At 63.0% G+C, this 50,809-nt stretch carries 48 protein-coding genes; 25 read left to right on the forward strand and 23 right to left on the reverse strand.

Features of this window, described 5'->3' with window-relative positions:
• From GCN75_RS24525 to GCN75_RS24560, 8 genes are all read left to right on the forward strand, one after another.
• Positions 1–478, forward strand: a 478-nt coding sequence (locus GCN75_RS24525) for a ubiquitin family protein (protein WP_152284720.1), incomplete at its 5' end; no start/stop codon positions are given.
• On the forward strand, positions 475–1,047 hold the full coding sequence (locus tag GCN75_RS24530; protein WP_152284721.1) for a hypothetical protein: 573 nt from the start codon (positions 475–477) through the stop codon (positions 1,045–1,047). The genes GCN75_RS24525 and GCN75_RS24530, both read left to right, overlap by 4 nt.
• Positions 1,044–1,565 (forward strand): hypothetical protein, encoded by a 522-nt coding sequence (locus tag GCN75_RS24535; RefSeq protein ID WP_152284722.1) that lies wholly within the window; start codon positions 1,044–1,046, stop codon positions 1,563–1,565. Before GCN75_RS24530 ends, GCN75_RS24535 begins: the two co-directional genes overlap by 4 nt.
• Positions 1,565–3,595 (forward strand): secretin N-terminal domain-containing protein, encoded by a 2,031-nt coding sequence (locus GCN75_RS24540; protein WP_152284754.1) that lies wholly within the window; start codon positions 1,565–1,567, stop codon positions 3,593–3,595. The genes GCN75_RS24535 and GCN75_RS24540 overlap by 1 nt, the downstream gene beginning before the upstream one ends.
• A complete protein-coding gene (locus tag GCN75_RS24545; protein ID WP_152284723.1) occupies positions 3,592–4,083 on the forward strand; it encodes a type II secretion system protein in 492 nt (163 codons plus the stop codon). Before GCN75_RS24540 ends, GCN75_RS24545 begins: the two co-directional genes overlap by 4 nt.
• Positions 4,084–4,086: 3 nt before the next feature.
• Positions 4,087–4,479: a type II secretion system protein gene (locus GCN75_RS24550; RefSeq protein ID WP_152284724.1), complete on the forward strand. Its 393-nt coding sequence runs from the start codon at positions 4,087–4,089 to the stop codon at positions 4,477–4,479.
• 5 nt (positions 4,480–4,484) lie between these two features.
• Positions 4,485–5,117, forward strand: coding sequence for a type II secretion system protein (locus GCN75_RS24555; protein WP_152284725.1), 633 nt, complete (start codon positions 4,485–4,487; stop codon positions 5,115–5,117).
• Between the two features lie 223 nt (positions 5,118–5,340).
• Positions 5,341–5,835 (forward strand): FxDxF family PEP-CTERM protein, encoded by a 495-nt coding sequence (locus GCN75_RS24560; protein WP_152258773.1) that lies wholly within the window; start codon positions 5,341–5,343, stop codon positions 5,833–5,835.
• 153 nt (positions 5,836–5,988) lie between these two features.
• On the opposite strand, the gene murJ is transcribed toward GCN75_RS24560, so the two are convergent.
• Positions 5,989–7,536 (reverse strand): murein biosynthesis integral membrane protein MurJ, encoded by a 1,548-nt coding sequence (murJ, locus tag GCN75_RS24565; protein ID WP_152284726.1) that lies wholly within the window; start codon positions 7,534–7,536, stop codon positions 5,989–5,991.
• 308 nt (positions 7,537–7,844) lie between these two features.
• On the opposite strand from murJ, the gene rpsT reads away from it, so the two are divergent.
• Positions 7,845–8,111: a 30S ribosomal protein S20 gene (gene rpsT, locus GCN75_RS24570; RefSeq protein ID WP_038495058.1), complete on the forward strand. Its 267-nt coding sequence runs from the start codon at positions 7,845–7,847 to the stop codon at positions 8,109–8,111.
• A gap of 174 nt (positions 8,112–8,285) precedes the next feature.
• Here rpsT and GCN75_RS24575 read toward each other — a convergent pair whose 3' ends face one another.
• The 3 genes from GCN75_RS24575 to GCN75_RS24585 all read right to left on the reverse strand — a co-directional run bounded on the left by GCN75_RS24575 (position 8,286) and on the right by GCN75_RS24585 (position 9,892).
• Complete coding sequence (locus tag GCN75_RS24575) at positions 8,286–8,738, reverse strand: DUF192 domain-containing protein (RefSeq protein ID WP_152284727.1); 453 nt, start codon at positions 8,736–8,738, stop codon at positions 8,286–8,288.
• A gap of 152 nt (positions 8,739–8,890) precedes the next feature.
• The gene (locus tag GCN75_RS24580) at positions 8,891–9,217 is read right to left on the reverse strand and encodes a hypothetical protein (RefSeq protein WP_226941554.1); all 327 of its coding nucleotides are present in this window, start codon (positions 9,215–9,217) and stop codon (positions 8,891–8,893) included.
• A gap of 111 nt (positions 9,218–9,328) precedes the next feature.
• Complete coding sequence (locus tag GCN75_RS24585; protein WP_152284728.1) at positions 9,329–9,892, reverse strand: pseudouridine synthase; 564 nt, start codon at positions 9,890–9,892, stop codon at positions 9,329–9,331.
• Positions 9,893–10,202: 310 nt separating this feature from the next.
• Here GCN75_RS24585 and icd point away from each other — a divergent pair, with 310 nt between their 5' ends.
• Entirely contained in the window at positions 10,203–11,456 is a 1,254-nt protein-coding gene (gene icd / locus GCN75_RS24590; protein WP_152284729.1) for an NADP-dependent isocitrate dehydrogenase, read from the forward strand.
• A 92-nt stretch (positions 11,457–11,548) separates the two neighbouring features.
• Here the strand turns inward: icd and cspE are convergent, their stop codons facing one another.
• Positions 11,549–11,752, reverse strand: coding sequence for a transcription antiterminator/RNA stability regulator CspE (gene cspE, locus GCN75_RS24595; RefSeq protein ID WP_010395943.1), 204 nt, complete (start codon positions 11,750–11,752; stop codon positions 11,549–11,551).
• Positions 11,753–12,073: 321 nt separating this feature from the next.
• On the opposite strand from cspE, the gene clpS reads away from it, so the two are divergent.
• The 3 genes from clpS to GCN75_RS24610 all read left to right on the forward strand — a co-directional run bounded on the left by clpS (position 12,074) and on the right by GCN75_RS24610 (position 18,260).
• Complete coding sequence (clpS, locus tag GCN75_RS24600) at positions 12,074–12,376, forward strand: ATP-dependent Clp protease adapter ClpS (protein WP_034751577.1); 303 nt, start codon at positions 12,074–12,076, stop codon at positions 12,374–12,376.
• Complete coding sequence (gene clpA / locus GCN75_RS24605; protein ID WP_152284730.1) at positions 12,373–14,673, forward strand: ATP-dependent Clp protease ATP-binding subunit ClpA; 2,301 nt, start codon at positions 12,373–12,375, stop codon at positions 14,671–14,673. Before clpS ends, clpA begins: the two co-directional genes overlap by 4 nt.
• Before the next feature lie 215 nt (positions 14,674–14,888).
• Positions 14,889–18,260, forward strand: a complete 3,372-nt coding sequence (locus GCN75_RS24610) for a S41 family peptidase (protein ID WP_152284731.1) — start codon at positions 14,889–14,891, stop codon at positions 18,258–18,260.
• A gap of 5 nt (positions 18,261–18,265) precedes the next feature.
• Here the strand turns inward: GCN75_RS24610 and GCN75_RS24615 are convergent, their stop codons facing one another.
• From GCN75_RS24615 to prpR, 5 genes are all read right to left on the reverse strand, one after another.
• Complete coding sequence (locus tag GCN75_RS24615) at positions 18,266–18,985, reverse strand: LytR/AlgR family response regulator transcription factor (RefSeq protein ID WP_193317644.1); 720 nt, start codon at positions 18,983–18,985, stop codon at positions 18,266–18,268.
• Positions 18,982–20,037, reverse strand: a complete 1,056-nt coding sequence (locus tag GCN75_RS24620) for a sensor histidine kinase (protein ID WP_152284732.1) — start codon at positions 20,035–20,037, stop codon at positions 18,982–18,984. The genes GCN75_RS24615 and GCN75_RS24620 overlap by 4 nt, the downstream gene beginning before the upstream one ends.
• Positions 20,038–20,040: 3 nt before the next feature.
• Positions 20,041–20,913, reverse strand: a complete 873-nt coding sequence (locus GCN75_RS24625) for an alpha/beta fold hydrolase (RefSeq protein ID WP_152284733.1) — start codon at positions 20,911–20,913, stop codon at positions 20,041–20,043.
• A 90-nt stretch (positions 20,914–21,003) separates the two neighbouring features.
• Positions 21,004–21,930 carry a phytanoyl-CoA dioxygenase family protein gene (locus GCN75_RS24630; RefSeq protein ID WP_152284734.1) on the reverse strand — a complete coding sequence of 309 codons (927 nt, stop codon included), beginning with the start codon at positions 21,928–21,930 and terminating at the stop codon, positions 21,004–21,006.
• Between the two features lie 23 nt (positions 21,931–21,953).
• The gene (gene prpR / locus GCN75_RS24635; RefSeq protein ID WP_152284735.1) at positions 21,954–23,585 is read right to left on the reverse strand and encodes a propionate catabolism operon regulatory protein PrpR; all 1,632 of its coding nucleotides are present in this window, start codon (positions 23,583–23,585) and stop codon (positions 21,954–21,956) included.
• Positions 23,586–23,795: 210 nt separating this feature from the next.
• Between prpR and GCN75_RS24640 the strand changes: the two genes are divergently transcribed.
• A complete protein-coding gene (locus GCN75_RS24640; protein WP_152284736.1) occupies positions 23,796–27,452 on the forward strand; it encodes a sensor domain-containing protein in 3,657 nt (1,218 codons plus the stop codon).
• A 22-nt stretch (positions 27,453–27,474) separates the two neighbouring features.
• Here the strand turns inward: GCN75_RS24640 and xth are convergent, their stop codons facing one another.
• Positions 27,475–28,239, reverse strand: a complete 765-nt coding sequence (gene xth / locus GCN75_RS24645) for an exodeoxyribonuclease III (protein WP_152284737.1) — start codon at positions 28,237–28,239, stop codon at positions 27,475–27,477.
• Positions 28,240–28,793: 554 nt separating this feature from the next.
• Here xth and GCN75_RS24650 point away from each other — a divergent pair.
• The 4 genes from GCN75_RS24650 to GCN75_RS24665 are packed head-to-tail and all read left to right on the forward strand — an operon-like array spanning position 28,794 to position 30,419.
• Positions 28,794–29,180 (forward strand): hypothetical protein, encoded by a 387-nt coding sequence (locus tag GCN75_RS24650; RefSeq protein ID WP_226939173.1) that lies wholly within the window; start codon positions 28,794–28,796, stop codon positions 29,178–29,180.
• 10 nt (positions 29,181–29,190) lie between these two features.
• Positions 29,191–29,379, forward strand: coding sequence for a DUF1653 domain-containing protein (locus GCN75_RS24655; protein ID WP_034782199.1), 189 nt, complete (start codon positions 29,191–29,193; stop codon positions 29,377–29,379).
• A 33-nt stretch (positions 29,380–29,412) separates the two neighbouring features.
• Positions 29,413–29,883 carry a CreA family protein gene (locus GCN75_RS24660; protein WP_152284738.1) on the forward strand — a complete coding sequence of 157 codons (471 nt, stop codon included), beginning with the start codon at positions 29,413–29,415 and terminating at the stop codon, positions 29,881–29,883.
• An 11-nt stretch (positions 29,884–29,894) separates the two neighbouring features.
• Entirely contained in the window at positions 29,895–30,419 is a 525-nt protein-coding gene (locus GCN75_RS24665) for a hypothetical protein (RefSeq protein ID WP_193317645.1), read from the forward strand.
• A gap of 193 nt (positions 30,420–30,612) precedes the next feature.
• On the opposite strand, the gene GCN75_RS24670 is transcribed toward GCN75_RS24665, so the two are convergent.
• Entirely contained in the window at positions 30,613–32,106 is a 1,494-nt protein-coding gene (locus GCN75_RS24670; RefSeq protein WP_152284739.1) for a leucyl aminopeptidase, read from the reverse strand.
• Between the two features lie 67 nt (positions 32,107–32,173).
• On the opposite strand from GCN75_RS24670, the gene lptF reads away from it, so the two are divergent.
• The 4 genes from lptF to GCN75_RS24690 are packed head-to-tail and all read left to right on the forward strand — an operon-like array spanning position 32,174 to position 35,893.
• Complete coding sequence (gene lptF, locus GCN75_RS24675; protein WP_152284740.1) at positions 32,174–33,319, forward strand: LPS export ABC transporter permease LptF; 1,146 nt, start codon at positions 32,174–32,176, stop codon at positions 33,317–33,319.
• Positions 33,316–34,485, forward strand: a complete 1,170-nt coding sequence (gene lptG, locus GCN75_RS24680; RefSeq protein WP_152284741.1) for an LPS export ABC transporter permease LptG — start codon at positions 33,316–33,318, stop codon at positions 34,483–34,485. Before lptF ends, lptG begins: the two co-directional genes overlap by 4 nt.
• Positions 34,485–34,904: a sirohydrochlorin chelatase gene (locus GCN75_RS24685; RefSeq protein ID WP_152284742.1), complete on the forward strand. Its 420-nt coding sequence runs from the start codon at positions 34,485–34,487 to the stop codon at positions 34,902–34,904. Before lptG ends, GCN75_RS24685 begins: the two co-directional genes overlap by 1 nt.
• Positions 34,901–35,893 (forward strand): Stealth CR1 domain-containing protein, encoded by a 993-nt coding sequence (locus tag GCN75_RS24690; protein WP_152284743.1) that lies wholly within the window; start codon positions 34,901–34,903, stop codon positions 35,891–35,893. The genes GCN75_RS24685 and GCN75_RS24690 overlap by 4 nt, the downstream gene beginning before the upstream one ends.
• Before the next feature lie 6 nt (positions 35,894–35,899).
• On the opposite strand, the gene GCN75_RS24695 is transcribed toward GCN75_RS24690, so the two are convergent.
• From GCN75_RS24695 to GCN75_RS24730, 8 genes are all read right to left on the reverse strand, one after another.
• Positions 35,900–36,550 (reverse strand): hypothetical protein, encoded by a 651-nt coding sequence (locus tag GCN75_RS24695; RefSeq protein ID WP_152284744.1) that lies wholly within the window; start codon positions 36,548–36,550, stop codon positions 35,900–35,902.
• Between the two features lie 250 nt (positions 36,551–36,800).
• Positions 36,801–37,565 carry a uroporphyrinogen-III C-methyltransferase gene (gene cobA / locus GCN75_RS24700; protein ID WP_152284745.1) on the reverse strand — a complete coding sequence of 255 codons (765 nt, stop codon included), beginning with the start codon at positions 37,563–37,565 and terminating at the stop codon, positions 36,801–36,803.
• A gap of 28 nt (positions 37,566–37,593) precedes the next feature.
• Positions 37,594–38,910 carry a sulfate adenylyltransferase subunit 1 gene (locus GCN75_RS24705; RefSeq protein ID WP_152284746.1) on the reverse strand — a complete coding sequence of 439 codons (1,317 nt, stop codon included), beginning with the start codon at positions 38,908–38,910 and terminating at the stop codon, positions 37,594–37,596.
• Positions 38,910–39,821: a sulfate adenylyltransferase subunit CysD gene (cysD, locus tag GCN75_RS24710; RefSeq protein ID WP_034782216.1), complete on the reverse strand. Its 912-nt coding sequence runs from the start codon at positions 39,819–39,821 to the stop codon at positions 38,910–38,912. Before cysD ends, GCN75_RS24705 begins: the two co-directional genes overlap by 1 nt.
• A gap of 40 nt (positions 39,822–39,861) precedes the next feature.
• Positions 39,862–40,578, reverse strand: a complete 717-nt coding sequence (locus GCN75_RS24715; protein WP_152284747.1) for a phosphoadenylyl-sulfate reductase — start codon at positions 40,576–40,578, stop codon at positions 39,862–39,864.
• A gap of 9 nt (positions 40,579–40,587) precedes the next feature.
• Positions 40,588–41,148 (reverse strand): DUF934 domain-containing protein, encoded by a 561-nt coding sequence (locus GCN75_RS24720; RefSeq protein WP_152284748.1) that lies wholly within the window; start codon positions 41,146–41,148, stop codon positions 40,588–40,590.
• Positions 41,141–42,829 carry a nitrite/sulfite reductase gene (locus GCN75_RS24725; RefSeq protein ID WP_152284749.1) on the reverse strand — a complete coding sequence of 563 codons (1,689 nt, stop codon included), beginning with the start codon at positions 42,827–42,829 and terminating at the stop codon, positions 41,141–41,143. The genes GCN75_RS24720 and GCN75_RS24725 overlap by 8 nt, the downstream gene beginning before the upstream one ends.
• Positions 42,830–42,911: 82 nt before the next feature.
• The gene (locus tag GCN75_RS24730) at positions 42,912–43,685 is read right to left on the reverse strand and encodes a sulfite exporter TauE/SafE family protein (protein ID WP_152284750.1); all 774 of its coding nucleotides are present in this window, start codon (positions 43,683–43,685) and stop codon (positions 42,912–42,914) included.
• Between the two features lie 160 nt (positions 43,686–43,845).
• Here GCN75_RS24730 and GCN75_RS24735 point away from each other — a divergent pair, with 160 nt between their 5' ends.
• The 3 genes from GCN75_RS24735 to GCN75_RS24745 all read left to right on the forward strand — a co-directional run bounded on the left by GCN75_RS24735 (position 43,846) and on the right by GCN75_RS24745 (position 46,632).
• The gene (locus GCN75_RS24735; RefSeq protein ID WP_034751505.1) at positions 43,846–44,787 is read left to right on the forward strand and encodes a CysB family HTH-type transcriptional regulator; all 942 of its coding nucleotides are present in this window, start codon (positions 43,846–43,848) and stop codon (positions 44,785–44,787) included.
• A gap of 61 nt (positions 44,788–44,848) precedes the next feature.
• Complete coding sequence (locus GCN75_RS24740) at positions 44,849–45,499, forward strand: class I SAM-dependent methyltransferase (protein ID WP_099665030.1); 651 nt, start codon at positions 44,849–44,851, stop codon at positions 45,497–45,499.
• Between the two features lie 185 nt (positions 45,500–45,684).
• Entirely contained in the window at positions 45,685–46,632 is a 948-nt protein-coding gene (locus tag GCN75_RS24745) for a porin (RefSeq protein ID WP_152284751.1), read from the forward strand.
• 47 nt (positions 46,633–46,679) lie between these two features.
• On the opposite strand, the gene GCN75_RS24750 is transcribed toward GCN75_RS24745, so the two are convergent.
• From GCN75_RS24750 to GCN75_RS24760, 3 genes are all read right to left on the reverse strand, one after another.
• Positions 46,680–47,870, reverse strand: a complete 1,191-nt coding sequence (locus GCN75_RS24750; protein WP_152284752.1) for a PAS domain-containing sensor histidine kinase — start codon at positions 47,868–47,870, stop codon at positions 46,680–46,682.
• 173 nt (positions 47,871–48,043) lie between these two features.
• Entirely contained in the window at positions 48,044–48,802 is a 759-nt protein-coding gene (locus tag GCN75_RS24755) for a LytR/AlgR family response regulator transcription factor (protein WP_101480230.1), read from the reverse strand.
• Between the two features lie 76 nt (positions 48,803–48,878).
• On the reverse strand, positions 48,879–50,171 hold the full coding sequence (locus tag GCN75_RS24760; protein ID WP_152284753.1) for a sensor histidine kinase: 1,293 nt from the start codon (positions 50,169–50,171) through the stop codon (positions 48,879–48,881).
• Positions 50,172–50,809 lie beyond the last annotated feature (638 nt).

Consider the following 50,809-nt stretch of genomic DNA (forward strand, 5'->3'; position numbering starts at 1 on the left):
TTGGGGCGTGGGCGCGCTGGGCGTAATGCTGACCGTCACGGCCGCATGGAGCGGCAGCGCCGCATTGCAGCGCCAGCAGCTGCGCGAGGGGCAGCTGCAGCGCGCGCAGCAGCGCGTGCTGGCCGCCACGCAGGGGCCGGCGCCGGCACCGCAAACGCCTATCGCGCCGGCGCAGGCGGCGGCCGTGAATGCGGCCATCCTGCAATTGAACCTGCCGTGGCGCGATGTGCAGGATGCGCTGGCCAGTGCCACGCCGCCCGGCATCGCGCTGCTGGCGCTGGAGCCGGATGCGCGCAAGCGCGTGCTGAAGATCACGGCCGAGACGACGGGCAGCGACTCCATGGTGGCCTATATCGCGCAACTGAAGCAGCAGGAGCTGTTTGGCACCCGGGTGCAGCTGCTGCGCCATGAAATCAACGCGCTCGATCCGAACAAGCCCTTGCGCTTCCAGCTCGAAGCGCACTGGGGCGCGCCATGATGGCCACCGACCTCGCGCTGCTGCGCCTGCGCGCGCAACTGCTGCTGCGCCGCGTGGGCGCACCGGCCTGCCTGGCCGTGGCCCTGCTCGTGCTGGGCATGGCCGCCTGGGCGTGGGCCTGGCAGCAGCGCGCCGTGGCGGCGCGGCTGGAAGCGCGGCCCTTGCCGCAGCCGTCGGTGGCCGTCGCCATTGCGGTGCCTCCGGCGACGGCCAGCGAGAACCTGGCGCGCTTTTATGCCGCGCTGGGACAGCAGCGCCATGCGGAGCAGCAAGTCAAGCAGCTGTTCGACCTGGCCGCGAAAAACGGCTTGCTGCTGGCGCAGGGCGAATACAAGAGCGGCTACGACAAGGCCAGCAGGGTCGCCACGTACCAGGTGACGTTGCCGCTGAAGGGCAGCTACGCGGCCGTGTGGCAGTTCGCGCTGCAGGCGCTGCGCGCCGTTCCCTTCGCCTCGCTGGACGAATTGAGTTTTCGCCGCGAGCAGATCGCCGATACGGAGCTCGAAGCGCGCCTGCGCCTGACCTTTTACTTGACCGATGCGCCGGCCGATGCGGGAGGCGCGCCATGACGCCGCGCCACTATCTGATGCTGGCCGGCGTGCTGGGGGCGGGCGCCTTGCTGCTGTTCGGCGAGCGCCAGCCCGTGGCCGAAGTGGCCGAGGCGGTGGAGCGGGCCGTCGTGCCGGTGCGCCATGCGGCCGCCAGGCCGCAGGCCGCGCAGCCGGCCATCCTGGCCCTGCTGCCGCGCAGCGAAGTGGCGGGCGAGGATGGCGATACCTTTGGCGGCGCCGGCGGCGTGTTCCAGAGCCAGAACTGGACCCCGCCGCCGCCGAAGGTGGTGGCCGTTGCAGCGCCGCCGCCACCTGCGCCGATGGCGCCGCCGCTGCCCTTTGTCTACCTGGGCAAGGCGGCCGCCGACGGCGCCTGGGAAGTGTTTCTGTCGCGCGCCGACAAGACGTACATCGTGCGCGCCAATACCGTCATCGATGGCGCCTACAAGGTCGTGGCGATCGCGCCGCCCGTCATGACGCTCACTTATCTGCCGTTGAACCAGGTTCAGCAGCTCAACATTGGAGTACTCGAGTGATGTCCCGTTCCTTTTCATCTGCGCCGTTGCTGGCACTGCTGGTGCTGCTGGCCGGCTGCGCCGGGCAGCAAGCCTACCGCGACGGGCGCGAGCTGATCGCGCAAGACCAGGTGCCGGCCGGCCTGCAAAAATTGCAGGAAGCGCTGCAGCAGGACCCCGGCAACGCGCAATACCGCAGCGCGTACCTGCAGGCGCGCGAACGGGCCACCAGCAGCCGCTTGCAGCAGGCCGAGCGCCAGGCGCAGGCGGGGCAGGGCGAGCAGGCGCGCGCGGGCTTTCTGGGCGTGCTGGAAATCGATGCGCAGAACGAGCGGGCCGCCAGCGGCTTGCGCGCGCTCGAACGCGAGCAGCGCCAGGGCAAGCTGCTGGCCGAAGCGCAGAAGGATGCCGAGGCGAAGCGCTACGACCCGGCGCGCCAGCGCCTGAACGCCATCCTCACGGAGCAGCCGAATCACGCCGGCGCGCGCGCGCTGCTGCGCGACGTCGATGAAAAGACGGCGCCGCCCGTGGTCGAATCGGGCCTGGCCAGATCGTACAAGCAGCCGATCACGATCGAGTTCCGCGACGCGCCGTTAAAACAGGTGTTCGAGCTGATCGCGCGCCGTTCCGGCCTCAATTTCGTCTTCGACAAGGACGTCAAGGCCGATGCGAAAACCTCGATCTTCCTGAAGAACAGCACGGTGGAATCGGCCGTCTACTTCCTGCTGGTGACGAACCAGCTGGAACAGCAGGTGATGGATGCGAACACCATTCTGATCTATCCCAACGTGGCGGCAAAACTGAAGGAATACCAGGAAGTGCTGGTCAAGACCTTCTTCCTGGCGAACGCGGATGCCAAGCAGGTGGCCAACACGCTCAAGACCATCCTGAAGACGCGCGACGTGGTGGCCGATGAAAAGCTCAACCTCGTCATCGTGCGCGATACGCCCGAGGCGATCCGCCTGGCCGAGCGCCTGATCGCGCTGCAGGACGTGCCCGAGGCGGAGGTGGTGCTGGAGCTGGAAATCCTCGAAGTCAAGCGCAGCCGCCTGCTGGAGCTGGGCGTGGCCTGGCCGTCGAGCCTGACCCTGGCGCCACTGAGCCGGTCGGGCGGCCTGGGGCTGACGGTCAGCGACCTGAATAACCTGAACCAGCACAGCATCGGCGTGAGCGACCTGTCCGTGACGGCGAACGCCAAGAAGACGGACGGCGATGCGAACATCCTGGCCAACCCCCGCATACGCGTGCGCAACCGGGAAAAGGCGAAATTCGTCATCGGCGACAGGGTGCCCGTGATTACCACCACCATTTCGCCGGGCATGGGCGGCTTTGCCTCCGAATCCATCAGCTACCTGGACGTGGGCCTGACGGTGAACGCGGAACCGACCATCTATCTGAACAATGAAGTGGGCATCCGCATCTCGCTGGAAGTGAGCAACCTGGGCGCGGCCACCATCACCAAGAGCGGCTCGACCCTGTACCAGATCGGCACGCGCCAGGCCTCGACCATGCTGCAATTGAAGGATGGCGAAAACCAGGTGCTGGCTGGCCTGATCAACAATGAGGAGCGCAGCTCGGGCAACAAGGTGCCGGGCCTGGGCGAGATACCCTTGCTGGGACGCCTGTTCGGCAGCAGCAAGGACGACAGCCAGAAGACGGAAATCGTGCTGTCGATCACGCCGCACCTGGTGCGCACGGTGCAGCGTCCGGAAGCGAAGGAATCGGAATTTTCCGCCGGTACGGAAGGCAGCTTCCGCCGCCGTCCCGACATGGCGGCCAAGGCGCCCACGCAGATGCCGGGCACGGTGATCGTGCGTTCCGGCCCGTCGGCCGTCGGCATGCAGGCGGCGCCGCCGCAGCCGCTGATGGCGCCGGGCCAGGTGCCGTCAACCTTGCCGCAGAGCGTGCCGGCGCCGGAAGTGGCGCCGTCGCCCGAGCCGGCCCCGTCGTCCCTGCCCATATCGTCGGGCCAGCCCGTGCCGCTGCAGGCGTCGCCCTTGCCGCTGTCGTCCAGCCAGCCGGTGCCGGTGGCGCCGCAGCCCGCCAAATGAGGCTGGCGCCTGCGCAGGGCGATCAAGGTGGCTTCACCCTGATCGAGCTGCTGGTGACCTTGGCCATCCTGGGCGTGCTGGCCACCCTGGTCATCCCCGTCACGCAGGTGACGGTGCAGCGGCGCCAGGAGCAGGAGCTGCGGCGCGCGCTGCGCGAGATCCGCCAGGGGCTCGACGCCTACAAGCGGGCCGGCGACGAAGGCCGCATCCTGCGCGCGCCCGATGCCAGCGGCTATCCAAAAAACCTGGAACTGCTGGTCGAGGGCGTGCCGGACCAGCGCAATCCGAAGCGCAGCAAGCTGTTTTTCCTGCGCCGCGTACCGCGCGACCCGTTCAACGCGAACGCGGGCCTGAGCGATGCGCAAACGTGGGGCAAGCGCAGCTACGCCAGCGAAGCGGCCGAGCCGCGCGAAGGCGACGATGTCTACGATGTGTATTGCACGTCCGGCAAGACCGGCTTGAACGACGTGCCCTATCGTTTATGGTGAACCATGGCTGCTGAAAATGCCCCGGCCCGCGCGCGCGGCTTTACCCTGATCGAATTGCTGGTGGTGCTCGGCATCGTGGCGCTGCTGCTGACCCTGGCCGTGCCCCGTTACTTTCCCAGCCTCGACAAGGCGAAGGAAACCGTGCTGGCGGACAATTTGCGCAACCTGCGCGCCACCATCGACCAGTTCCATGGCGATACGGGCCGCTATCCGGATTCCCTGGAGCAGCTGGTGGAAAAGAAATACCTGCGCGCCATGCCCATCGACCCCATCACGGACAGCGACACCAGCTGGCTCATCGTGCCGCCACCGGACGACACGCCGGGCCAGGTGTATGACGTGAAAAGCGGCGCGCCCGGCAAGGACCGCAGCGGCACGCCGTTTGCCGACTGGTAGCGGCAATGCGCCGTTCCGCACGCCGCCAGCGCGGCTTTACTTACCTGGGCCTGATCATCCTGGTGGCCATCCTGGGTCTGGTGGGGGCGGCCGGCTTGAAGGTGGGTTCCTTGTTGCAGCGCCAGGCGGCCGAGCAGGAGCTGCTCGACATCGGCGCGCAGTTTGCCGATGCGCTGCAGAGCTACGCGGGCGCCACGCCGGCCGGCCAGCCGCAGCAACCGCCTACCCTGGCCGCCTTGCTGCGCGATCCCCGTTTTCCCCAGGTGCGCCGCCACCTGCGCAAGCTGTACGTCGACCCCATCACGGGGCGCGCCGAATGGGGCTTGCTGTACCAGCCCGACAGCCGGGGCATCATCGGCGTGCATAGCCTGTCGTCGTCCGCGCCCTTAAAGGTGGGCAATTTCGAGGCCCGCTTCACTGGCTTTGAAGGCAAGACGCATTTGTCCGAGTGGCAATTCGTCGTCGGCAGCCCCGTGCCGCCGGCGGGGCTGGCGCAGGTGCCGGCAGACGTACCCGCGCCGCCCGCCTTGTTTCCACCGCCTCGGCCAGCAGTGCCAACAGCCGAACCAGCGGCGCCCGAGGCGGCGGAACCGGAGGAAGAGGCCGGTGCGCAGCAAGAGGCGCGCGATCCGCCTTAACCATAAGTTAACAATGAACAAGGCAGGTAGAACTATTTTCACTTGGAAATACTCCATCGCCTGCAACCATTTCATAGAGGAAAGAATTGCAATAAATGAAATTTCGATAAAATATTTATAAGTAATTTAATGCCTTTATGCTACTATCGTGCTTGGTACTTTCGGTACTAAAACGGTGGCTGGCTCCATTGTGGCGGCCATAAATTACTTTTAAGGATAAGTTATGAAATTGAAATTTATCGCGGCAGGCATCCTGGCTGCAGCATCGTTCAGCGCGTCGGCGGCAACGTACGACCTGGGCATCCTGGACCCTAGCGGTTCCGATACGCTGTCGGCAATCACCACCAAATTCACGGCGGGGGCCCTGGTTGACGACTTCTGGACCTTTAAACTGGTAACGCCATCGTCGACGTCGTTTGGTGCCCTGCAAACGTTTTCCGTGGTGGAAGGCGCGATCCAGGATTTTTCGGCCACCTTGCTCGGGTACGGCAGTCTCACCAACAGCACTGCGGCCGGAGTGCAAAGCCTGAGCTGGACGGGTCCCCTGGCCGCTGGCGAGTACACCGTGCACGTCACTGGCCTGACGGGTCTGGCAAAGGCCCAGTATCTGGGTTCGGTATCGGCCTTGCCGGTACCTGAGCCGGAAACCTACGGCATGCTGCTGGGTGGCCTGGCGCTGGTCGGTTTCGCCGCCCGCCGCGCTCGCAAAGCCGTTTGATTGTTTCCCAGCCAGAATGACAAAACCCGCCGAGGCGGGTTTTTTTGTTTCTACACCCTGCGCAATGACGACAACCTGCGCAGGACTAGGCGCCAAGTCGAAGACAGTACGCCAGTACGGCAAGACGCCGGCAACAACGTCCTGCGCAGCTTGTCAGGCGCTGCGCTTGAAGTCGCGGAAACGGAAGCCAACAAGGAAGAGGGTGGCAAAGTAAGCCACGCCGCACAGGCTCACCACGAGGGCCAGCGCGCCGGCCCGCAGCAGCGGATGGGCTTGCATGGCGATCCAGTCGATGCGCATGGCGCCCAGATACGCTACGCCGCCCATCACGATGAGCGCGGGCAACAGGCGCAGGAAGAACTTGGCCCAGCCCGGTTTCGGCTGGTAGATGCCCCGCTTGCGCAAGCCCCAGTACAGGAAGCTGGCGTTCAGGCAGGCGCCCAGGCCGATGGACAGGGCCAGGCCGGCCACGGCGATGTAGGGCACGAACAGCAAATTCATCAGCTGCGTGGCGATCAGCACGCCGATGGCGATCTTGACGGGCGTACGGATGTCCTGGCGCGCATAGAAGGCGGGCGCCAGGGTTTTCACGAGGATGATGCCGATCAGGCCCAGGCTGTAGGCGACCAGCGGCTCCGTCGACATGGTCACGGATTCGGCCGTGAATTTGCCGTAATGGAAGAGGGTGGCGATCAGGGGCGTGGCCAGGGTCGCCATGCCGACGGCGGCGGGCAGGGCCAGCAGGAAAGTCAGGCGCAAGCCCCAGTCCAGCAGGGCCGAGTATTCCGTCTTGTCGCCATCCACGTTGGCCTTCGACAGGCTGGGCAGCAAGATGGTGCCCAGGGCCACGCCCAGCATGGCGGTGGGGAATTCCATGAGGCGGTCCGCATACGACAGCCAGGAAATGCTGCCTTCGGCCAGGCGCGAGGCGATGCTGGTGTTGATCATCAGGCTGATCTGGGCTGCGGACACGGCAAACACGGCCGGTCCCATCTTTTTCAGCACGCGGCGCACGCCGCCGTCGGACAGGCCGATGGCGGGATTGATCGACAGGCGCGGCAGCATGCCGATCTTGATCAGCGCGGGAATCTGGATGGCCACCTGCAGCACGCCGCCGGCAAACACGGCAATGGCCATGGCGTAGATCGGCTGTTTCAGGTGGGGCGCGAGGAAGAGCGAGGCAGCGATGAACGACAGGTTCAGCAGCACCGGCGTGAACGCGGGGATCTTGAATTCGCGCCAGGTGTTCAGAATGCCGCCGGCCAGGGCCACGAAGGACATGCAGCTAATATAAGGGAACATCAGCCGCGTCATCCACACGGCCGCGTCGAAGGCGCCCGGGTCCTTGGACAGGCCCGTGGCGATCGCATACACGAACCACGGCGCGCCCACGATGCCGACGGCGGACACGAGCAAGGTGGCCCAGACGAGGGTGGTGGCCACATGGTCGGCCAGCTGCTTGCTGGCTTCCTGGCCATGCTGGTTCTTGTATTCAGACAAGATCGGCACGAAGGCTTGCGAGAACGCCCCCTCGGCAAACAGGCGGCGCAACAGGTTGGGGATGCGGAAGGCAACAATGAAGGCGTCCGTGTAGGCGCCGGCGCCAAAGGCGCGCGCGAACAGGCTTTCGCGCAATAATCCGGTTACACGGGACAGCATGGTCATGCTGGAGATGGCGGCGAGGGTTTTAAGCAAGTTCATGGGGGCAGATTATAGCCGGGGGCGGTACCGTTAAACGCTTAAAATATGGTAACAATTGCTGCCGATTCGCTGCGGATATGCCCTTGCCGGCCCCATTTTCACGTGTTTTTGGCGTGATACACGGTTTTTTGATTTGCCCCCGCTTGAAAATATCGCTATAATCGAAGGCTGTACAGAATTCTGTTACGCAGACACTAATGTTTGACAGGCACTGGTTTGGCACACATGGTTCGGCAGACGCACAGAACGCACCGGTTGGCAAACACTAATGTTTGCAAACGCACTTTGACCCTGTTTTAGGAAATTCCATGGCAAATACCGCACAAGCGCGCAAACGCGCTCGTCAAGCAGTTAAGCAAAACGCACAAAATTCGTCCCAACGTTCGACCTTGCGCACGGCTATCAAAGCTGCTCGCAAAGCGATCCAGGGCGGCGACAAGGCAGCTGCTGCTGCAATCTTCCAAGCATCCGTGTCGACCATCGACCGTATCGCTGACAAGAAGATCATCCACAAAAACAAGGCAGCTCGCCATAAGAGCCGTCTGGCAGCTGCTTTGAAAGCACTGTCCGCTTAATATTCGCCAGCAGGCAAGCCGCCAAGGCGGCCTTGCCTGTGCCAGTACGCTGGCACTGGTTGAAAAGCAAAAACCCGCAGATTCATTCTGGCGGGTTTTTTCGCGTTCATGCGCGGTTTTTATCTTGTCTCCGGCAGCGCTTGCCGGCAGCCGCCGGCTGCCGGCCGCCACCGGCTAGCGCAGCGCGGGCAAGTTGCCGATGCTCATGCCTGGCTTGATGTTTTTCTGTTTGAACCAGCCCAGGTGCATTTCCAGTGCATAGCGCACGGGCACGGTCCTGGTGGAGCAATGGCTGTCGAGGGTATGCGGCTGCATGTCTTCGATGTTGACGATCTTGCCGCTGGCATCGATAAAGGCCACCGACAGGGGCAGCGGCGTGTTTTTCATCCACATGCATTGCGTGGATGGGTTGCCAAAGACAAACAGCATGCCCGCATTTGCCGGCATCTTTTCACGGTACATCAAGCCCAGTTCGCGCTGCTCTTCCGTGGCAGCCACTTCCGCCTGGATCAGGTGCATGCCGGCCGATAGTTGCAGGCTCTTGCCTTGCGGCGCTTGTGCTTGGGCAATGCCGGTGCACGCCATCATGGCGATGGACAGGCTGAGGCGGTGCAGGGAATTTTTCATGGGGCGGGACGGTGGCTGCGAAGCGGCGATTAAGCCATGCTGGCGGCTGTCCGGTCAAGCATGCTGCCTGGCCGCGCCGAAAGCGTGGGGTTACAGCAACATGACTGCCGCCGTAACCCCGGGAATTACCCTTGATTCCTACCTCTTGCGACTTACTTCACCGGCTTGCCTGCTTCGGCGGCCGGCTTGTTCGTTTTGCGCGCCTGGGGAACCAGGCGTTGCGGCGCATCGGTTGCGGCCGAGGCCTTGGTCGACGCGCCCGAACGTGCCGCATCCGTCGCGGCGGACGCATTGGTGGACGCCGATGCCGGCGGCACCGGCTTGGCGGCGTCGGTGGCGGCCGATGCATGGCTGGCGGCCGATGCGGGGGGCGGTTTGACGGCATCGGTGGCTGCGGAAGCATGCACCTGGGCGCCCGACTGGGCCAGTGCGGCGCCAGCAAGCAGGGAAGCGGCCAGGGTCAGTATTACTTTTGTCATCATCTTTCCTTTTCCGTCATGTTAAGGTGGGATGATTTTAATGCATTATCTAAAAATAAATAGTGCTTATTGGCAAAATTTCAGCAGCGAAGTCGCTATTTCTTGTCCTGCTCACGCTTTTCCAATGTTCTCGGTCGGCACTTCGCACCATTCGCCGGGCAGCAATGGGTGGCTGGCCAGCGAGAACGGGCCGATGGCGCTGCGTACCAGGCGCAGGGTGGGCAGGCCGACGGCCGCCGTCATGCGCCGCACTTGCCGGTTTTTTCCTTCCTTGAGCGTGATCGCCAGCCAGGACGTGGGCTTGTCGGCGCGCGCGCGGATGGGCGGATTGCGGGGCCACAGCCAGTCCGGCTCGGCGATGCGCACGGCCTTGCACGGCTTGGTGATGAAGTCGCCCAGGTCCAGCGGCGCCTGCAGGCGCGCCAGGCTGGCCGCATCGGGCACGCCATCGACCTGCACCAGGTAGGTTTTCGCTTCCTTGCGGTCCGGGTGGCTGATTTCGTGCTGCAGGCGGCCGTCGTCCGTCAGCAGCAGCAAGCCTTCGCTGTCGGCGTCGAGCCGGCCGGCCGGATAGATGCCGGGAATGGTCAAATGGTCGGCCAGGGTGGCGCGGCCGTCCTGCGGCGAAAACTGGCACAGGACCTGGAATGGTTTATTGAAGAGGATGAGTGGCATGCTGGTCGATTAATTGATGCAAACGATGGTGGCTGCTGATTGGTGCCGCAAAAGCGTGGCGCCTTGTAAGATACTGGTGCATAATGTGAAATGTTAGTCTTATGTCTTATAGAAGACTTGAGGCCCGCGTGCCTGTACGCTTCCCTGGCGCGGCGTGCTGCATGGCGATGCGGATGGCCCGGGGGTTCTTTCCCTGCTAAAGTGCGTTGTTGCCGCCATGTTCGGACTTGTTTTTGTAAACTCTGCAACCGCAGAGCGCGTCGCCGGCCTGTGTTGCCCGCCGGCGGCGTGTCCCACTTCGGAGATCACGATGTATCAACATATCACTGTACCTGCTGACGGCCAAAAAATCACCGTCAACGCCGATTTTTCGCTGAATGTACCAGATAATCCCATCGTTCCCTTCATTGAAGGCGATGGCACGGGCATCGATATCAGTCCCGTCATGATCAAGGTGATCGATGCTGCCGTGGCCAAGGCCTACGGCGGCGCGCGCAAGATCAGCTGGATGGAAATCTATGCGGGCGAAAAATCGACGAATGTGTACGGTCCCGATGTGTGGCTGCCGGAAGAAACCCTGGCCGTGCTGAAAGACTACGTGGTCTCCATCAAGGGCCCGCTGACGACGCCCGTCGGCGGCGGCATCCGCTCGCTGAACGTGGCCCTGCGCCAGCAGCTGGACCTGTACGTCTGCCTGCGCCCCGTGCGCTACTTCACGGGCGTGCCGTCGCCCGTGAAAGAGCCGGAAAAGACGGATATGGTGATTTTCCGCGAGAACTCGGAAGACATCTACGCCGGCATCGAATACCAGCAGGGTTCCGAGGGCGCGAAAAAGCTCATCGATTTCCTCGTCAAGGAAATGGGCGTGTCGAAGATCCGCTTCCCGAACACCTCCGGCATCGGCATCAAGCCCGTGTCCATCGAAGGCACGGAGCGCCTGGTGCGCAAGGCCATCCAGTACGCGATCGACAATGACAAGCCTTCCGTGACGATCGTGCATAAAGGCAACATCATGAAGTACACGGAAGGCGGTTTCCGTGACTGGGCGTATGCGCTGGCGCAAAAGGAATTCGGCGCCGAGCTGATCGATGGCGGTCCGTGGTGCAAGTTCAAGAATCCGAAGACGGGCCGCGACATCATCGTCAAGGATTCCATCGCTGACGCGTTCCTGCAACAAATCCTGCTGCGTCCGGCCGAATACAGCGTCATCGCCACCTTGAATCTGAACGGCGACTATATTTCCGACGCGCTGGCGGCGCAAGTGGGCGGCATCGGCATCGCGCCGGGCGCCAACCTGTCCGATTCCGTGGCCATGTTCGAAGCGACGCACGGCACGGCACCGAAGTACGCGGGCAAGGATTACGTGAATCCCGGTTCCCTGATCCTGTCGGCGGAAATGATGCTGCGCCACATGGGCTGGCTGGAGGCGGCCGACCTGGTGATTTCCTCGATGCAGAAGTCGATCGCCTCGAAGCGCGTCACCTATGACTTCGCCCGCCTGATGGAAGGCGCGACGCAGGTATCGTGCTCCGGTTTCGGCCAGGTGATGATCGAGCACATGTAATACGAGGGGCAGGGTGCCGGGCAGGGCACCCTGCGGACGAAAAAAAACCCCGTTTCGCAACGGGGTTTTTCACATCTGAGGGCCGGCGATGCTTAGGCTGCTTGGATGTTGGAAGCTTGCTTGCCTTTAGGGCCTTGCGTGACTTCGAATTGAACTTTTTGACCTTCTTTGAGGGTCTTGAAACCGTTCATGTTGATTGCGGAGAAGTGAGCAAACAAATCTTCGCCGCCGTCATCTGGAGTGATGAAGCCAAAACCTTTGGAATCATTGAACCACTTAACTGTACCTGTTGCCATAAAAAGAACTTTCAAAATTAAAACAAATCACACGAGCCATAAAAGCAAGAAGCTTCTTGCCCCCTCCTCGACGTCTCACTTCTTATCAAGCTGTACATTACTGCAACAGTCGATACAGCATTGTTGGCGGAATAAATAATGAAGTCAAGCGCTTTTCCATCGATATTGCCAAATTCTTCACGACAACCAAAAAAGCAACTCTTGATTTTGACAGCAAGGTCGCCATCTGCGCACTATTAAGAAAACGCGTAAGATTGAAAACAATTGGAAAGGCGTAGATATTGCGCATGACAACCACTGTGAAAGCATTAGAATAAGCGTATGGCAACCAAGCACGACACAGAAACCCTGCTGGAGCGGCAAGTGCTGAAGCCGCCACCGCTCTACCAGGTAGCCTTGCTCAATGACGACTACACCCCGATGGAATTTGTGGTGGCTATCATTCAGGAGTATTTCAACAAGGACCGTGAAACGGCGACGCAAATCATGCTCAGTGTTCATCGCTACGGCAAAGGAGTGTGCGGCGTGTTCTCTAAAGATATAGCGTGTACCAAAGTGGAGTTCGTTTTAACGCATGCGCGCAAGGCGGGGCATCCCCTGCAGTGCGTGATGGAGGAAGTATGATTGCGCAGGAATTAGAAGTAAGTTTGCACATGGCGTTTGTCGAAGCTCGACAGGCACGGCACGAATTCATCACGGTTGAGCATTTACTGCTGGCACTGCTGGACAATCCCTCCGCTGCCGAGGTATTGCGTGCCTGCGCGGTCAATATTGAAGACCTGCGCAAGACCCTCACCAATTTCATCGGCGATAACACGCCGACCGTGCCTGGCACGGGCGAAGTCGACACCCAGCCGACGCTTGGTTTCCAGCGCGTGATCCAGCGCGCCATCATGCATGTCCAGTCTGCCTCGAATGGCAAGAAGGAAGTCACGGGCGCCAATGTGCTCGTGGCCATCTTCGGCGAAAAGGACTCGCATGCGGTGTACTACCTGCACCAGCAGGGCGTGACGCGCCTGGACGTGGTCAATTTCATCTCGCACGGCGTGCGCAAGGACCAGTCGACGGAAAGCGCGAAAGCGTCCGAAGGCGTGGAAGAAGCGCCTGTCGACGGCCAGCCGAAGGAAAGCCCGCTCGACCAGTTCACGCAAAACCTGAACAAGGCCGCTGCCGAAGGCAAGATCGACCCGCTGATCGGCCGCGAGGAAGAAGTCGACCGCGTGATCCAGATCCTGTGCCGCCGCCGCAAGAACAATCCGCTGCTGGTCGGCGAGGCGGGCGTGGGCAAGACGGCCATCGCCGAAGGCCTCGCTTACCGCATCACGCAGAGCGACGTGCCCGAAATCCTGCAGAATGCCGTCGTGTATTCGCTGGACATGGGCGCCTTGCTGGCCGGTACCAAATACCGCGGCGACTTCGAACAGCGCCTGAAAGCCGTGCTGAAACAGCTGAAGGACAATCCGAACGGCATCCTGTTCATCGACGAAATCCACACCATCATCGGTGCGGGTTCGGCCTCGGGCGGCACGCTGGACGCATCGAACCTGTTGAAACCGGCACTGGCCAATGGCCAGCTGAAGTGCATCGGCGCGACCACGTACACGGAATTCCGCGGCGTGTTCGAGAAAGACCATGCCTTGAGCCGCCGCTTCCAGAAAGTGGACGTCAACGAGCCGACCGTCGAGCAAACCGTGCAGATCCTGCGCGGCCTCAAGTCGCGCTTCGAAGAGCACCATGGCGTGAAATACTCGGCCTCGGCCCTGTCGACGGCGGCCGAACTGGCGGCGCGCTTCATCAACGACCGCCATCTGCCCGACAAGGCGATCGACGTCATCGATGAAGCGGGTGCAGCGCAGCGCATCCTGCCGAAGTCGAAACAGAAGAAAACCATCGGCAAGGCCGAGATCGAGGACATCATCGCCAAGATCGCGCGCATTCCGCCGCAAACGGTCAACCAGGACGACCGCAGCAAGCTGCAGACGATCGACCGCGACTTGCGCAATGTGGTGTTCGGGCAAGATCCCGCCATCGATGCGCTGGCCTCGGCCATCAAGATGGCCCGTGCCGGCCTGGGCAAGACGGACAAGCCGATCGGCTCCTTCCTGTTCTCCGGTCCGACCGGCGTGGGCAAGACCGAGGTCGCCAAGCAACTGGCGTTCATCCTCGGCATCGAGCTGATCCGTTTCGACATGTCGGAATACATGGAACGCCACGCCGTCAGCCGTTTGATCGGCGCGCCACCGGGCTACGTCGGTTTCGACCAGGGCGGCCTGCTGACGGAAGCGATCACCAAGAAACCGCATGCGGTGCTGCTGCTCGATGAAATTGAAAAAGCCCATCCGGACATTTTCAATATCCTGCTGCAAGTGATGGATCACGGTACCTTGACGGATAACAATGGCCGCAAAGCCGATTTCCGCAACGTGATCATCATCATGACCACCAATGCGGGGGCGGAAAGCTTGCAGAAAGCTTCGATCGGCTTCACGAATTCCAAGCAGGCAGGCGACGAGATGGCCGACATCAAGCGCATGTTTACGCCGGAATTCCGCAACCGCATCGACGCGACCATCAGCTTCCGCGCGCTGGACCAGGAAATCATCCTGCGCGTGGTCGACAAGTTCCTCATGCAGCTGGAAGAGCAGTTGCACGAGAAAAAGGTCGAAGCCGTGTTTACCGAGAAGCTGCGTACCTTCCTGGGCAAGAAAGGCTTCGATCCGCTGATGGGCGCGCGGCCGATGGCGCGCCTGATCCAGGATCTGATCCGCAAGGCCCTGGCCGACGAGCTGCTGTTCGGCCGCCTGGTTACCGGCGGACGGGTCACGGTCGACCTCGACGACAAGGAGCAGGTCTTGCTGGAATTCCCGGAACCGCCAGACGCGGCGCCCACGGCTGCACCGGAAACGGTGGAAGTGGAGTAAGCGCAGCCTGCGCCACGGACCATCCGAAAAACCCGCCCCACGCAAGTGGCGCGGGTTTTTTTACGTGCCGGCCATGCCGAGGCCTGAAATGTTGTAAAAATGGCTTTGTTTAAAAATAGGTATTGCTTTCGCACAAGCTATGCAAGAATCATGATCCCGATGTCGGCTGCGCTCCACATCGTTTCGCCTCCCTAGCTCGTTGAAAGACTGCTTACATGAAAATTTCCCGTACTCTTGCTTTCCTGTTGTGTTCCGCCGGCCTCCTGGGCAGCACGGCCGTCATGGCCGCTGCCGCGACGGCCGGCAGCTATTTCCGTTTTCCTGCCGTGCGCGGCGATACCGTCGTGTTCACGGCCGAAGGCGACCTGTGGAAAAGCAGCGTGCGCGGCGGCGCCGCGCAGCGTTTGACCACGCATCCCGGTTATGAAACGAATGCGGCGATTTCGCGCGACGGCCTGTGGCTGGCCTTTTCCGCCGCCTACGAGGGCGCACAGGAAGCATATGTGATGCCGCTGGCCGGCGGCTTGCCGCGCCGTATTTCGTACGACAATGGCGGCGTGCTGGTGCTGGGCTGGACGGCCCAGGGCGAAGTGCTGGTCAGCACGCAAAATACGGATGGTCCCGCTTCGCGCCGCATCGTTGCCGCCATCGATCCCGTGAAACAGACGCGGCGCGTGTTTCCCGTGGCCGACGCCAACGATGCCGTGCTCGACGACGCGGGCAAGACGCTGTTCTTCACCCGTTTCGGCCTGGCCATGACCAACGACAATGTGCGCAACTACCGGGGCGGCGCCCATGCCACCCTGTGGCGCTATGACTTGGACGGCAAGGGCGAGGCCGTGCGCATGCACGCGGAGCCTGCCGTGTTGGCGGGCAATAACAAGCGCCCCATGTGGTGGCAGGGCCGCGTCTATTACATCAGCGACGAGGGCGGCAGCGACAATCTGTGGAGCATGCTGCCCGACGGTTCTGACCGCCGCGCCTTGACCGGCCACACGCAGTGGGACGTGCGCAATGCGGCGCTGGGCGATGGCAAGATCGTCTACCAGCTGGGCGCCGACCTGCACGTGCTGGACCTGAACGCGCCCGCCGCGTCCTCGGCCTCTTCCACCTCGCAGCCGCTGGCCATCAGCCTCGTGTCCGATTTCGACCAGCAGCGCGCGCGCCAGATCCGCTCGCCGCTCGATACCTTGAGCAATGTCCAGTTGTCGGGCAAGGACGAGCGCATCATCCTGACGGCGCGGGGCCGGGTCAGCATCGCGGGCACGGGCAGCTTGCGCCGCGTCGACATCGCCATTCCCGAAGGGGCGCGGGCGCGCGACGCCGTCTTTTCCAGCGACGAGAAATCCGTGTTCGCCATCGTCGACACGAGCGGCGAGAACGAAATCTGGAAGTACGCCGCCGATGGCTCGGGCAAGGGCGAGCAGCTGACGACGCAGGGCGACAACCACCGCTGGAAACTGTATCCGTCGCCGGACGGGCGCTGGCTCGCGCACACGGACAAGAAAGGCCGTTTCTGGCTGCTGGACCTGGCGACCAGGGGCAACGCGCTGATCGACGACGCGGGCAAGGCGGGCGTGGACAAGCACGACGAAGTGCAATGGTCGCCCGACAGCCGCAACCTGGCCATCGTGCGCGTGGCCAGCAACGAGCAGCGCGAACAGATCGGCCTGTACAACCTGGCTTCGAAGCAGCTGCAGTTCGTCACCAGCGACCGCTACACGTCCGGTTCGCCCGTGTTTTCACCTGACGGCAAGTGGCTGTATTTCCTGTCGGCGCGCAATTTCCAGCTGGCCAACGGTTCGCCTTGGGGCGACCGCAACATGGGGCCCGTGTTCGACAAGCGCATCGGCGTGTACGCGCTGGCGCTGCAGCCGGGCAACCGTTTCCCGTTCCAGCCCGACGATGAACTGAGCCGCCCCGGCGTCAAGCCGGCCGAGACGGACGATGAAAAGGCCGCCGAACTGGCGGCGGAAAAGGCCCTGGAAAAGGCGGGCGGCAAGGCGGCCGTGAAGAAGGCGCCGTCCGCGCTGCCGGCCATCGTCAGCCAGGGCCTGGCCGAGCGCCTGTATGAAGTGCCGCTGGCGGCGGGCAACTACAGCGCGCTGGCCGCCGACGACAAGCGCCTGTATTTCCTCGAACGGGAAAGCGGCGAGAACAAGTCCAGCCTGAAGACGCTCGCCATCGGCAATACCGGTTCCAAGCCGGAACTGCTGGTGGCCAATGTGCGCGAATTCGACCTGGCCCAGGATAAAAAACACCTGTACTACCGCACGGCGGCCGCCACCGGGCCGGGCGAGATGCTGGTGATCGAGGCGGGCGCCAAGCTGCCGGCCGACCTGTCGAAGGCCAAGGTCAAGGTCGACGACTGGACTTTCGTGTCGAACCCGCGCCTGGAGTGGAAGCAGATGTTCAACGACGCCTGGCGTTTGCACCGCGACTTCCTGTACGACGCGAAGATGCGCGGCGTGAACTGGAAGGCGGCGCGCGACAAATATGCGCCGCTGGTCGAGCGTGTCACGGACCGGGCCGAACTCAATGACGTGCTGGGCATGATGGTGGCCGAAGTGGGCGCCCTGCATTCGCAGATCCGTCCCGGCGAATTGCGCCGCACGGAGCAGGAAGGTACGCCGGCGGGCCTGGGCGCCGTGCTGGCGCGCACCAGCGACGGCTACGCGGTCGAGCATGTCTACCGCAGCGAGGCGGAACTGCCCGCGGCGCGCGCGCCCCTGTCGCGTCCCGACGTGGATGTGAAGGCGGGCGACGTGATCACGGCCGTCAACGGCAAGGACGTGCTGGCCGCGCGCGATATCAGCGACCTGCTGCTGAACCAGGCGGACAAGCAGGTGCTGCTGCAGGTGAAGCGGGGCAAGGCCGCGCCGCGCGCCGTCATCGTCACGCCCGTCAACATGGCGAAACAGACGGCGCTGCGCTATGGCGACTGGGAACTGAGCCGCGCCGAGCAGGTGGCTGCCGCCTCGCAAGGACGCATCGGCTACCTGCATTTGCGCGCCATGGGACCCAATGACATCGCCTCGTTTGCGCGCGACTTTTACGCCAACATCAACCGCGAAGGCCTGATCATCGACGTGCGGCGCAACAACGGCGGCAATATCGACAGCTGGATCATCGAAAAACTGCTGCGCAAGGCCTGGGCCTACTGGGCGCCGCCGGGCGTGCAGCCGTCGTCGAACATGCAGAACACCTTCCGCGGCCACCTGGTCGTGCTGGTCGACGAACTCACGTACTCGGATGGCGAGACCTTCGCCGCCGGCATCAAGGCCCTGGGCCTGGCGCCGCTGGTGGGCAAGCGCACGGCCGGCGCCGGCGTCTGGCTCAGCGACAATACGCGCCTGGCCGACAACGGCATGGCGCGCGTGGCGGAAAACGGCCAGTTCGGCATCGATGGCCAGTGGCTGATCGAAGGCGTGGGCGTGGTGCCGGACGTGGAGGTGGAAAATCCGCCGCACGCCACCTTCAATGGCGCCGACCGCCAGCTGGAAGTGGCGCTGGACATGCTGGCGAAAAAGCTCAGGGAGCAGCCGCGCCCCGCATTCCAGGCGCAGCCGATTCCCGCGCTGAAGTAAGGCCGCTACAGGCCGGTGACGGCCTTGAACTGCTGCGCACGGCGGCGCGATACTTCGATCACGCTGCCGTCCTGCAGGCGCAGGTCGAGGCCATCGGCGGCGTTCGGCGCCACCTGCGCCACCTGCGCCAGGCTGACGATCTGGCGCCGGTTGGCGCGAAAGAACAGGGCCGGATCCAGTTTCTCTTCCAGCTGGTTCAGGGTGCGCAGCATCAGCGGATGCTGCGCGCCGAAATGTACGCGCGTGTAGTTGCCTTCCGATTCCAGCAGGCGGATATCGTCAAGCGCGACAAACCAGCAGCGCTCCCCATCCTTGATGAAGACCTTGCGCGGCGCGGGTGTCGGCACGGCCAGCGCCCGCGCGCCGGCGCGCGCCAGCGCCGTGGCCAGGCGCGCCGCCTGCACGGGTTTTTGCAGGTAGTCGAGGGCGCTCACTTCAAATGCCTGCAGCGCGTACTGGTCGAAGGCCGTGCAAAAGATGACGTCGGGCGCCGCGTCGAGCGACGCCAGCAGGTCGAAGCCGGAGCCGCCCGGCATCTGCACGTCGAGCAGCAGCAGGTCGGGCTGCAGCTTGCCGATCTGCGCGACGGCGTCGGCCGCGCTGGCCGCCTCGCCCACGATGTCGACGGCGCCGCATTGCACATGGGGCGCCAGCAGGCGCCGCAGCTCGGCGCGCGCCAGTCGCTCGTCATCGACCAGCAAGACCTTCAACGGCGGCGCGCTCATGGCTGCTCCGGCAGGTCCATGGTGGCGCAGACCCAGCCCGCCTGCTGGCGCAACGCCAGGCTGGCATGCTCGCCGCAGGCCAGCTGCAAACGCTGGCGCGCATTGCGCAGGCCGACGCTGGTGGACGTGCCGGGTTCGCGCAAGGCGCCCGTGTTGGCCACTTCGACCTGCACCATGGGCACGCCTTCGGCAGGGGGTGCGCGCCGCGCCGCGATGCGGATGTCGCTGCCGTCGGCGCTGCTTTCGACGCCGTACTTGACGGCGTTTTCCACCAGCGTCTGCAAGGCCATGGGCGGCACGCGCACGTGATCGAGCCCGGGGGCGATGTCGAAGCTGACGCGCAGGCGCTCCTCGAAACGTATCTGTTCGATCGCCAGGTAGGCGCGCACGGCTTCCAGTTCGGCCGACAGCGGCACCGTGTCATGCTGGCCCGATTGCAGCGCGTGGCGCATCAGACCTGCCAGCTGGTCGATCATGTGCGCGGCCGCCTCGCGGTCTTCGTAGATCAGGGCGCGCACGCTATTGAGGCTGTTGAAGAAAAAATGCGGGTTGACCTGCGCCTGCAGGGCGCGCAGTTCGGCCTCCCGTCCATGCAGCTGCAGGCGCAGGGTTTCCGCTTCCAGGCGGGCGGCGCGGCGCAGCGACAGCGCGGTGAAGTAAAACACCGTCCAGGTCAGGAAGACCCCGAACCAGAACAGCAGCGCGCCGGGCAGCCAGGCGATGCCGCGCAGGATATCGGGCGGATACATGACGTGGAAGGCGGCCGTCACGCTGGCCGTCTGGATGGCGGCCAGCAGGACCAGCGACGGCACGATGCGTTTCCAGCGCAAGCCGTTGGCCGCCCAGCCGCGCCGGCGCAGCACGCCATGCCACAGGTGCGACAGCAGCAAGCCGCCCAGCGATCCCCAGCAGGCGATGGTCGCGACGATGCGCAGTGGCGAGGAGCCGCCATACACGCTGTTGAACAGGGCCAGCGCGCCCCAGCCGGCCAGCTGGAAGGTCCAGTACCAGTCGATCCGGGCCAGCAGCGGTGGGCGGCGGGTTGGCGTCATGGCTCAGCGCAGGAATTGCTCGATCTGGCCGAACATCCAGTCCGGCTGGTCGTACATGATGAAGTGGCGCGCCGTGTCAGCCAGTGCGATCTGCACGCCGGGCAGCTGGCGGTACTGCTGCTGGAAGGTGGCTTCGATGGCGGCGCGCGGCGCGTAGTCCTTGTAGGCGATCCAGGTGCCCAGCACCAGGGTGGGCGACTGCACTTTCGCCACATCCTGGCGCAGGTCGCTGGCCATCAGGTTGCCCATGGCGCGGATCACCGTTTCGCGGTCCGAGCGCTGTCCCCAGCCGATGATGCGCTCCACGTCGGCCGGCGCGCTGGCCATGGCCGCGACGGTGCGGCGCTGGCTGGCGCTGGCCGCCGCCGCATCCTGGGCCCACATGGCCGCCTGCATCTGCTGCGACATCGCTTGCAGCTGCTCCGGCGTGATGGAGGGCAGCTGCGTTGCGCCCAGCGCCGGCAGCGAATCGACGATCACCAGTTTGCCCGTCTGGGCGGGATGGTCGATGGCCATCTTCAGGGCCAGGAAGCCGCCCAGGCTATGTCCGATGATGGCCGGCCGGCCCAGTTTTTTTCCGGTGATGTAGTCGGCCAGCTGCTGTTCCGCCTGCGCCAGCAGGTCGCCTTCGATCGGCGCCACGCCGGCAAAGCCGGCCAGTGTCAGCACGTGGCAGGCGTGCCCGGCCTGCGGTCCGCACAGGTGCGCCACCGTGCCTTGCCAGACTTCGCCCGAGGATGCGAGGCCGGGAATCAGGATGAGGGGGCGGCCTTGGCCCGTGACCTCGACCGTGAATGCCGCGGGCGCGGCGGCCTGGCCGGCGCCCGCCATCAGCGCGCTACTGAGCAGTATCAATGTTTGCAATGTTCGTTTCATGGGGTACTCCTCCTTGACGACCATGCTAGCGGTGCAGGCGCCCCGCAGCCAGCGCTGCGGGATGAACGGCGCCAGGGCGGGATGAACGGTTCAGATCCACACATCCTGATCCTGGCAGTGCTCCGGATGGTAGGTCAGGTACTGCACCATGCGCGGCGCCGGACCCCGGTTGGGCGTGGCGCAATGGGGCAGGGCCTGGTGCCAGATGATGAAATCGCCGGCCTGGCCTTCGACGGGCACGGGCTGCAGGCTGTGGATGGCCCATTCGCGCGGCGTGGCGCCGGGTGGCACCTGCTGCATCCAGCCGGCGATGTGCCGCTGGAAACCGGGCACGCAGTGGAAGGCGCCGTGCTGCGCCGGACAGTCGCTCAGGTACAGCATGCCCTGCAGCTTGAACGGAATCGGCTGTTGCAGGCTGACGTCCCAGTGCAGGGCGCTGCCGAGGAAACGGTGCTGCGGCGTTTCCGGGGCATTGAAGCTCACCTTGTCGATGCTGGCATAGATGCTGGTGCCTGCGCCGTACAGCTGCTGGTAGGCGTGGCGGATACGCGCGACGTGGCGGTTTGCCTCGAGGGCCGGATGGTCGGAAAACTGCAGCATCAGGCCCCGCTTGCCCGGGTGCAGCCGGTACCACGATGCCGGTTCGTCGGGGGAGGCGCCCAGGTAGTCCCAGATGGCCGCCTGCGCGGCGGCACACTGCGCGCGCGGCACGGCGCCGCGCAGCACCAGGTAGCCGTGCTCCTCGAAATGGCGCAGTTCGGCGGCGGACAGCACGTCCTCGTGTGGGCTGCTGGCGTGGGCCGGGCGGGGCCGCGTGCGCGCGGCGATCCAGTCGGTATAGGCTTGCAGGGTGGGCCGCTGCTGGTACAGGAAGTGCAGCGCGTCTTCCATCGAAATGCCGCGCGCGTACAGCGCCTTGATGTCCCCGTTGTCGCGCGCCAGTCCGTCGGCGCCAGGCGCACCGCCTTGTCCCGTGCAGCGCTGCCATAATTGGTGCAAATGAGGCCAGTCGTCCATGGTGTCTTGATGTGGTTGAGAAATTAGCCGGCGCGCAGGCGGCGCCACAGGGTGGTGCGGCTGATGCCCAGGTACTGGGCGGCGGCGTCGCGGCGCCCGCCGAAGCGTGCCAGTACGGCGCTGGCGCTTTCGTCTTCCGGGCGCGGCGCGGCGGTGGCGGTGGTGGTAGCCGCCGGCGGCAGCGCCGCCGTGCCGGCGCCATTGGCCAGTTCCGGCGCCACGCCCAGCACGAAGGCGGGCGTGAGCGCCTGCAGCGGTTCGGCGGCCAGGAACAAGGCCAGGCGTTCGGCCAGGTTGCGCAGTTCGCGCACGTTACCGGGCCAGTCGTAGCGGCGCAGCAGCGGCGCGCAGGCGATGATTTCCGCGTGCAGGTTGGGGTGCGGACGGGCGCCCAGCGCGGCCAGCGCGTTTTTCAGCGACCATTCGGCCAGGCCGGGAATATCGCTGGCGCGTTCGCGCAAGGCCGGCAAATGCAGGCGCAGCACGGCCAGGCGGTAGAACAGGTCGGCGCGGAAGCGTCCTTCGCGGATGCGCTGCTCCAGGTCGCAGTGGGTGGCGCTGATGATGCGCACATTGATGGCGATGGGCCGCGTGCCGCCCACGCGCACCACTTCGCGTTCTTCCAGCACGCGCAGCAGCCGCGTTTGCAGGGCCAGCGGCATTTCGCCGATTTCGTCGAGGAACAGGGTGCCGTGGTTGGCCGCCTCGAACAGGCCCGCGTGGCCGCCCCGGCGCGCGCCCGTAAATGCCCCGTCTTCGTGGCCGAACAGCTCCGATTCCAGCAGGGACTCGGCGATGGCGCCGCAATTGATGGCGATGAAGGGCCGGTTCGCGCCCAGGCTGCGGGGGCTTTCGCGGTGGATCGCCTGCGCCACCAGTTCCTTGCCGCTGCCCGTCTCGCCCTGGATCAGCACCGTCGCCGGCGAGCGGGCGTACAGCACCACCGACTGGCGCAGCGCCTCCATCGCTTCGGATTCGCCGCGCAGATCGTGCAGGCCGTGGCGCGCGCGCAGGGTGTCGGCCACCACCGCGCGGCGTCCGCGGTTCGATTCGATCTGGGTCAGGCGCGCCAGTTCCAGCGCGTCGTCGAAGGCGCGTCGGATGGCCGTGGCCGAATATACGAAGACGGCGGCCAGTCCCGCCTCTTCGGCCAGGTCGGTGACGAGGCCCGCGCCGACGACGGCCTTGACGCCGGCCGCCTTGAGTTCGTTGATCTGCGCGCGCGCGTCTTCCTCGGTGGCATAGGTGCGTTGAAAGATCGGAAAGCCGAACGTGGCGGCAAATTCGCCCAGTTCCGGCATCGGGTCCTGGTAGGTGACGACGCCGATCTGCGGCGAGATGCGCCGCGCGCGCGCCAGTGCCTGCATCACGTCGTAGCCGCTGGCCTTGGCGATGATGACGGGCACCGACAGCCGGCCTTTCAGGTAGGCGCCGTTCGAGCCGGCCGCGATGACGGCGTCGCAGCGCTCGGTGGCCATGCGCTCGCGGATGTGGCGCACGGCGTCGTCGAAGCCCAGGTTGATCGGCTCGATCGTTGCCAGGTCGTCGTATTCGAGCGTGATGTCGCGGAACAGGTCGAACAGGCGCGAGACGGAGACGGTCCAGATGACGGGTTTGTCGCGGTGGTCGAGCGGAGGTTGGGGAGGGCGGCGCATGCTTTATTCTAAACGATTTGTTTCATTTTTTAGCCATGCAACGGCCTTGCAACGGGCGTGTTGCAAGCAGTCTGTGGCGTTTCAGATATTGCCAATAAGGAATATGAAAAAACCCCGGGAAACTGGTTTATGATCTAGCAGCACCATGATGCCTATGGAATATATTGCTCAGGCGCATGTTCGACCGTTACCAACCGACCCATGGTGTCCATGAACCGCGTACCGACCAGTCCCGATTTCATCGCCGATGCCTTGCAGCTGATCGCCTTGCCGGCGTGCGCCTGCGATGCCTGCGGCATGGTGGTGGCCGCGAATGGCGCCTTGAACGCCTTGCTGGGCAGGGACGTGACGGGACGGCTGCTGGCCGATTGTTTCAGCGACGCCTACCGCGCGTCGAGCACCAGCATGCTGCGCGGCGCGCTGGGTGCGGCGGGGCGCGAGCGGCACTGGGACAGCAGCCTCGAAGGGGAGGCGGGCGCCATCGCCGTGCAGGTGTGGGCCAGGCCGCTGCCGGTGGGCGATGGCTTGCCGGGGGCGACCCTGGTGTTTGCCGACATCAGCGTGCAGCAGCGCGACCAGCAAGCCTTGCGCAAGACCTTGCTGGAGCAGCAGGCCATCCTGGAAAGCGCGGCCGTCGGCATCGTGTTTTCCAAGGGCGGCTTCATCGAGGAGTGCAATATCCGCGCCGCCGAGATGCTCGGTTATGCGCGCCACCAGCTGACGGGCATGCCGGGCGCGGTGCTGTACCGCTCCGCCGAGCATTGCCGCGCGCTTGGGCTGGAAGCGGCGCCGCTGCTGTCGAAGGGCAAGCCGTACCGCACCGAACTGGAATTGCGGCGCCAGGATGGCACCTTGTTCTGGAGCCGCCTGCACGGGCGCGCCGTCGATCCCCTCAATACGCATGACGGCACGGTATGGATCATCGAGGATATCAGCGACCACCGGCGCGATGAAGACCAGCTGCGCCGCGCCATGCTGGAAATGCAGGCCGTGATGGACAACGCGCCGCTGGCCATCGGTTTTCAGCGCGACAAGGGCGTGCTGCGCTACAACCGGCGCTTCGCCGAATGCTTCGGCTTTGACGGCGACAGCGGCGTGGGCTTGCCGGTGGCCGACCTGTATCCGTCGCGCGCGGCGTACGACCATGTCGTCAGGCAGGCGGCGCCCCTGCTGCGGCGCGGCTTGCCATTCCAGGGCGAGATGGAGATGCGCCGCCGCGACGGCTCCACGTTCTGGGCGCTCGCGTATGGCTATGTCCTGAACCCGGAGAGCCAGGCCGACCGCGGCCTGCGCGACACGATCTGGCTGTTCGACGACCGCAGCGCGCAAAAGGCGGCCGAGGAGGCCACGCGCCAGTTGATGCTGGAGCAGCAGGCTATCCTCGACAATGCCTCTGTCGGCATCCTGTTTTCCCGTTCGCGCCTGGTCTTGCGTTGCAATCCCCGCTTCGCCGAAATGTTCGGCTACGCGCAGGAGGAGATGACGGGCCTGCCCGCCGCCGAGCTGTTTCCCTCGCCCGCCGCCTACGAGGAATTTGGCGTGCAGGCCACGCCGCTGCTGGGGCAGGGTTTGCCGTACGAGCAGGATGAAGCGCTGTTCCGCCGCCGCGACGGCAGCCTGTTCTGGTGCCGCATCCGCGCCAAGGCCGTCGACCAGGCGCACAGCGAGCAGGGCACCATCTGGATCCTCGAAGACGTCACGGCCAGCCGCCAGACGCAGATGGAAGTGGCGGCCATCATGACGAATGCCTCGGTGAGCATTCTGTATACCAAGAACCGCCAGATCACGCGCTACAACCTGGGCTTTGCCGCGATGTTCGGCTACAGCGGCGACGAGGCGCTGGGCTTGCCCGGCCGCGCGCTGTACGTCTCGCAGCAGTCCTACGAGCTGCTGGGCGCGGCGGCCTTCCCCTTCCTGTCGGTGGCCAAGCCCTTCCAGACGGAAGTGGAAATGATGCGCCGCGACGGCAGCACCTTGTGGGCGCAGCTGATCGCCTATGTCGTCAACCCGGACGATCCCGCCGCCGGCACCATCTGGATCATCGAGGACCGCACGGAAGCAAAGCGCGCCGAGGAATCCCTGCGCAACGCGCTGCTGGAAAACCAGGCCATCCTCGACAGCGCCGTGCTGGGCATCTCGGTGGTGGAGGGCGGCTACAATTTGCGCAGCAACAGCAAGATGGAAGAGCTGTTCGGCTACGGACCCGGCGAGATCAACGGCCTGTCGGTGCAGGCCCTGTATCCGGACGTCGCTGCGTGGAAGGCGGCGCGCGGCGAGACGGCGCGCGACTTCGGCGCGGGCAGGGTGCACATGTCGGAATACCAGCTGGTGCGCAAGGATGGCAGCCGTTTCTGGGCGCGCCTGTCCGGCCGGCCGTTCGACCTGGCGCATGCGCATGGCCGTTCGGTGTGGCTGGTCGACGACGTGACGGCGCGCCGCGAGGCGGCCGAGGCGGTGCGCCGCGCGCGCGACGAACTGGAGCTGCGGGTGCAGGAGCGCACGGCCGAACTGGCCGGCGCCAACCTGCTGCTGCAGGGCGAAATCGTCGAGCGGCGCCAGGCCGAGGCGCGCGTGCACCACATGGCCTACCACGACAACCTGACGGGCTTGCCGAACCGCGCGCTGCTGTCGGACCGGCTGGAACGGGCCATGCTGGCCGCGCAGCGTTCCGGCCGCAAGCTGGCCGTGATGTTCATCGACCTGGACCGCTTCAAGACCATCAACGATTCGCTGGGCCACATGACGGGCGACCTGCTGCTCAAGGAGGTGGCCGCGCGGCTGTGCGGCGCCGTGCGCGCCAGCGACACGGTGGCGCGACTGGGCGGCGATGAATTCGTCGTGCTGGTGCCGGGCATCCGCGGCACCGATGAAGCGGCGCGCGTGGCCGAGAAGATCATCGAGGCGCTGACGCCCGCCTTTCCGCTCGACGGTCATGTGCTGCACGTGACGCCGTCGATCGGCATCTGCGTGTATCCGGACGATGGCGGCGATGTCGACTCCCTGATGCGCCATGCGGATGCGGCCATGTACCACGCCAAGGGCAATGGCCGCAACAACTACCAGTTCTTCACGCAGACGATGAACCAGGCAGCGGCCCTGCACTTCGACCTGGAAAGCAGCTTGCGCACGGCGCTGGCGCTGCAGCAGTTCGAGCTGTTTTACCAGCCCGTCATCGATATCGCCACGCGCCGCCTGCATGGCATGGAAGTGCTGCTGCGCTGGCGCCGTCCCGGCCATGGACTGGTGCTGCCTGACCGCTTCATTCCCATCATGGAGGAAAACGGCCTGATCGTGCCGGTGGGCGAATGGGTGATGCGCCAGGCGTGCGAGCAAAGCATGGCCTGGCAGCGCCAGGGCCTGCAAGCGGTGCCGCTGGCGGTGAATCTGTCGCCGCGCCAGTTCATGCACAAGGGCCTGGTGGCGGCCATCGGCGCCGTGGTGCGGGAAACGGGCATCGACCCGTCACTGCTGGAATTCGAGATCACCGAGACGGCGCTGATGCAGCATGGCGAGCATACGCTGGAGATTTTGCGGCAGATCAATGGCATGGGCCTGCGCCTGTCGATCGACGATTTCGGCACCGGCTATTCCAGCCTGGCCTACCTGAAGCGCTTCCCCGTGAAGAAGGTCAAGATCGACCGCGCCTTCATCAAGGACCTGGAGCAGAGCGGGGAAGACCGCGCCATCGTGGCGGCCATCATCGCGCTGGCCGACAGCCTGCAATTGTCGACTGTGGCCGAGGGCGTGGAGACGGAAGAGCAGTTCGCCCTGCTGCAGGCAAGCGGCTGCCGCTATGCGCAGGGCTATCTGTTTTCCGCTCCGGTGCCTGCGGCGAATGCGCAGGTGCTGCTGGAGAGCGCGACCTGAACTGCCGCGCTTCGGCCGGCGATCAGTCGATGGTGGCCACGACGGGCGCATGGTCGGATGGCTGCTCCCACTTGCGGGGCACGCGGTCGATCACGCAGGCCGTGCAGCGGGCGGCGAGGGCGGGCGACAGCAGGATATGGTCGATGCGCAGACCCTTGTTCAGGCGGAAGCCCAGCTGGCGGTAGTCCCACCAGCTGAACGATTTGTCAGCCTGCTCGAACAGGCGGAAGGCGTCCGCCAGGCCTATGTCGAACAGGCGCTGCAGGGCCGCGCGTTCCTTGTCCGACACCAGCACCTGGCCGGCCCAGGCGACGGGATCGTGCACGTCGCGGTCGTCGGGCGCGATATTGTAGTCGCCCACGACGGCCAGTTGCGGATGCTGCTGCGCCTCTTCGGCCAGCCAGTCGTGCAGGGCGGCCAGCCAGCCCAGTTTGTATTCGTACTTGTCCGAGTCGACGCTCTGGCCGTTCGGCACATAGGCGCAGACGACGCGCACGCCGCCGATGGTGGCGGCCAGGATGCGCTGCTGCGCATCTTCATAGCGGGGATTGTTCTTCACCACGTCGGTGATCGGCAGCTTCGACAGGATGGCCACGCCGTTGTAGGTTTTCTGGCCGCTGAAGACCACCTGGTAGCCGGCTGCCTCGATCTCGGCGACGGGGAACTTGTCGTCCGTGAGCTTGGTCTCTTGCAAGCAGAGTATGTCGACCGGGTTGTCTGTCAGCCACTGCAGCACTTGCGGCAGGCGCACTTTGAGCGAGTTGACGTTCCAGGTGGCGAGTTTCATGGGAAAAATCCTTGCTTGAATAGGTATCGATAGGCGCGAATCTTACCGCATGCGTGCCGGCGGCGTCCTGCCCCGCTTGCCGGGTGCATGCTTTATTTGCTTGCAGGGAAAAAGAGTATTAATAAAGTATTTATATTTAACCAATCGTGGCGCATGAATATTATGTTTTTGTGTATCATTGATCAACCCCTATGTTTGATTTGGCATAAGTGGCTGGCGCGGCAGGCTGCGTCTCCCCATTTAACGCGACAAAGGTGTAAAGTTTCTCGCTAAAACGCGATAAAAACTACTAAAATGGCACAATGTAACAACTGTGTCATACGGCTTTGTTACAGCCAAGTTAAGAACCGAACAGGAAGCAGTTGTAATTAGTTGTAATTGCTATTCCGATTACATGACCACTGTGCCCGGGGCGGAGCGTAGATTCCGTCCCTGGCGCCGCCAGACTTGTTATATAAATTGCAGTACTATATCTATGAGACTGTTTTGCGACATCAATAGATGGTACTATTTTGAAATGTTGCAGTTTTAATAGTGAGACTTGCGCGTAGCATTTGCAAAGGAAGAAAATGCGAACTGCATTTGAAGCGTGGGCGCAGCGTGACGGCCACATTGTGCGGCGAAGAGAAGACAAACCGGATGAGTACCTGATCTTCGAGACCCAGCGTCGCTGGGTTATCTGGCAGGCTGCTCTGACGCATGGCAAGACGGCTGCGAAGCCGCGGGTGAGCGCTGCCGAAAAGGCGGCGAAGGCCCAGCGCGCGCTGGAAATGTCTTCCGATGAAGCGACCGTGCGCAACAAGGTGCTCAATGAGGTGCTCGACGCCTTCAGCGGCGCCGATGGCGCGGCCGGCATGGAAGGCATACTGAAAGTGATCCAGGGCCTGAAAATGAAGCAGAAGGCACTGGCCGACGACAAGAGCGAAGATTCCACGGCTTGAGGAGACGGCGATGCGTTATCGGCACTACAAGGGCGGCATTTATGAACTGGTGTGCGAAGCCACGCTGGAAGCAGATCTCACGCCAATGATCGTCTATCGCGCCGCCGACGGTTCCATCTGGACCCGGCCGAAAGACGTGTTCTTTCAGCTGATCGAGGTCGAAGGCGTCATGGTCCAGCGTTTCGCCCCCATCAACTGATGGCCGCCTGCGTGCGTGCCCGGGATTATCCTCATGCGTAAATTGCTGCCTGCCGCAGTGGTGCTGGCCCTTGCCTGCACCGCGGCGCATGCCGAAACCATCGGTTCGGTCGACACGGTGTTCAAGCTGATCGGCCCTGACCACAAGATCGTCGTCGAAGCGTATGACGATCCCCGCGTCGCCGGTGTCAGCTGCTATCTGTCGCGCGCCAAGACGGGCGGCATCAAGGGTGCCGTCGGCCTGGCCGAAGACAAGGCCGATGCGGCCGTGGCCTGCCGCCAGGTGGGACCGCTGCAATTCAAGGGCAAGCTGCCGCGCCAGGAAGAAGTGTTTACCGAGCGCGCCTCGATCTTCTTCAAGCATGTGCGCGTCGTGCGCATGGTCGACAGCAAGCGCAATGCGCTGGTCTATCTCGTCTATTCCGACCGCCTGATCGAGGGTAGTCCGAAAAACAGCGTCACCGCCGTCGCCGTGCCGGGCGACCAGCCGATTCCCGTCCGTTAAGCGAGCCATCCATGCGCGTACCATCGTCTGCCGCCCTTGCCGCCAGGACGCTGCTGCTGTTTGGCCTGGGCGGCTGCGCCACGTTGACGGGCAACACCGAGCAGATGGTGCTGGTGCAAACCATCCAGGACAACCGCGAACTGAGCGGCGCCGGCTGCATCCTCAGCAACGACGTGGGCAAGTGGTTTGTCACCACGCCGGGGCGCATCACCATCCGCAAGAGCCAGGAGCCGCTGAAGGTCGATTGCCGCAAGCACGGTTCGCCCGCCATCGCGACGGACGACCATATCGATCCCAAGCTCAATGGCAGCGTCTGGGGCAATGTCATCCTGACCCTGGGCGTCGGCTATTTCGTCGACCGCAACACGGGCGCCGGCTTTGACTACCCGTCCATTCTGACCATCGTCATGCAGGACCCCGCGCGCCTGGCGCCGCCTCCCCCGGTTCCCGCACCGCCGCCGGCGGCCGCCGTGCCGGAAGCGGTGGTGCAGCCCAAGGTGGCGCCGCTGCCGATTCCCGATCCCGTCGTCTATTAAAAACAGGACGCAGTAATGTAAAAAAACCGCCATGGTCGCAAGACCTGGCGGTTTTTTTTACGGTGTCACGACGCCTGACAAAACCGTCGCGAGCGGGAGCTAGTAGTGGCCGAGAAGCGCAGCTGTACTTCAGGTACAGCGAGCATCGCCGGCCGCCAATAGCCGCGCGCAGCAGGTTTGGTCTGGCGTTTCCTTACACGCGGTTGATCAGGAACGTCGTCAAGAGCGGCACTGGACGGCCGGTCGCGCCTTTTGCGCCACCCGATTTCCATGCCGTGCCGGCGATGTCCAGATGCGCCCAGGTGTACTTCTTGGTGAAGTTTTCCAGGAACGCTGCTGCCGTCACCGAACCGCCGCCTGGCGTGCCGATGTTGGCCAGGTCGGCGAAGTTCGACTTCAGCTGCTCGTTGTACGCTTCTTCGATCGGCATGCGCCATGCCGTGTCGCTCGATTGCTTGCCCGCTGCCAGCAGTTCATTGGCCAGCTGGTCATGCGCCGCATCGCTGCGCGTGAACAGGCCGCTGTTGTGGTGGCCCAGGGCGACGACGCAAGCGCCCGTCAGGGTGGCGATATCGACCACGGCTGCCGGCTTGAAGCGTTCGGCGTAGGTCAGCGCGTCGCACAGCACCAGACGGCCTTCTGCGTCCGTGTTCAGCACTTCGATGGTCAGGCCATTCATCGAGGTGACGATGTCGCCCGGTTTGGTGGCGCGGCCCGACGGCATGTTTTCGCACGCGGCGATGACGCCGATGACGTTCAGCTTCAGATTCATTTCGCCGATGGCGCGGAAGGTGCCCAGTACCGAGGCGGCACCGCACATGTCGTACTTCATTTCATCCATGCCGGGACCGGCCTTGATGGAAATGCCGCCCGTGTCGAAGGTGATGCCCTTGCCGACCAGGACCACTGGCGCATCCTTGGCCTTGCCGCCCATGTGTTTCAGGACGATGAATTTCGGCGGCTGCTCGCTGCCGTTGGTGACGGACAGGAAGCTGCCCATTTTCAGCGCTTCGAGCTGTTTGCGGTCCAGCACTTCGACTTCGAACTTGTAATCCTTGGCCAGCTGCTTGGCCGTGTTGGCCAGGTAGGTCGGGTTGGCGATGTTCGCCGGCAGGTCGCCCAGCTTGCGCGTCAGGTCGGAACCGTTGGCGATGGCGATGGCTTGCGCCAGCGCGCCGCGCGTAGCAGCCGTTGTCGGTGCCGACAGGACGATCTTGCGCACGCCCGCTGGTGCCGGGTCTTTTTTGCTTTTTTGCGAGTCGCAGCGGTATTCGCTGTCGTGGGCGGCTTGCACCACGCAACGGATTGCCCAATTTACGTCGCGCTCTTTCACTTCCGTCAGCGGTAATGCGATAATGGCGTCCGCAGCGCCCAGCGAGCCAAACGCCTTGAGCGCCGCTTGCACGCCGCTGGCGAAGCTTTTTTCGCTGACAGTTTCATCGCTGCCCATGCCGACGAGCAGAACACGTTCCGCGGCGACGCCATCGACTGCGCGCAGCAGCAACGTGCTGCCAGGCTTGCCGCTGATGTCGCCGGACTTCAGCGCAGCCGAAATCGCACCCTTGCTGTCCAGCGATTTTGCCGCTGGCGACAGTTTTTTGTTTTCGAATACCGCAACCGCGATGCATCCGCTTTTGGCCGTGCCGAGGGTGCTCTTGGTATCGAATGCTTTTATGCTAAAGTCCATTTGGTTCTCCGTTTTCATTTACTAGTAACGTGTTACTCAACTAACTGACCCGAATTATAAACTCCGAATGATCTTTCAACGCGCCCTTCGACGTGAATTGGCTAGTGCCGCCGGGGCCACCTTCACTGTTTTGTTCAGTATCCTGCTCACCTGGATGCTGATCGGTATTCTCGGCAAGGCGGCGGGCGGTAAAATCGCGTCGTCCGACGTCATGTCCCTGATGGTCTTTTCCGCCCTGATGCAGCTGCCCACCATCATCATCCTCACCGGTTTCATTTCGGTGCTGATGGTCGTCACGCGCAGCTACAAGGAGTCGGAGATGGTGGTGTGGTTCGCTTCCGGCCTGAGCCTGTCGCGCTGGATCTGGCCCGTCCTCAGCTTCGGCCTGCCGCTGGTGCTGGCCACCGGCGTCCTGAGTCTGTACGCCACGCCGTGGGCGCAAAAGAAAAGCGATGAATATGTGGCGCGCTTCGAAAAGCGCGAAGACCTGCAGAAAGTCACGCCGGGCCAGTTCCGCGAATCGGCCGGCAGCAACCGCATCTTCTTCGTCGAGGGCGTCAGCGGCGAGAAAAACGTGGTGCAGAACGTCTTCGTCAATACCGTCGACGAAAAAGGCAGCGCCGTCGTCGTCGTCGCCCGCGAAGGCGTGATCAATACCGACGCCAAGGGCGAACGCTTCCTGGTGCTCAAGAGTGGCCGCCGCTACCAGGGCGTGCCGACGCAAGCGGACTTCCAGACCATGGAATTCGAGCAGTACATCATGCGCATCGAGAGCAAGCAGCAGGAGCTGGGAGCGGAACTGGGCGTGCGCGCGATGAGCACCATGGCGCTCATCGCCGAGCCGAACCCGTACACCATGGCCGAATTGCTGTGGCGGGTCAGTGCGCCGTTGATCGGCCTGATGCTGATCCTGCTGGCCATTCCGCTGGGCTTTGTCAATCCGCGCGCCGGCAGTTCGACCAACCTGATCATCGCCCTGCTGATTTTCTTTACCTACAGCAACCTTATCAAGGTCGTCGAAGCGAGCGTGAAACAGGGGCGCCTGAGCTTTGGCGTGGCCTGGTGGCCGCTGCACCTGCTGGCGGCACTGGCCGTGGTGGTGCTGTTTGCGTGGCGCCTGAATGTGAATCACCGCTATCATCCGCTGGTCCTGCTGGCGTCCTTCAAGCGCGCGCGCCGCGCCGGCAATACAAGTAAAGCGGCATCGAAATGAAGATTTTACAGCGCTATTTTGCGGTCTCGATATTCCAGGCGGTGCTGTTCGTGCTGCTGGCCTTTCTGGCACTGCAAGCCTTCATCGACCTGACGGGCGAGCTGCCCAAGGTGGGCCGCAACGGCTATACCATCCAGTATGCGTTCCTGTACGTGCTGGTGCTGGTGCCGGGGCACGTGTACGAGGTGATGCCGATCGCGGCCCTGATCGGCACCATTTATACGATGGCGCAGTTTGCCGCCAGCTCCGAATTTACCATCATGCGCGCGTCGAGCATGTCGACGGCGATGGCGGCCGGTTTCCTGTTCCGCATCGGCATCGTCTTCGTCGTCATCACCTTCATCTTCGGTGAACTGATCACGCCGCGCACGGAGCCGCTGGCCGAGCGTCTCAAGCTGACCTCGCGCGGCGCGGCCGTGTCGAGCGAATTCCGCTCCGGCCTGTGGACCAAGGACATGGTCAAGAGCGACGGCCTGACGGGCACCGTCACCGGTTCGCGCTTTTTCAATGTGGGCGAAGCGCGTCCCGACGGCCAGCTGAAAAACGTCAAGCTGTATGAATTCGATACCGACATGCGCTTGCGCACCCTGACCGTGGCCAAGGGCGCTACCTACCAGGGCAATAATATCTGGCGCCTGACCGAGGTGACGGAAACCTCGTTCTCGAACAGCGCGGCCACCACGCCCGGCTTCGAGCCGAAGCTGTCGAACTACTATGGCCAGGAGACGAGCCTGGTGCGCACCGTGCAAAGCGCCAGCAAGGACATGACGTCGGAAGTGACGCCGAAGATCCTGACGGTGTCGGCGTCCGATCCCGAGCGCATGTCGGCCAGCGAACTGGCCGTGTACACGCGCCACCTGGCCGAGAACAAGCAGGAAACCGAGCGTTTCCGCATCGCCTTCTGGAAAAAGCTGATCGATCCGCTGGCCATTTTCGTGCTGATGGCGCTGGCGCTGCCGTTCGCCTACATGCACACGCGCAGCGGCGGCATCAGCCTGAAGATCTTCATCGGCATCATGATCGGCGTGAGCTTCATGCTGGTCAACACCCTGTTCTCGCATCTCGGACTGCTCAGCACCTGGCCAGCCTTCGTGACGGCGGTGGCGCCGAGTGCCCTGTACCTGCTGCTGGCGCTGGGCGCCCTGTGGTGGGTGGAGCGGCACTGATGGCGGCGCACGTGCAACAGGCATTGATCCTGTTTGCCCACGGCGCGCGCGCCGCATCGTGGGCCGCGCCCTTCGAGCGCCTGCGCGACCTGACCCAGGCGCGCATGCCCGACGCCAGCGTGCACCTGGCTTTCCTGGAACTGATGTCGCCGCGCCTGCCCGAGCTGGTGGCGGCCCTGCTGGCCCGCCTGCCTGCCGGCGCCATCCTGGACGCCACCGTGGTGCCCGTGTTCCTGGGGCAGGGCGGGCATGTGCTGCGCGACTTGCCGCTCTTGCTGGAAGAACTTCGCCAGCAGCATCCGCAACTGCGCCTGAAGGTGGTCGAAGCGGTGGGCGAGAACGCCAGCGTGCTCGCCGCCATCGCCGACTACTGCGTGGCCGCGCCAGGCGCCAGCCCCAGCTCCAGCCCTATCCCTTGAACGGCGCCGCCAGCGCGATGCCTGCCGCGGCCATCGACATCGTCTACCTGTGGGTCGATGGCGCCGACCCGGCCTGGCGCGCGCGCCGGCAGCACGCGTATGCCGCCTGGGAGCAGGCGCACCCGGGCCAGCTGGCCCTGCACGGCAACGTGGCGGGGCGCTACCGCGACAACGGCGAACTGCGCTACAACCTGCGCGCGCTCGAGCGTTTCTTCCCCGGTCACGGCCATATCTATCTGCTGACGGACCGCCAGGTGCCTGCCTGGCTGCGCGCGTCGCCGCGCCTGACGGTGATCGACCATGCGAGCCTGATGCCCGGCGCATCCCTGCCCGTGTTCGATTCCGGCCATATCGAATCGTATCTGCACCATATTCCGGGCCTGTCCGAGCGCTTCCTGTATCTGAACGACGACGTGTTCTTTGGCGCGCCGTTCGAGCCGGCCTTCTGGTTCGGCGGGGAAGGGGACGGGCGCTTGAGTGTTTTCACGGAGAGTGCGCTGCAGGACGACATGCAGGGCTTGCGCGCCGACGTGGCGGCGCCCGTCAACTGCGCTACCTTGTCGCGGCAATGGCTGTCGGCGCAGTACGCCGATTACCGGCATGAGCCGCGCCTGTATGCGCATGCGCCGCGGCCCATGCTGAAAAGCTCGCTGCATGTACTGGAAGGGCTGGCGCCGGCCATGTTTGCCGGCGTGCGCGCGACCGTGTTCCGCTCCTGGCAGGTGCCCGCATTGCTGCCCGACCTGGTGCCGCGCTGGATGGTGCATCAGGGAGTGGCGCGGGCGCGCATGCTCGATCCGCTGCATATCGCCAGCGGCGACGCGGATGCGCCGCGGCAGCTGGAGCAGCTGCTGGCGCAGTTCGGCCGCTTGCCGTTTTTCTGCATCAACGATACCTGCGACGAGGCTGAAGACGACGACCCGCGCTTGCTGCGCGTGGCCGCTACCTTGCAGCGGCTGCTGCCGCTGCCATCTTCGTTTGAAATGTGACGGCGTTCAAGCCGCTTTCTTGTTTGGCGCCAGGCTGATGCGGGCGGCGGCCGAGCTGTCGGACAGCGCGGCGAGGAACAGCAGCAGATAGGCGCCCAGTTCCAGCACTTCTTCGCCCAGCAGCGCGTAGGCGTCCGGCATGCCGTGGAAGACCTTCTTGTCGAAGGGCCAGCCGGCAACCATTAGCAAGCCGCCGATGGCCGTCAGGATGGTGATGCGCATGCTGAAAATCTGCGGCGCTTGGGCAAACACCTTGCGGGCGCGCGGCGCGAAGAAGATCAGCACGCGTATCAGGATCAGCAACTCGACCACGCGCAGGGCTTTTTCCAGCTGTGCCCACGCGGGCGCCGTACCGAACTGGTCGATATCGAGTTCGCGCAGCAGGAAGCCGAACAGCAGGGCCGACAAGCCGGCATGCATGAGGAACCGCAGGGACTGGCGGTCGGGCTCCTGCCACGCGCGCACACCGTGCACCGTGCAGGCCAGGGCCAGGAACAGCGCCTGCAGCCATTCCAGCAAGTGGTTTTCATCGTCGATATTCGGAAACACCGTCCACAGGGCGATGGAGGCAAGCATGCTGAACAGCACAGCGCTGGCGACGCCGGCATTGCTGCGGCTGAGCGAAGTCAGGGCTTCGCGCACGGAATAGAAATTCATTGTTGATTGTGACGGCTCAAGTTGCGCGGCGCGGTATTGCAGCCTGCGGGCGCAGCTTTTTTCGGGGAGATTGCCGGGGGCGGTTCCCGTCAGCGGGGAAGCCGCGCAGCAAGCGCTATGGCGGGGCGAAGCGTGATTTTCTTGCTATCACGCAACAACTTCTCGAGAAAAGATGCGTGAGCATCGTATCATGTTTCGCCGAAAGACGTCAGTTACTGACTTTAAAGTCGGTAAAATACGGTGTATTTATTCAAGCATGGCGCGCCACAATGGCGGCCTCTTCGTCGATGGCCTGGTGCGCGCGCGCGGCCATGGCATCGCCCAGCATCACCAGCACGGGGCCGTGGGTGTCGCCCAGGCCATGCGCGAGGGCGCTCAGCGGCAGGCGCACGATGCGCTGGTCCGGGCGGCTGCAGTTTTCAATCACCACCACGGGCGTGTCAAAGCGCCGGCCCTGGGCCAGCAGGCGCTGCGCCGTGGCGATGGCTTCGCGCCCGCCCATGTATTGCACGAGGGTATCGCAGTCGGGAATGCGCGTCTGGTCCGGCTCGCCCGGCGCCGTGCTGGACGTGAAGAAGGCCACGCTGCGCGACACGCCCCGCTTCGTCAGCGGCTGCTGCGTGGCGGCCGCGGCAGCGAGCGCCGTGGTAATGCCGGGCACCACTTCGACGGCGATGCCCGCCTCTTCCAGCGCCCGCAGTTCCTCGTCGGCGCGGCCGAACAGCATGGGGTCGCCCCCTTTCAGGCGCACCACGACGGCGTGCTTGCGCGCGTGGTCGACCAGTTGCTTGTTGATGAACGCCTGCGCCGTCGACAGCTGGCCGCAGCGCTTGCCGACCAGGATTTTTTGCGCCTGCGGGCACAGCTCCAGCATCTCTTCGGTGACCAGCGCGTCGTGCAGCACGACGTCCGCTTGCGCCAGCAGGCGCGCGCCGCGCAAGGTCATCAGATCTTGCGCACCGGGGCCGGCGCCGATCAGGTAAACCTTGCCGGGGAGAGATGGGGAGCTGTTCATATGGCTGCCTTTCCTGGACGATGCGGGGTTAGAGTCGGACCATGCCGGCCGCAACCGTCTGGTGGGTCACTTCATCGATCAGGATAAACGCGCCCGTGGCGCGGATATCGGCATACGCATCGGCTGCCAGCGCCTGCTGCACGTTCAGGCTGATGCGGGCGATATCGTTCAGCTTCAAGCCGTCGGCCGGGTGGCGCTGCTGCGTGTTGATATCGAGGATAGATTCGATTGCCGTCACCTTGGCCGCCGTCTGCTTCGTGCCGTGCTTGATCCAGTACTTGCGGCGCAGGTCCAGCGCATCTTCCGACAGCCAGCACACGTCGGCCACCACCTGTTTCAGCAGGGTAGCAGGGCGTTCGGCACTGGCCAGCAAGTCGCCACGCGAGATATCGAGGTATTCATTGAGCAGCAGGGTCACGGACTGGCCCACCACGGCCGTCGGCAGCGAGCCGTCCAGGGTGACGATATCCTTGACGGTGGCCGTCTGGCCGGACGGCTGCACCACCAGGGTGTCGCCGATGCTGACCTTGCCCGCCTCGATGCGGCCCATGTAGCCGCGGAAATCATTGGCTTCGTGGCCGTTGTGGCGCGCCACCAGCTGCACGGGGAAGCGGAAGGGCGCGTCGTGCGATTCGTCGTAGACGGACAGCGATTCGAGCAGCTCGATCAGGGTAGGGCCCGTGTACCAGCCCAGCTTTTCGCCCCGTTCGACGACGTTGTCGCCCGTGAGTGCCGACAGGGGGATCGGCGTGATGTCCTTCAGGCCCAGCGACTGGGCGAATTCGCGGTAGGCGGCGACGATGCGGTTGTACACCGTTTCATCGTAGTCGACCAGGTCCATCTTGTTGACGGCGACGACCACGTGCTCGATCTGCAGCAAGTGGGCGATGGTCGAGTGGCGTTTGGTCTGGATCAGCAGTTCCACGCTGCCGTCGTCGCCCAGTTTCACCTTCGACACGTCGATCAGGATGATGACGGCGTCGGCCGTGGATGCGCCCGTGACCATGTTGCGCGTGTATTGCTCGTGGCCGGGCGTGTCGGCGATGATGAATTTGCGCTTCGGCGTGGCAAAGTAACGGTAGGCCACGTCGATGGTGATGCCTTGCTCGCGTTCCGCTTCCAGGCCGTCCGTCAGCAGCGACAGGTCGACCGTGTCGCCCACCGTACGCTTGTGCTTGGAGCGCGACATGGCGTCGAGCTGGTCGGCGAAGATGCCCTTGCTGTCGAACAGCAGGCGGCCGATCAGCGTGCTCTTGCCGTCATCGACGGAACCGGCCGTGATGAAGCGCAACATGCCGCGCTCCAGGCTATCGGTCAAAGTGGTGTTCTGGATTGCTGCGTTCATTAGAAATACCCTGCTTTCTTGCGTTTTTCCATCGAGGCTTCGGAAGTCTGGTCATCCATGCGGGTGGCGCCCCGTTCCGTGATTTGCGTGATTGCCGTTTCGGCGATGATGGCGTCCACCGTGGCCGCATCGGACGACACGGGGCAGGTGCACGAGATATCGCCCACGGTGCGGAAGCGCACGACTTGCGTTTCCACCGTTTCGCCTTCGCGCGGCGGCGTCAGGTCCGTCAGCGGCACCAGCAAGCCGTTGCGCGGGATCACCTGGCGTTCGTGCGCGAAGTAGATCGGCGGCAATTCCAGCTGCTCGCGGGCGATGTATTGCCATACATCCAGCTCCGTCCAGTTCGAGATGGGGAACACGCGCATGTTTTCACCGGGATGCACGCGGGTGTTATACAGGTCCCACAATTCCGGACGCTGGGCTTTCGGGTCCCAGGCGCCGAATTCGTCGCGGAACGAAAAGATGCGTTCCTTGGCGCGGGCCTTTTCTTCATCGCGGCGGGCGCCGCCGATGCAGGCGTCAAAACCGTGTTCGGCGATGGTTTCCAGCAAGGTCACGGCTTGCGCCGCATTGCGCGAATCCGTGGCCGGGTTGCGCAGGCGCACGGTGCCGCGCTTGATCGAGTCTTCGACGGAGCCGACGATCAGGCGTTCGCCCAGTTCTGCCACTTTCTTGTCGCGAAAAGTGATGACTTCCGGGAAGTTGTGGCCCGTGTCGATGTGCACGAGGGGAAATGGAAACTTGCCTGGGCGGAAGGCCTTTTCGGCCAGGCGCAGCAGGACGACGGAATCCTTGCCGCCGGAAAACAGCAGGGCGGGGTTGGCCGATTCGGCCGCCACTTCGCGCATGATGTGAATGGCTTCCGACTCAAGGCTGTCGAGGTGGCGCTGGTTCAAAATATTGCTCATATGGAGTGCTTTCTTGTTCTGCTGCGTCTGTTATGTCTGTTCAGGCTGCCACGGATTTGATGCGTATGAGTTTGCCGTCCACCATGTGCAGGCCGCATTCCTTGGAATCGGGATTTTCCCACCACCAGCGTCCGGCCCGCACATCTTCGCCCGGCTGGACGGCCCGCGTGCACGGCTCGCAGCCGATGGACGGGTAGCCCTGGTCGTGCAGCGCATTGTAGGGCACGTCGTTGGCGCGGATATAGTCCCACACGTCCTGCTCGGACCAGTCGGCCAGCGGATTGAATTTCGTCATCGCGTGCGCCGCATCGTCTTCCTGCACGTGCAGCTCGGCGCGCGTGGTGGACTGCGCGCGGCGCTGGCCCGTCACCCAGGCCTTGTTGCCGGCCAGGGCGCGGCCCAGCGGTTCGACCTTGCGGATGCGGCAGCATTCGCGGCGCATCTCGACGCTGTCATAAAAGGCATTCAGTCCATGCTGTTCCACGTAGGCGGCCACGGCTTCCGGCTGCGGGCGGTACAGGGTGATGTCGTGGTCGTAGCGGGCTTTCACCTTGTCGAGTACGGCCAGGGTTTCCTGGTGCAACCGGCCCGTTTCCAGAGAAAAGATGCCGATTGGCAGCTCCGCTTTGAGAATCATGTCGGTCAGCACCATGTCTTCGGCTGCCAGGCTGGACGCGAACACGGCCGGCGAAAAGTCCGCGGCGATGCGTGTCAGCGTTTGCTCGGTGGCGTGTATCAAAGAAGTCAAATCGCTCATGACTGGTCCTCAGATGCCGGCCGCGTTGTCGAGGTCGGGATTCTGGCCTTCGCGGTGGTGGCGGCGGAACAGCGGCGACTTCTGGTCCCACGACGCCTGGTAGGTTTCCGAAAACACGGATAATCCTTTCAGTGCGTCATGGATGCTGCGGTCCGGACGCGTCGCATACGCATCGAAGCCGACCCGGTGCATGGAAAACAGCTGGTCGCGCAAGACGTCGCCGATGGCCCGCAATTCACCCTGGAAACCGAGGCGGGCGCGCAGGTTGAAGGCGATGGAATAGCCGCGGCCATCCGTGAATTTCGGGAAGTCCACGCCGATGACGGGCAGTTGCGCCACGTCGGCCGCCAGTTCTTCCGGGCGCTCGTCGCTGGCCAGCCAGACGCCGATGTCGGGCAGGCGGGCGGCCAGGGTCTCGCGCTGGGCTTGCCACACGGGCAGGGGCACGATGACCTTGCCGGCGGGCACGACCACCGTTTCCGGCGTCTCGTTTTCATCGAGGCGCAGCAAGCCCCAGGTATTCGGCACCACGGCGGCGTTCTTGATGATTTCTTCGCGTACTTCAAACATATTCGTCTTCTCCCACCAGGTTGCCGACCGTGATCGGCGTTGCATATACGTGTTCCTTGAACGGCGCCAGGCCCAGGCGCTGGGCCGTGTCGACGAAGCGCTCGCCTTCATGGCGTTCGCGCACGTAGACGTGCAGCAGGCGGCCGATGACTTCAGGCATCTGCAGGGAAGAGAACGATGGTCCGATGATCTTGCCGATGGCGGCGTTGTTGCCTTGCGCGCCGCCGATCGACACTTGATACCATTCGCTGCCATCCTTGTCGACGCCGAGGATGCCGATGCTGCCCACGTGATGGTGGCCGCAGGCATTGATGCAGCCGGAAATATTCAGTTCGATCTCGCCGATGTCGTGCTGGAAGTCGATGCTGTCGAAGCGTTCCGCGATGGCGGCCGCGATCGGCAAGGACTTGGCGTTGGCCAGCGAGCAGAAATCGCCGCCGGGGCAGCAGATCATGTCGGTCAGCAAGCCGATGTTCGGCGTGGCCAGGCCGTGTGCCTTGGCTTCCTGCCACAGTTTAAAGAGTTTCGATTGCTCCACGTCGGCCAGCACCAGGTTCTGCTCATGCGTCACGCGCAGTTCGCCAAAGCTGTAGCGGTCGGCCAGGTCGGCCACGAAGTCGATCTGCTCGGCCGTCGCGTCGCCGGGCGGCACGCCCGTTTTCTTCAAGGACAGCACCACGGCCACGTAGCCGGGACGCTGGTGCGGCTTGACGTTGCGCGCCAGCCAGTTCACATAGGCCTTGTTGTCCGCGTGTTCCGCCTGGTAGCCGAGTTCCGGCAGAGCAAGGTAGGCGGGCGGATTGAAGAAGTCCGCCACGCGCTGCATTTCCTCGGCCGTCAAGGTTTCCGGACCATCTTTCAGATCGACCCACTCTTCTTCCACCTGGCGCGTGAATTCTTCCACGCCGATGGCTTTGAGCAAGATCTTGATGCGCGCCTTGTATTTGTTGTCGCGGCGGCCGTGCAGGTTGTACACGCGCATGATGGCCTGGATGTAGGTCAGCAAATGCTGCCACGGTAAAAATTCGCGCACGACGCTGCCCAGGATGGGCGTGCGGCCCATGCCGCCGCCGGCCATCACCTTGAAACCCACTTCGCCGGCTGCGTTGCGCACGGCCGTCAAGCCGATGTCGTGCACGGCGATGGCGGCGCGGTCTTCCTCGGCGCCATTGATGGCGACCTTGAACTTGCGGGGCAGGGCGATGAACTCGGGGTGGAAGGTGCTCCACTGGCGCAATACTTCCGCGTACGGGCGCGGATCGATGATTTCATCGGCGGCGACGCCGGCATACGGGTCCGATGTTGTATTGCGGATACAGTTACCGGAGGTCTGGATCGCGTGCATTTCCACGGACGCCAGGTCCGTCAGGATATCGGGTGTCTGCTCCAGCTCGATCCAGTTGAACTGGATGTTCTGGCGCGTGGTGAAGTGACCATAGCCGCGGTCATACTTGCGCGCGATGTGCGCGAACATGCGCATCTGCTTCGACGACAGCAAGCCGTAGGGCACGGCGATGCGCAGCATGTAGGCGTGGCGTTGCATGTACAGGCCGTTTTGCAGGCGCAGCGGAATGAATTCCTCTTCCGTCAGTTCATTGGCGATACGGCGCGCAACCTGGTCTCGGTACTGGGCGATGCGTTCTTTGATGATGAGGTGGTCGTACTGATCGTAATGGTACATATCAATTCCTAAAAAAGCCGGGGTGCTGGAAGATTGCCTGGGATTATGTTCTTGATACTGTTCGTGTCACATGGTCGGTCAATTAATAGATTAGCTTTACTGCCACGCCGGTCAAGGTCATCGCCAGCAAGACTCTCAAAAACTTTTCCGGCACGGAGCGGGCCACCCAGGAGCCGAGCGTGATGCCGGGCAGGGAGCCGACCAGCAAGGAAGCCAGCAATTCCCAGTGGATGGAACCGAGCCACCAGTGGCCCAGGGCGGCGATGGCCGTCAGGGGTACGGCGTAGGCGATGTCGGTGCCCGCCACTTCGGCTGAGCTCATGCGTGGATACAGCATCACCAGCAGGGTGGCGCCGATGGCGCCGGCGCCAATCGACGACACCGTTACCAGCACGCCCAGCACGGCGCCGGAAAAAATGGTCGCGGCGGCAAGCTTGTTGCCTTGTAATTGTTTCTCAGGGTGGGCATTGATCCACGCCAGCATGCGGCCCTTGAAGATCAGCGCCACGACGGTCAGCAGCACGGAAGCGGCGATGGAATAGCGGATGATCTGGCCGATCTCCGGCGACAGGGTGCCGAACGATTTCAGCGCCAGGGTCGAGACGACGGCAGCGGGCAGGGCGCCGATGCACAGGCGCTTGACGATATCCCAGCGGATGGTGCCGCGCAGGCGGTGCGTCAGGGTGCCGGCGCTCTTGGTGATCGAGGCGAAGGCCAGGTCGGTGCCGACGGCCACGGAGGGCGGCACGCCAAACAGCAGGGTTAACAGCGGCGTCATCAGCGAACCGCCGCCCACACCGGTCATTCCTACGAGTAATCCTACGGCAAATCCTGAGACTATATAAGACAAAGTCATGCTTTCACCCCCAAAGTACCCGCAATAGTAATAAACTTGGCGTTTAATCCAAACTACTTAGTACGCATTTGCTTATATGCGATATGCGTATATGCATGAACGCAAAATCATGGGTGGGGCGGAAACTCGGCAAATCACGGCAATCTAGGGCAAACCAGCAATGAATCTCCATCAACTGCGCTTCGTGCGCGAAGCGGTCCGGCAGAATTACAACCTGACGGACGCCGCCAAGGCCTTGTTTACGTCGCAACCGGGCGTATCGAAGGCCATCATCGAGCTGGAAGAAGAGCTGGGCGTGGATATCTTTACGCGCCACGGCAAGCGCATCCGCGGCTTGACGGAGCCGGGCCGCCTGGTGCTGGAGTCCGTCGAGCTGATCATGCAGGAAATCGACAGCATGAAGCGCATCGGCAAGGAATTCGCGGCGCAGGACAGCGGCAGCTTTACCATTGCCACCACGCATACGCAGGCGCGCTACACCTTGCCCAAGGTGGTGCAAGCCTTCATGCTGAAGTTCCCCAAGGTGCGATTGTCTTTACTGCAAGGCAATCCGCGCCAGATCGCCGAGATGGTGCAGCGCGACCAGGCCGACCTGGCCATCGCCACGGAATCGATCGCCGCCATCGATGGCTTGATCACCTTGCCCTGCTATCAATGGGAGCACGTGGTGGTTGTGCCGGTCGACCATCCGCTGTTGAAATCGAAGTCCGTGACCCTGGAAGAAATCGCCGCTTTCCCCCTGATTACCTATGACAGCGCGTTTGCCGGGCGCAACAAAATCGACCATGCTTTCGTGCTGCGGGGCTTGAAGCCGGACATCTTGCTCGAGGCCATCGATGCGGACGTGATCAAGACTTATGTCGAGTTGGGCATGGGGATTGGTATCATAGCGGGTATGGCCTTCGATGCCGAGCGCGACAAAGGCTTGCGCGCCATCCCTGTCGGCCACCTGTTCGGCATGAATGTGTCGCGCGTGGCCGTCAAGCAGGGCGCGTATTTGCGCAGCTATATCTATACCTTTATCGAGTTGCTGACGCCGACCCTGAATCGCAAGCTCATCGAGCAGGCGATGAGCGGTGATAAAGAGCACTACGAACTATAACAATGCATGAAGTCGGCCGGGCGATGTGCCTGGCCAAGATTATTTAAGAAGAGAAGAAACAATGATTACCGATCAGCTTGCCAAATATTACGCCACCATCGCGCAGCAGTACGAGCGCGTCTATGACAAGCCCGAACGCCAGGAAGACCTGGAAGTGTTGCGCGACAAGGTCGCCGACGTGCTGGAAGGCCACACCGTGCTGGAACTGGCATGCGGCACCGGCTACTGGACGGAAGTGGTCGCCGAATCGGCCGAGTCCGTGCTGGCCACCGATATCAACGATGAAATGCTGGCGCTGGCCCAGGCACGCGGCTTGCCCGACAATGTCACGTTTGCCAAGCTCGACGCCTTTAATTTGCCCGATGACTTGCTGGGCAAGTTCACGGCCGTGTTCGCCGGTTTCTGGTGGTCGCACGTCAAGCGCGAAGACCAGGACAAGTATCTGAAGCAATTGCGCAGCAAGCTGGGCAAGGACATCCTGCTGGTGCTGATCGACAATTCCTATGTCGATGGCAGCAGCACCGTGATCGCGCGCACTGACCTGGAAGGCAATACCCACCAGTTCCGCACGACGGAGGGGGGCGAACGCTATGAAGTGCTGAAGAATTTCCCGTCGGATAGCCATCTGCGCAAGAAGTTTGCCCACTCGGCCCGTGAAATCCGCATGAAGCGCCTGGAATACTACTGGCTGCTGAGCTGCCGCCTGAAGTAAGGCCGGAACGGCAATTTGAACCGCCTTCGGGCGGTTTTTTTTCGCCTGTTGTTTTTAGGTAACACGGTGTTGTGCCAAAAAGCAACATCTTGTCGATGTCATATTGTTGAAGTATTTGATGGGCATGATTCGGTTCAGCAGCTAAGCAGCAACACTCTTGTCCAACCTAATGTAGAGAATCTCAAGTGAAAAAAATTACTCTGGCAGCATTGATCATCGGCACCTTCGCGGCAGCTACGGCGCAAGCACAATCGAACGTCACCGTGTACGGCCTGGTTGACCTCGGTATCGCCAAGACCACTGGCCAGCCGACCGTCGAACGCGAAAACAATGCGTCGCGCCTCGGTTTCAAGGGTACGGAAGATTTGGGTGGCGGCCTGTCCGCAATTTTCAACCTGGAAAGTGAATTCCTGGCCGACACCGGCGCGCAAAAAGGCGTGTTGTTCGACCGTCAAGCGTATGTGGGCTTGAAAGGCGCTTTCGGTACCGCCATCCTGGGCCGCACCAAGAACCTGGTCGATGGCACCATCGCCCGCGTCGACCCATTCAACACCTACGGCGTGGTTGGCAAGAACAATGAAACCCTGCTGCGTTCGGGCGTCGGTTCGTCGCGCGTGAACAATGCCGTGACCTACAACAGCCCAAGCTTTGAAGGTTTCGTGGGCAGCCTGCAATACGTGCTGAGCGAAGTCAACAGCGCTGACGCTGGCGTGATCGGCCTGGCAACCTACGACAATGGCCCGATCAGCCTGCACGCCGGCTACGAAAAAGCCGTGCAAGCAACGGCAACGTCCGCCAAGGCTGACCTGTGGTCCATCGGTGGCGGCTATAAATTCGGCCCAGCCAAGATCACGGCTGCCTACTCGAAAGGCGACACCAAGGTGGCAACCACCGGCGAATTCAAGTCCTACTTGATCGGCCTGAACTACACGGTTGGCGGCGGCGATGCCAAAGTGTCGTATGGCAAGCAAGAGCAAAGCAACAACAAGTTCAAGGATCAGGACACCATCAAGGAATTCGGCGTCGGTTACGACTACCACCTGTCGAAGCGCACCGACGTGTACGCTTATGCTGGCCGCGAGCGCGTGAAGTCGCTGACGTCGTACCAAGTTGGTATCGCACACAAATTCTAAGCATCGCTTGATGTGATGGATGACAAAGGCGCCTGCGGGCGCCTTTTTTATTGCATCGCCGCTGCCGCCGCCTCCGCATGCATGGGCAGCGAGATTTCGATGCGCGTGCCGCCCAGTTCGCTATCGGCGCCGATATGGATGCTGCCGTTCAAACCCCACACCCGTTCGCGCATGCCCAGCAGTCCCAGTGCCGTGGCTTTTTCCAGGTCGTGTTCGGCAATGCCGCGGCCGTCATCCTGGATGGTGATCGCCAGCGAGGAATCGATGCGGTGCAGGGCGATGGTGATGTGGTTCGCTTCGGCATGGCGTGCGATATTCGTCAGCGCCTCTTGCACAATGCGGTAGATGGCCGTGCTGCGCGCATCGTCGAGCACGAGGTCGGCCTCGTCGGCCAGCAAGTCGAAATGGATGGCGCGGCGCAACAGGAAATCGTGGCGCAGTTTTTGCAGCGCGAAATACAAGCCCCCTTCATCGAGCGCGCGCGGACGCAGGTTGCTGGCGATGCGCCGCAGCGAGGTGATGGCCGTCACCAGCAAGCCGTCCATGCTATGCAGCAACGCTTGCAGGGGCACGGTGGTGTCCGTGTGCTGGCGCACGAGGGTCAGGTCGACGCGCAAGGTGGCCAGCAACTGTCCCAGGTCGTCATGCAGTTCGCGCGCGATATGCTTGCGCTCTTCTTCGCGGATGGATTGCAGCGCGCTCGACAATTCACGCAATTGCGAAAAGGAGCGGGCCAGCTGTTCATGCATCTGCTGGCGCGCACTGATGTCGCGCACGATGATGGTAAACACGCTATGGCCGTCTTCCTGCATGCTGGACAGCGAGCCTTCGAGGGGGAACATGGCGCCATCGTTGCGCCGTCCCGTCAAGGTATAGTCGGTGGCGCGCCGGCCCGTCAGGCGCAGCTCCTGGCTGATGTCGCCGAACGGCGGATCGCCATCCTGCTTGCCCAGGCCGCCCAGGGTGCGCAAGTCGCGCAGGATGTAGTGGCCCAGGCGCATGCCGCGCATGCCGGCCGGCGTGTCATCGAATAACCTGGCTGCGGCCGCGTTCGCATGCAGGATGATTTGTTCGCTGTTGATGCTGATGATGGCGTCGCTGGCATTGTCGATGATGGCCTGGCCACGCGCCTGCCGTTGCCGGCGGGCTTTCAACGGAGGAAACAAACACAGCAAAAGCGCCGCCGCCATGCCCAGCGGCAGGATGCGCAGCAGTGCGGGACTGCCTCGGTCGGGCATGGGTATCTCCTTGCGAACGTGTGCGAAGGCAGGCAAGACAGCGATGGCGGGCAGGACTTTATCTAAGTAAATAGCCTATGCCTGCTGGGGCGGCGCGGCTTGATGTGGCGCAGGAAGGGGAGTGGACGAGATCAAGACGCCGCGCCGGCATGGGCCGGGCGGCGGCGGGGGATTTACATTTGCTTGAACAGGTGCAAGAAGCTGCGGCTCACTTCGAGCTTGTCGGATTTGCCTTTGATGAGCACCAGATGGCGGCCGCGGATGTCGCGCGTGACGCCTTCGATGGCATTCACGTTGACCAGCGTGGCGCGGTGGATTTGCCAGAACAGCGAAGGATCGAGCTCTTCGGCCAGGTCGCGCACGGGCTTGCGGATCAGCGCTTCATACTTGGCGGTCTGCACGCAGGTGTATTTCTCGTCGGAGCGGAAAAATAAAATCTCTTCCACAGGAATCATGCGCAAGTCCTGGCCGATGCTGGCTTGTATCCATTGCAGATAGGTAGGCTTGGCCGTGATTTTCTCGGCCAGCTGCGACAGCATGGCCGTGACGCTGCTGTTGACATCGAGGGCCGGCTTGTTCAAGTGCGTTTTCAGGCGTTCCACCGTCACCAGCAAGCGCTCATGCTCGGGCGGCTTGAGCACATAATCGACGGCGCCCCGTTCAAACGCTTCCACGGCGTGGGTATCGTAGGCCGTGACAAAGACGATATGCGTCTTGCTGCCAATCACTTGCGCCGCTTCCATGCCCGTCTTGCCCGGCATGCGGATATCGAGGAAAGCAAAATCGGGTTTGAGTTGTTCCACCAGTTCGATCGCTTCGTCGCCATTCTTGGCTTCGCCGATGATTTCCAGTTCGGGCCAGGCCTGGCCCAGGCGCAGGCGCAGCTGGTCGCGCATCAGTCTTTCGTCGTCGGCAATAATAGCGGTAGGCATAGGTCTCAAGTGTGAACAGGCGAAGATTGATTATTCAATGATTTAGCGTTTTTATCAACTGTCTTATTTGGGCAGCTTATTTGGACAATTGATATGGCACTTCGATCACGGCGCACACGCCGCTGGGCTGGTTGGGCGTGATGGTCAGGCTGCCCTGGTCGCCATGCAGCAGTTTCAAGCGCTCGCGGATCGTGGGCAAGCCCAGGCCCGTGCCATCGCTGGGCACCACGCCAAAGCCCAGGCCGTCATCGGTAACGGTGACGCGCAGCTTGCTGTGCGCCACTTCGGCCACGATGCGCAGGGTGCCGCCTTCCGGTTTGACTTCCAGGCCGTGCTTGATGGCATTTTCCACCATCGATTGCAGCATCATGGGAGGGAAGGCGGCGCTGCGCAGGCCATCGGGAATCTGGAAATCGACGGTCAGGCGTTCTTCCATGCGCATTTTCAGCAGGTTCAAATACGCTTGCACCATGTCCGCTTCACGGCCCAGGTTGGTGATCAGGGCGTTGTCGCGCATTTGCGGCAGCACGGCGCGCAGATACTGGATCAGGCTGCGCTGCATCTTGGCGGCGCGCGGCGGATCGACCTGGATCAGGTGTTCGACGGAGGCAAGCGTGTTGAACAGGAAGTGCGGCTCGACTTGCGCCTGCATCATCTGCATCTTCGCTTCGCTGAGCTGGCGCTGCATGGATTCGCGCTCGGCTGCCTCGTTTGCCGTGACGGTTTCCGCTTCTGCACGTTTCTTGCCGCCCACCAGGGCCTTCATGGCGAACAGGGCCAGGACCAGCAGGGACACAAAGCTCTTGAACCAGGTCGAGGCTTGCTGGTGATAGCGCGACACTTTTTGCTCTGCCGCATCATCGACCGCTTCTTCTATGGCATTCGACAACTCTTCACCGATTTGTGGCGGCAATTCAATATGGACTTCTTCCCCCGAAGCATTCGTGGTCACTGGATAGCTGGGTTTGGCGGGGGCGGCCGGCGGTTCCGGCGGCGCCGGCGGCGCGGTATTTGCATGCTCATCCGTCTCGGCGGCATCGGCCGGCTCGCTGGCCGCGTCTGCCGTGCTGCTGCGCCGGTTCTTGCTGTTGCGGGGATTGAAATGGATGCCCGTATCGTCGATCAGGATATTGGTTTCGCCCGAGCCCTTGCTGCTGCGTTTGTGCGACTTGATGACGACTTCTTCGTCCGGGTTGGACGAGAACAGCTCATCTTGCAAAATGGAGCCGGCGATCAGGGCCAGCGCGGCAAACAGGAAAAATTTCCACCAGGAAAGCTGAGTGACCCAGGTCGTCGTCGCGTCGAATGCCCGTTGCAACCAAGCGAGGATGGTTTTCAACAATTGGGGCAGGCTGGAAATCGGAAGCATGGGGGCACTTTCAAGTACAAGAGTTAATCGACGCAGCGGGCAAGTTTAACCGCTTGTTGAGCCGCGTCAGAGTCTGATGTTGCCACTGTGCCTAAAGACCACGAACTACGCCAGCCGATTGCGACAGGCTGCACAAAAAGGCGCTTGAAGTGAAGACTATGCTTGCTGGGCGGTGGGACGGGGCAGTATAAAAATAGCCCTTGCGGCGGCGCGGCACCTTGGCTATAATTCGCCCCCTCGCTGAACGACGCATGCAAATGCCGAGTAAAGCAGGGTGAAAAAAGAAGGTTGACGAAACGATCTAAACGCTTCATACTCTTCCTTCTTCGCAGCTGACAAACACAACGCTTTGTCGGTAGCGCGAAAGCAGTACCGAATACAGTTCTTTAACAATTAACAGTCGATAAGTGTGGGCATTTGATGTAGTGCAGCGCCGATCTTCGGATTGGCGTATTACTTAAAATATCAAATGTTCACAAGAAATAATGAAATAGGCGCTACGAAAGTAGTGGCCTGTCAGTTTTTTGAGTGAGCAAATCTTTTGCAATGCAAAAGATTTGGATGGTAGCGATACTGTCCGACCTGTCAGAAATGACATTAAACAGAGATTAAACTGAAGAGTTTGATCCTGGCTCAGA

Source organism: Janthinobacterium violaceinigrum (assembly GCF_009208555.1).
Lineage (GTDB): Bacteria > Pseudomonadota > Gammaproteobacteria > Burkholderiales > Burkholderiaceae_D > Janthinobacterium > Janthinobacterium violaceinigrum.

Coding starts and splice junctions, on each gene's coding strand:
- GCN75_RS24535 (WP_152284722.1), top strand. CDS start 1,044: ATGACGCCGCGCCACTATCTGATGCTGGCCGGCGTGCTGGGGGCGGGC.
- GCN75_RS24665 (WP_193317645.1), top strand. CDS start 29,895: ATGCGCGTACCATCGTCTGCCGCCCTTGCCGCCAGGACGCTGCTGCTG.
- rpsT (WP_038495058.1), top strand. CDS start 7,845: ATGGCAAATACCGCACAAGCGCGCAAACGCGCTCGTCAAGCAGTTAAG.
- clpS (WP_034751577.1), top strand. CDS start 12,074: ATGGCAACCAAGCACGACACAGAAACCCTGCTGGAGCGGCAAGTGCTG.
- GCN75_RS24695 (WP_152284744.1), bottom strand. CDS start 36,550: ATGAATTTCTATTCCGTGCGCGAAGCCCTGACTTCGCTCAGCCGCAGC.
- GCN75_RS24610 (WP_152284731.1), top strand. CDS start 14,889: ATGAAAATTTCCCGTACTCTTGCTTTCCTGTTGTGTTCCGCCGGCCTC.
- cysD (WP_034782216.1), bottom strand. CDS start 39,821: ATGAGCAATATTTTGAACCAGCGCCACCTCGACAGCCTTGAGTCGGAA.
- GCN75_RS24715 (WP_152284747.1), bottom strand. CDS start 40,578: ATGAGCGATTTGACTTCTTTGATACACGCCACCGAGCAAACGCTGACA.
- GCN75_RS24720 (WP_152284748.1), bottom strand. CDS start 41,148: ATGTTTGAAGTACGCGAAGAAATCATCAAGAACGCCGCCGTGGTGCCG.
- cobA (WP_152284745.1), bottom strand. CDS start 37,565: ATGAACAGCTCCCCATCTCTCCCCGGCAAGGTTTACCTGATCGGCGCC.
- GCN75_RS24580 (WP_226941554.1), bottom strand. CDS start 9,217: ATGACAAAAGTAATACTGACCCTGGCCGCTTCCCTGCTTGCTGGCGCC.
- GCN75_RS24545 (WP_152284723.1), top strand. CDS start 3,592: ATGAGGCTGGCGCCTGCGCAGGGCGATCAAGGTGGCTTCACCCTGATC.
- GCN75_RS24555 (WP_152284725.1), top strand. CDS start 4,485: ATGCGCCGTTCCGCACGCCGCCAGCGCGGCTTTACTTACCTGGGCCTG.
- GCN75_RS24575 (WP_152284727.1), bottom strand. CDS start 8,738: ATGAAAAATTCCCTGCACCGCCTCAGCCTGTCCATCGCCATGATGGCG.
- GCN75_RS24730 (WP_152284750.1), bottom strand. CDS start 43,685: ATGACTTTGTCTTATATAGTCTCAGGATTTGCCGTAGGATTACTCGTA.
- cspE (WP_010395943.1), bottom strand. CDS start 11,752: ATGGCAACAGGTACAGTTAAGTGGTTCAATGATTCCAAAGGTTTTGGC.
- GCN75_RS24550 (WP_152284724.1), top strand. CDS start 4,087: ATGGCTGCTGAAAATGCCCCGGCCCGCGCGCGCGGCTTTACCCTGATC.
- GCN75_RS24560 (WP_152258773.1), top strand. CDS start 5,341: ATGAAATTGAAATTTATCGCGGCAGGCATCCTGGCTGCAGCATCGTTC.
- GCN75_RS24725 (WP_152284749.1), bottom strand. CDS start 42,829: ATGTACCATTACGATCAGTACGACCACCTCATCATCAAAGAACGCATC.
- murJ (WP_152284726.1), bottom strand. CDS start 7,536: ATGAACTTGCTTAAAACCCTCGCCGCCATCTCCAGCATGACCATGCTG.
- GCN75_RS24660 (WP_152284738.1), top strand. CDS start 29,413: ATGCGTAAATTGCTGCCTGCCGCAGTGGTGCTGGCCCTTGCCTGCACC.
- GCN75_RS24530 (WP_152284721.1), top strand. CDS start 475: ATGATGGCCACCGACCTCGCGCTGCTGCGCCTGCGCGCGCAACTGCTG.
- prpR (WP_152284735.1), bottom strand. CDS start 23,585: ATGCGCCGCCCTCCCCAACCTCCGCTCGACCACCGCGACAAACCCGTC.
- GCN75_RS24755 (WP_101480230.1), bottom strand. CDS start 48,802: ATGCCTACCGCTATTATTGCCGACGACGAAAGACTGATGCGCGACCAG.
- GCN75_RS24615 (WP_193317644.1), bottom strand. CDS start 18,985: ATGAGCGCGCCGCCGTTGAAGGTCTTGCTGGTCGATGACGAGCGACTG.
- lptF (WP_152284740.1), top strand. CDS start 32,174: ATGATCTTTCAACGCGCCCTTCGACGTGAATTGGCTAGTGCCGCCGGG.
- GCN75_RS24740 (WP_099665030.1), top strand. CDS start 44,849: ATGATTACCGATCAGCTTGCCAAATATTACGCCACCATCGCGCAGCAG.
- GCN75_RS24540 (WP_152284754.1), top strand. CDS start 1,565: ATGTCCCGTTCCTTTTCATCTGCGCCGTTGCTGGCACTGCTGGTGCTG.
- GCN75_RS24640 (WP_152284736.1), top strand. CDS start 23,796: ATGAACCGCGTACCGACCAGTCCCGATTTCATCGCCGATGCCTTGCAG.
- GCN75_RS24705 (WP_152284746.1), bottom strand. CDS start 38,910: ATGAACGCAGCAATCCAGAACACCACTTTGACCGATAGCCTGGAGCGC.
- GCN75_RS24760 (WP_152284753.1), bottom strand. CDS start 50,171: ATGCTTCCGATTTCCAGCCTGCCCCAATTGTTGAAAACCATCCTCGCT.
- GCN75_RS24655 (WP_034782199.1), top strand. CDS start 29,191: ATGCGTTATCGGCACTACAAGGGCGGCATTTATGAACTGGTGTGCGAA.
- xth (WP_152284737.1), bottom strand. CDS start 28,239: ATGAAACTCGCCACCTGGAACGTCAACTCGCTCAAAGTGCGCCTGCCG.
- GCN75_RS24735 (WP_034751505.1), top strand. CDS start 43,846: ATGAATCTCCATCAACTGCGCTTCGTGCGCGAAGCGGTCCGGCAGAAT.
- GCN75_RS24630 (WP_152284734.1), bottom strand. CDS start 21,930: ATGGACGACTGGCCTCATTTGCACCAATTATGGCAGCGCTGCACGGGA.
- GCN75_RS24750 (WP_152284752.1), bottom strand. CDS start 47,870: ATGCCCGACCGAGGCAGTCCCGCACTGCTGCGCATCCTGCCGCTGGGC.
- GCN75_RS24585 (WP_152284728.1), bottom strand. CDS start 9,892: ATGCCACTCATCCTCTTCAATAAACCATTCCAGGTCCTGTGCCAGTTT.
- lptG (WP_152284741.1), top strand. CDS start 33,316: ATGAAGATTTTACAGCGCTATTTTGCGGTCTCGATATTCCAGGCGGTG.
- icd (WP_152284729.1), top strand. CDS start 10,203: ATGTATCAACATATCACTGTACCTGCTGACGGCCAAAAAATCACCGTC.
- GCN75_RS24670 (WP_152284739.1), bottom strand. CDS start 32,106: ATGGACTTTAGCATAAAAGCATTCGATACCAAGAGCACCCTCGGCACG.
- clpA (WP_152284730.1), top strand. CDS start 12,373: ATGATTGCGCAGGAATTAGAAGTAAGTTTGCACATGGCGTTTGTCGAA.
- GCN75_RS24685 (WP_152284742.1), top strand. CDS start 34,485: ATGGCGGCGCACGTGCAACAGGCATTGATCCTGTTTGCCCACGGCGCG.
- GCN75_RS24620 (WP_152284732.1), bottom strand. CDS start 20,037: ATGACGCCAACCCGCCGCCCACCGCTGCTGGCCCGGATCGACTGGTAC.
- GCN75_RS24625 (WP_152284733.1), bottom strand. CDS start 20,913: ATGAAACGAACATTGCAAACATTGATACTGCTCAGTAGCGCGCTGATG.